The organism is Paenibacillus sp. NN59, from assembly GCF_057597225.1.
Genome location: NZ_CP199678.1, coordinates 5,363,181 through 5,420,851 on the forward strand (window position 1 = coordinate 5,363,181; position 57,671 = coordinate 5,420,851).

Annotated in this window: 52 protein-coding genes, 17 tRNA genes and 3 rRNA genes (1 of these 72 only partly in view); 8 read left to right on the top strand and 64 right to left on the bottom strand. The window is 46.9% G+C overall.

What is annotated here, in order from left to right; genetic code table 11:
- Nucleotides 1-39, top strand: the final stretch of a protein-coding gene (locus ACT89M_RS23440) for a M23 family metallopeptidase (RefSeq protein WP_154891116.1). It extends 969 nt beyond the left edge of the window; 39 of the gene's 1,008 nt are visible here — the last part of the coding sequence; its start codon lies off the left edge, out of view; the stop codon is at nt 37-39.
- Nucleotides 40-175: 136 nt separating this feature from the next.
- On the opposite strand, the gene yunB is transcribed toward ACT89M_RS23440, so the two are convergent.
- From yunB to zwf (ACT89M_RS23455), 3 genes are all read right to left on the bottom strand, one after another.
- Nucleotides 176-1,126, bottom strand: coding sequence for a sporulation protein YunB (gene yunB / locus ACT89M_RS23445; protein ID WP_487344849.1), 951 nt, complete (start codon nt 1,124-1,126; stop codon nt 176-178).
- 250 nt (nt 1,127-1,376) lie between these two features.
- On the bottom strand, nt 1,377-2,270 hold the full coding sequence (gene gnd, locus ACT89M_RS23450; protein ID WP_123064728.1) for a phosphogluconate dehydrogenase (NAD(+)-dependent, decarboxylating): 894 nt from the start codon (nt 2,268-2,270) through the stop codon (nt 1,377-1,379).
- 370 nt (nt 2,271-2,640) lie between these two features.
- Nucleotides 2,641-4,095: a glucose-6-phosphate dehydrogenase gene (gene zwf / locus ACT89M_RS23455; RefSeq protein ID WP_341181256.1), complete on the bottom strand. Its 1,455-nt coding sequence runs from the start codon at nt 4,093-4,095 to the stop codon at nt 2,641-2,643.
- Nucleotides 4,096-4,520: 425 nt separating this feature from the next.
- Between zwf (ACT89M_RS23455) and ACT89M_RS23460 the strand changes: the two genes are divergently transcribed.
- A complete protein-coding gene (locus tag ACT89M_RS23460) occupies nt 4,521-4,841 on the top strand; it encodes a winged helix-turn-helix transcriptional regulator (RefSeq protein WP_090919666.1) in 321 nt (106 codons plus the stop codon).
- 122 nt (nt 4,842-4,963) lie between these two features.
- Here ACT89M_RS23460 and ACT89M_RS23465 read toward each other — a convergent pair whose 3' ends face one another.
- Both ACT89M_RS23465 and ACT89M_RS23470 read right to left on the bottom strand, forming a co-directional pair.
- On the bottom strand, nt 4,964-7,426 hold the full coding sequence (locus ACT89M_RS23465; RefSeq protein ID WP_154891088.1) for an S-layer homology domain-containing protein: 2,463 nt from the start codon (nt 7,424-7,426) through the stop codon (nt 4,964-4,966).
- Nucleotides 7,427-7,754: 328 nt separating this feature from the next.
- Entirely contained in the window at nt 7,755-8,915 is a 1,161-nt protein-coding gene (locus tag ACT89M_RS23470) for a Gfo/Idh/MocA family oxidoreductase (protein WP_154891089.1), read from the bottom strand.
- 115 nt (nt 8,916-9,030) lie between these two features.
- On the opposite strand from ACT89M_RS23470, the gene ACT89M_RS23475 reads away from it, so the two are divergent.
- Nucleotides 9,031-9,936, top strand: coding sequence for a helix-turn-helix domain-containing protein (locus ACT89M_RS23475; protein WP_487344850.1), 906 nt, complete (start codon nt 9,031-9,033; stop codon nt 9,934-9,936).
- A gap of 9 nt (nt 9,937-9,945) precedes the next feature.
- Here the strand turns inward: ACT89M_RS23475 and ACT89M_RS23480 are convergent, their stop codons facing one another.
- The 4 genes from ACT89M_RS23480 to ACT89M_RS23495 all read right to left on the bottom strand — a co-directional run bounded on the left by ACT89M_RS23480 (nt 9,946) and on the right by ACT89M_RS23495 (nt 13,040).
- A complete protein-coding gene (locus ACT89M_RS23480) occupies nt 9,946-10,713 on the bottom strand; it encodes a DUF3600 domain-containing protein (protein WP_154891091.1) in 768 nt (255 codons plus the stop codon).
- A complete protein-coding gene (locus ACT89M_RS23485) occupies nt 10,700-11,293 on the bottom strand; it encodes a sigma-70 family RNA polymerase sigma factor (protein ID WP_253491451.1) in 594 nt (197 codons plus the stop codon). The genes ACT89M_RS23480 and ACT89M_RS23485 overlap by 14 nt, the downstream gene beginning before the upstream one ends.
- A 253-nt stretch (nt 11,294-11,546) precedes the next feature.
- Nucleotides 11,547-12,335, bottom strand: a complete 789-nt coding sequence (locus tag ACT89M_RS23490) for a TrmH family RNA methyltransferase (RefSeq protein WP_154891092.1) — start codon at nt 12,333-12,335, stop codon at nt 11,547-11,549.
- A 42-nt stretch (nt 12,336-12,377) separates the two neighbouring features.
- The gene (locus ACT89M_RS23495) at nt 12,378-13,040 is read right to left on the bottom strand and encodes a potassium channel family protein (protein WP_090919680.1); all 663 of its coding nucleotides are present in this window, start codon (nt 13,038-13,040) and stop codon (nt 12,378-12,380) included.
- A gap of 168 nt (nt 13,041-13,208) precedes the next feature.
- On the opposite strand from ACT89M_RS23495, the gene sspI reads away from it, so the two are divergent.
- Nucleotides 13,209-13,442: a small acid-soluble spore protein SspI gene (gene sspI / locus ACT89M_RS23500; RefSeq protein ID WP_036673259.1), complete on the top strand. Its 234-nt coding sequence runs from the start codon at nt 13,209-13,211 to the stop codon at nt 13,440-13,442.
- 157 nt (nt 13,443-13,599) lie between these two features.
- Here the strand turns inward: sspI and ACT89M_RS23505 are convergent, their stop codons facing one another.
- From ACT89M_RS23505 to ACT89M_RS23560, 12 genes are all read right to left on the bottom strand, one after another.
- Nucleotides 13,600-15,183, bottom strand: coding sequence for a peptide chain release factor 3 (locus ACT89M_RS23505; protein WP_090919682.1), 1,584 nt, complete (start codon nt 15,181-15,183; stop codon nt 13,600-13,602).
- A gap of 396 nt (nt 15,184-15,579) precedes the next feature.
- Nucleotides 15,580-15,978 carry a DoxX family protein gene (locus tag ACT89M_RS23510; RefSeq protein ID WP_053783291.1) on the bottom strand — a complete coding sequence of 133 codons (399 nt, stop codon included), beginning with the start codon at nt 15,976-15,978 and terminating at the stop codon, nt 15,580-15,582.
- Between the two features lie 495 nt (nt 15,979-16,473).
- On the bottom strand, nt 16,474-18,024 hold the full coding sequence (zwf, locus tag ACT89M_RS23515) for a glucose-6-phosphate dehydrogenase (RefSeq protein WP_154891094.1): 1,551 nt from the start codon (nt 18,022-18,024) through the stop codon (nt 16,474-16,476).
- Nucleotides 18,025-18,202: 178 nt separating this feature from the next.
- Entirely contained in the window at nt 18,203-19,033 is an 831-nt protein-coding gene (locus ACT89M_RS23520; protein ID WP_487344851.1) for a YwmB family TATA-box binding protein, read from the bottom strand.
- Between the two features lie 245 nt (nt 19,034-19,278).
- Nucleotides 19,279-19,947, bottom strand: coding sequence for a response regulator transcription factor (locus ACT89M_RS23525; RefSeq protein WP_090919691.1), 669 nt, complete (start codon nt 19,945-19,947; stop codon nt 19,279-19,281).
- Nucleotides 19,889-21,004 carry a sensor histidine kinase gene (locus tag ACT89M_RS23530; RefSeq protein WP_090919694.1) on the bottom strand — a complete coding sequence of 372 codons (1,116 nt, stop codon included), beginning with the start codon at nt 21,002-21,004 and terminating at the stop codon, nt 19,889-19,891. The genes ACT89M_RS23525 and ACT89M_RS23530 overlap by 59 nt, the downstream gene beginning before the upstream one ends.
- Nucleotides 21,005-21,041: 37 nt before the next feature.
- The gene (liaF, locus tag ACT89M_RS23535; RefSeq protein WP_339832582.1) at nt 21,042-21,689 is read right to left on the bottom strand and encodes a cell wall-active antibiotics response protein LiaF; all 648 of its coding nucleotides are present in this window, start codon (nt 21,687-21,689) and stop codon (nt 21,042-21,044) included.
- A gap of 162 nt (nt 21,690-21,851) precedes the next feature.
- Entirely contained in the window at nt 21,852-22,559 is a 708-nt protein-coding gene (locus tag ACT89M_RS23540) for a PspA/IM30 family protein (protein ID WP_090919700.1), read from the bottom strand.
- A gap of 1 nt (nt 22,560) precedes the next feature.
- Nucleotides 22,561-23,055: a PspC domain-containing protein gene (locus ACT89M_RS23545; protein ID WP_154891096.1), complete on the bottom strand. Its 495-nt coding sequence runs from the start codon at nt 23,053-23,055 to the stop codon at nt 22,561-22,563.
- Between the two features lie 17 nt (nt 23,056-23,072).
- The gene (locus ACT89M_RS23550) at nt 23,073-23,309 is read right to left on the bottom strand and encodes a PspC domain-containing protein (RefSeq protein WP_090919706.1); all 237 of its coding nucleotides are present in this window, start codon (nt 23,307-23,309) and stop codon (nt 23,073-23,075) included.
- Between the two features lie 4 nt (nt 23,310-23,313).
- On the bottom strand, nt 23,314-23,985 hold the full coding sequence (locus ACT89M_RS23555) for a PspA/IM30 family protein (RefSeq protein ID WP_090919709.1): 672 nt from the start codon (nt 23,983-23,985) through the stop codon (nt 23,314-23,316).
- 38 nt (nt 23,986-24,023) lie between these two features.
- Nucleotides 24,024-24,332: a LiaF transmembrane domain-containing protein gene (locus ACT89M_RS23560; protein WP_090919712.1), complete on the bottom strand. Its 309-nt coding sequence runs from the start codon at nt 24,330-24,332 to the stop codon at nt 24,024-24,026.
- A gap of 510 nt (nt 24,333-24,842) precedes the next feature.
- Between ACT89M_RS23560 and ACT89M_RS23565 the strand changes: the two genes are divergently transcribed.
- On the top strand, nt 24,843-27,263 hold the full coding sequence (locus ACT89M_RS23565; protein ID WP_487344852.1) for a helix-turn-helix domain-containing protein: 2,421 nt from the start codon (nt 24,843-24,845) through the stop codon (nt 27,261-27,263).
- 65 nt (nt 27,264-27,328) lie between these two features.
- Here ACT89M_RS23565 and ACT89M_RS23570 read toward each other — a convergent pair whose 3' ends face one another.
- Together ACT89M_RS23570 and ACT89M_RS23575 are read right to left on the bottom strand one after the other, a co-directional pair.
- On the bottom strand, nt 27,329-28,261 hold the full coding sequence (locus ACT89M_RS23570; protein WP_154891098.1) for a class I SAM-dependent methyltransferase: 933 nt from the start codon (nt 28,259-28,261) through the stop codon (nt 27,329-27,331).
- Between the two features lie 67 nt (nt 28,262-28,328).
- On the bottom strand, nt 28,329-29,255 hold the full coding sequence (locus ACT89M_RS23575) for an oxidoreductase (RefSeq protein ID WP_154891099.1): 927 nt from the start codon (nt 29,253-29,255) through the stop codon (nt 28,329-28,331).
- A 299-nt stretch (nt 29,256-29,554) separates the two neighbouring features.
- On the opposite strand from ACT89M_RS23575, the gene ACT89M_RS23580 reads away from it, so the two are divergent.
- Entirely contained in the window at nt 29,555-30,244 is a 690-nt protein-coding gene (locus tag ACT89M_RS23580) for a helix-turn-helix domain-containing protein (RefSeq protein ID WP_308723541.1), read from the top strand.
- A 25-nt stretch (nt 30,245-30,269) separates the two neighbouring features.
- Here ACT89M_RS23580 and ACT89M_RS23585 read toward each other — a convergent pair whose 3' ends face one another.
- The 24 genes from ACT89M_RS23585 to ACT89M_RS23700 form a co-directional block, all read right to left on the bottom strand.
- On the bottom strand, nt 30,270-31,007 hold the full coding sequence (locus tag ACT89M_RS23585) for an anti-sigma factor (protein ID WP_186809767.1): 738 nt from the start codon (nt 31,005-31,007) through the stop codon (nt 30,270-30,272).
- A 26-nt stretch (nt 31,008-31,033) separates the two neighbouring features.
- A complete protein-coding gene (locus ACT89M_RS23590) occupies nt 31,034-31,609 on the bottom strand; it encodes an RNA polymerase sigma factor (protein WP_487344853.1) in 576 nt (191 codons plus the stop codon).
- A 49-nt stretch (nt 31,610-31,658) separates the two neighbouring features.
- A complete protein-coding gene (locus ACT89M_RS23595; RefSeq protein WP_154891102.1) occupies nt 31,659-32,237 on the bottom strand; it encodes a plastocyanin/azurin family copper-binding protein in 579 nt (192 codons plus the stop codon).
- A 204-nt stretch (nt 32,238-32,441) separates the two neighbouring features.
- A tRNA-Leu gene (locus ACT89M_RS23600) sits at nt 32,442-32,520 on the bottom strand.
- Between the two features lie 32 nt (nt 32,521-32,552).
- Nucleotides 32,553-32,626, bottom strand: a tRNA-Cys gene (locus ACT89M_RS23605).
- Between the two features lie 6 nt (nt 32,627-32,632).
- Nucleotides 32,633-32,707, bottom strand: a tRNA-Gly gene (locus tag ACT89M_RS23610).
- Nucleotides 32,708-32,711: 4 nt separating this feature from the next.
- Nucleotides 32,712-32,786, bottom strand: a tRNA-Gln gene (locus tag ACT89M_RS23615).
- A 14-nt stretch (nt 32,787-32,800) separates the two neighbouring features.
- Nucleotides 32,801-32,873: transfer RNA gene (locus ACT89M_RS23620), tRNA-His, on the bottom strand.
- 27 nt (nt 32,874-32,900) lie between these two features.
- A tRNA-Trp gene (locus tag ACT89M_RS23625) sits at nt 32,901-32,974 on the bottom strand.
- Nucleotides 32,975-32,980: 6 nt separating this feature from the next.
- Nucleotides 32,981-33,066 (bottom strand) — tRNA-Tyr (locus ACT89M_RS23630).
- A gap of 9 nt (nt 33,067-33,075) precedes the next feature.
- Nucleotides 33,076-33,151: transfer RNA gene (locus ACT89M_RS23635), tRNA-Thr, on the bottom strand.
- Nucleotides 33,152-33,172: 21 nt separating this feature from the next.
- Nucleotides 33,173-33,245, bottom strand: a tRNA-Phe gene (locus tag ACT89M_RS23640).
- A gap of 96 nt (nt 33,246-33,341) precedes the next feature.
- Nucleotides 33,342-33,419: transfer RNA gene (locus tag ACT89M_RS23645), tRNA-Asp, on the bottom strand.
- Between the two features lie 28 nt (nt 33,420-33,447).
- Nucleotides 33,448-33,521, bottom strand: a tRNA-Met gene (locus ACT89M_RS23650).
- Between the two features lie 16 nt (nt 33,522-33,537).
- A tRNA-Val gene (locus ACT89M_RS23655) sits at nt 33,538-33,613 on the bottom strand.
- Between the two features lie 101 nt (nt 33,614-33,714).
- Nucleotides 33,715-33,786, bottom strand: a tRNA-Glu gene (locus ACT89M_RS23660).
- Nucleotides 33,787-33,803: 17 nt separating this feature from the next.
- Nucleotides 33,804-33,895 (bottom strand) — tRNA-Ser (locus tag ACT89M_RS23665).
- Nucleotide 33,896: 1 nt separating this feature from the next.
- Nucleotides 33,897-33,972, bottom strand: a tRNA-Asn gene (locus ACT89M_RS23670).
- Nucleotides 33,973-34,043: 71 nt separating this feature from the next.
- Nucleotides 34,044-36,970, bottom strand: a 23S ribosomal RNA gene (locus tag ACT89M_RS23675).
- A gap of 201 nt (nt 36,971-37,171) precedes the next feature.
- A tRNA-Ala gene (locus ACT89M_RS23680) sits at nt 37,172-37,247 on the bottom strand.
- Between the two features lie 22 nt (nt 37,248-37,269).
- Nucleotides 37,270-37,346, bottom strand: a tRNA-Ile gene (locus ACT89M_RS23685).
- Between the two features lie 35 nt (nt 37,347-37,381).
- A 5S ribosomal RNA gene (gene rrf, locus ACT89M_RS23690) occupies nt 37,382-37,498 on the bottom strand.
- Nucleotides 37,499-37,597: 99 nt separating this feature from the next.
- A 16S ribosomal RNA gene (locus ACT89M_RS23695) occupies nt 37,598-39,153 on the bottom strand.
- The 16S, 23S and 5S rRNA genes sit together here with 17 tRNA genes alongside, the layout of an rRNA operon.
- Nucleotides 39,154-39,663: 510 nt before the next feature.
- On the bottom strand, nt 39,664-40,542 hold the full coding sequence (locus tag ACT89M_RS23700) for a nucleotidyltransferase-like protein (RefSeq protein ID WP_253491438.1): 879 nt from the start codon (nt 40,540-40,542) through the stop codon (nt 39,664-39,666).
- A 131-nt stretch (nt 40,543-40,673) separates the two neighbouring features.
- Here ACT89M_RS23700 and ACT89M_RS23705 point away from each other — a divergent pair, with 131 nt between their 5' ends.
- Nucleotides 40,674-41,051, top strand: a complete 378-nt coding sequence (locus tag ACT89M_RS23705) for a DUF2614 family zinc ribbon-containing protein (RefSeq protein WP_154891708.1) — start codon at nt 40,674-40,676, stop codon at nt 41,049-41,051.
- A gap of 244 nt (nt 41,052-41,295) precedes the next feature.
- On the opposite strand, the gene ACT89M_RS23710 is transcribed toward ACT89M_RS23705, so the two are convergent.
- The 16 genes from ACT89M_RS23710 to uptA form a co-directional block, all read right to left on the bottom strand.
- Complete coding sequence (locus ACT89M_RS23710) at nt 41,296-43,026, bottom strand: glycosyl hydrolase family 18 protein (RefSeq protein ID WP_154891709.1); 1,731 nt, start codon at nt 43,024-43,026, stop codon at nt 41,296-41,298.
- A gap of 148 nt (nt 43,027-43,174) precedes the next feature.
- A complete protein-coding gene (gene perR / locus ACT89M_RS23715) occupies nt 43,175-43,600 on the bottom strand; it encodes a peroxide-responsive transcriptional repressor PerR (RefSeq protein WP_090924521.1) in 426 nt (141 codons plus the stop codon).
- 161 nt (nt 43,601-43,761) lie between these two features.
- On the bottom strand, nt 43,762-45,183 hold the full coding sequence (locus tag ACT89M_RS23720) for a DUF4097 family beta strand repeat-containing protein (RefSeq protein WP_154891710.1): 1,422 nt from the start codon (nt 45,181-45,183) through the stop codon (nt 43,762-43,764).
- Nucleotides 45,184-45,214: 31 nt separating this feature from the next.
- Nucleotides 45,215-45,754: a hypothetical protein gene (locus ACT89M_RS23725; RefSeq protein ID WP_154985139.1), complete on the bottom strand. Its 540-nt coding sequence runs from the start codon at nt 45,752-45,754 to the stop codon at nt 45,215-45,217.
- A 213-nt stretch (nt 45,755-45,967) separates the two neighbouring features.
- Nucleotides 45,968-46,678, bottom strand: a complete 711-nt coding sequence (locus ACT89M_RS23730; protein WP_090924508.1) for an MgtC/SapB family protein — start codon at nt 46,676-46,678, stop codon at nt 45,968-45,970.
- 33 nt (nt 46,679-46,711) lie between these two features.
- Nucleotides 46,712-47,179, bottom strand: coding sequence for a GNAT family N-acetyltransferase (locus ACT89M_RS23735; RefSeq protein WP_154891711.1), 468 nt, complete (start codon nt 47,177-47,179; stop codon nt 46,712-46,714).
- A 133-nt stretch (nt 47,180-47,312) separates the two neighbouring features.
- Entirely contained in the window at nt 47,313-48,752 is a 1,440-nt protein-coding gene (gatB, locus tag ACT89M_RS23740) for an Asp-tRNA(Asn)/Glu-tRNA(Gln) amidotransferase subunit GatB (RefSeq protein WP_154891712.1), read from the bottom strand.
- A gap of 26 nt (nt 48,753-48,778) precedes the next feature.
- Nucleotides 48,779-50,236, bottom strand: a complete 1,458-nt coding sequence (gatA, locus tag ACT89M_RS23745; RefSeq protein WP_090924505.1) for an Asp-tRNA(Asn)/Glu-tRNA(Gln) amidotransferase subunit GatA — start codon at nt 50,234-50,236, stop codon at nt 48,779-48,781.
- A gap of 27 nt (nt 50,237-50,263) precedes the next feature.
- On the bottom strand, nt 50,264-50,551 hold the full coding sequence (gene gatC / locus ACT89M_RS23750; protein ID WP_090924504.1) for an Asp-tRNA(Asn)/Glu-tRNA(Gln) amidotransferase subunit GatC: 288 nt from the start codon (nt 50,549-50,551) through the stop codon (nt 50,264-50,266).
- Between the two features lie 173 nt (nt 50,552-50,724).
- The gene (locus ACT89M_RS23755; RefSeq protein WP_090924503.1) at nt 50,725-51,108 is read right to left on the bottom strand and encodes an ATPase; all 384 of its coding nucleotides are present in this window, start codon (nt 51,106-51,108) and stop codon (nt 50,725-50,727) included.
- Between the two features lie 161 nt (nt 51,109-51,269).
- Entirely contained in the window at nt 51,270-51,494 is a 225-nt protein-coding gene (locus ACT89M_RS23760) for a hypothetical protein (RefSeq protein ID WP_090924502.1), read from the bottom strand.
- Nucleotides 51,487-51,825 carry a YxlC family protein gene (locus tag ACT89M_RS23765; protein WP_154891713.1) on the bottom strand — a complete coding sequence of 113 codons (339 nt, stop codon included), beginning with the start codon at nt 51,823-51,825 and terminating at the stop codon, nt 51,487-51,489. Before ACT89M_RS23765 ends, ACT89M_RS23760 begins: the two co-directional genes overlap by 8 nt.
- Nucleotide 51,826: 1 nt before the next feature.
- Complete coding sequence (sigY, locus tag ACT89M_RS23770; RefSeq protein WP_308723229.1) at nt 51,827-52,357, bottom strand: RNA polymerase sigma factor SigY; 531 nt, start codon at nt 52,355-52,357, stop codon at nt 51,827-51,829.
- 767 nt (nt 52,358-53,124) lie between these two features.
- Nucleotides 53,125-53,757 (bottom strand): MBL fold metallo-hydrolase, encoded by a 633-nt coding sequence (locus ACT89M_RS23775; protein WP_253491416.1) that lies wholly within the window; start codon nt 53,755-53,757, stop codon nt 53,125-53,127.
- Nucleotides 53,758-53,762: 5 nt separating this feature from the next.
- Nucleotides 53,763-54,332: a thioredoxin family protein gene (locus ACT89M_RS23780; protein WP_253491414.1), complete on the bottom strand. Its 570-nt coding sequence runs from the start codon at nt 54,330-54,332 to the stop codon at nt 53,763-53,765.
- Complete coding sequence (uptA, locus tag ACT89M_RS23785; protein ID WP_090924497.1) at nt 54,332-54,949, bottom strand: undecaprenyl phosphate transporter UptA; 618 nt, start codon at nt 54,947-54,949, stop codon at nt 54,332-54,334. Before uptA ends, ACT89M_RS23780 begins: the two co-directional genes overlap by 1 nt.
- Before the next feature lie 132 nt (nt 54,950-55,081).
- On the opposite strand from uptA, the gene ACT89M_RS23790 reads away from it, so the two are divergent.
- Nucleotides 55,082-55,456, top strand: coding sequence for a dehydrogenase (locus ACT89M_RS23790; RefSeq protein WP_487344854.1), 375 nt, complete (start codon nt 55,082-55,084; stop codon nt 55,454-55,456).
- Nucleotides 55,457-55,505: 49 nt separating this feature from the next.
- Here the strand turns inward: ACT89M_RS23790 and ACT89M_RS23795 are convergent, their stop codons facing one another.
- Nucleotides 55,506-57,641: an O-antigen ligase family protein gene (locus tag ACT89M_RS23795; RefSeq protein WP_308723227.1), complete on the bottom strand. Its 2,136-nt coding sequence runs from the start codon at nt 57,639-57,641 to the stop codon at nt 55,506-55,508.
- Between the last annotated feature and the right edge of the window lie 30 nt (nt 57,642-57,671).

Consider the following 57,671-nt stretch of genomic DNA (forward strand, 5'->3'; position numbering starts at 1 on the left):
CAGGAAGAACGAAGCCAGAGAAACAAGAAGAGCAAGTAAAGGCGGACAGCATACACCTTGTAAATACGCGCTCAAAAAGGGGAACCTCTACGATTGACGAGAGGTTCCCCTTTCTCTTTCTAGGGTTAAGCTTGATGGAATATTGCCTGAGAACAAGCAATCCAGCGCTTCGCGCCTAATGCCCATTTTGTCCGGACTGAAAACTCCCGTTCAGATCAGGCGGGTCCAGTTCAAGTTCCAGCCCGTTTGACTGTGTATTGTTTCCCGGCGCTTGCTGCGGATTTGGAATCTGTGGCTGATTACCTGGTATCTCACCACTATTGTGCGTGCCGTTTCCATTGCTATTACCACTGTTCGTACCACTTCCACTTCCCGTGTGACCGTTACCGCCGTTAGATACGCCTGCCTGCCCTGAAGGCAAGGCAATTGCGGGAGCATTACTACCGTTGCTCCCGACAGGTCTGCCCTGATTATCGTAATAATACATCGGTACATCACCCACAACGAGTAAATATGAGATCGGGATTTCGGTATCTACGGTCTCAGGTTCCATGTCAAAAGGCACTACAACGGCAACCTCGGCAATAATGTGGATGTATACCTCGACCAAAATCATGTTAATACCTGCATTCTGCTGACGGGTGTTCAGGTCAACCTTCACCGCCCCCTGAGGTTCAATACGAACGGGGATGCTTGGGCCAAAGGAAGCCATAACCGGGCTGCCCAGCGCCTGACCCAACGGTATTTTTTCTTTTAACATATGCACGTTCTGAAGGGTAGACTGCACGACATTCATCGTACTTGCCGTGATGCGCATATGTTCGTTATAGTTCAGCATGAAACCTGAAACTTTGCCCGCCGTATCGGTTTTCCAATCAATTAGACCTTCCGTTGTCTTGCCTTCAGCAACCTGAGCCGTAATCGCTTTATTAATCGCCTCGGTTGCAATCTGCTTCACCCTGATCTTGGCCAGATGCATAATGGGCGGCTTCATCTTTTTATCCACGTATGCGAAGCCCTGCATCAAACAAAATATAGCTACGAGCAAAGCAATTAACCATACTTTCCGCTTACCGCTTGGCGGCTTAGAGCGCCGTCTTCGGCTTCGCCATCTCTTTCGCATCATCGGAGCGTCCCTCCCCTGCGGGATGAGCCATAGGCTTATATGTTATCCATATGCAATGTTGTCCTGAAAAAGAAGGACAGCACCCTGTAATGCACGTTGGAGTGGCCTGATCGGCAAATCCGCAGGATGTGCACATCAGGCTGCTCCAGGCACAAAAAAACCTTCCGCCCGTAGCAGATATGCCATCTGCACAGGCGAAAGGTTTACTTTTTACAAATAAGGAATCTTTAGGTTTGTTTTAATGAACAGATTAGTTTTTTTCCACCGCATGTCCACCGAATTCGTTACGCAATGCTGCAACGACTTTACCCGTGAACGTATCGGTTTCCAGGGAACGGTAACGCATCAGCAAGGACAGGGCGATAACGGGTGTAGCCGTTTGAAGGTCAAATGCTGTTTCAACAGTCCAGCGGCCTTCGCCGGAAGAGTGCATAACCCCTTTGATTTCATCCAGGTTAGCATCTTTGGAGAATGCACGCTCTGTCAATTCCATCAACCATGAACGGATAACGGAGCCGTTGTTCCATACGCGCGCAACTTGTTCGAAGTCGAAGTCAAATCCGCTTTTCTCCAATACGTCGAAGCCTTCACCGATGGAAGCCATCATACCGTACTCAATTCCGTTGTGCACCATTTTGAGGAAGTGACCGCTACCTGCTTTACCTGCATACAGATAACCGTTTTCTACGGAAGTGTCTTTGAAAGCCGGCTCAACGATCGCCCAAGCTTCTGGATCTCCACCGATCATGTAACATGCACCGTTACGAGCACCTTCCATACCGCCTGAAGTTCCTGCATCCATGTAATGAATGCCTTGTGGTTTCAGCTGCTCGTAACGACGGATGGACTCTTTGTAGTGAGAGTTCCCTGCTTCGATGATGATATCACCTTTGGACAGTAGCGGGCTCACTTCAGCCAGCACTGCATCCACAACGTTATGAGGAACCATGATCCACAGCACGCGCGGAGATTCCAAGGATTCAACCATTTCTTTGTATGAAGACACGCCTTGAGCGCCGTATTCTTTCATTTCTTTAACCGCTTCTGCATTCAGGTCAAAGGCAACCACTTCGTGTTTGTGATCAATCAGGTTTCTGCCCAGGTTCAAGCCCATTTTTCCGAGTCCGATAAGTCCAAGTTTCATGATAAAATCCTCCTGTTTTGCGAATGTTTTGAGTAGAATCAGGATACAGAACACATTCCGCTTTTGCCCACCAACCGTTCCGGTTACGGATCGTTCTTTCGATCGCTGTTGTATTCCAATTTTTATAATTTCCTAACTGTACGGGTAAAATTGGACTACAAAGGCGAACACTTCGTTTCTGCAGAATCGATTCCGTCCCCTCCACTACGTGGTCCATGATGATGTGTGCTTAAGCCGTGATGCTTCTGCCATCTATATATAAAATGTTTGCGGCCTTCTGGCTGAATTAGTCAGAAGGTCTTATGCAAAATTGGAACGGTATAATTTTAGCGATGAATTATTTAAAAATTGTTGAGGAATGTTTCCTCTCTTACCACCAACGGAATCCATTCACCGCAGTCAGGCGATCGGCTGATTCAGGTCCATTCGAACCTGCACTGTACGTATCCAGTGGAATAGTACCTGCCGCAAAGGCTTCCTGAATCGGTTGTACCCACTGCCATGCCAGTTCAACTTCGTTCCAGTGTGCAAAGAAAGTAGAATCTCCACGCATCGCGTCAAAGATCAAGTTCTCGTACGCTTCAGGAACGTTACGTTCTCCTGAGTTAAAGGTCATATGCATCGGTTCTACCTCACCATGGTTTAGTGGGTTCTTCGCATTTAGTTGCAGGGAGATACTTTCGCCAGGACCAATTTCCAGCGTCAACAGGTTTGGAGCCATCGTGTTTTCAGACTCATGTCCTGTTTTGAGCGGCGCCTTGAATTCAACGACGATTCGGGTTGATTTCTCAGCCATGCGTTTACCTGTGCGGATATAAAATGGAACCTCGTCCCAGAACGGATCATCCAACCACAGTCTTGCGGCTACATATGTTTCATTCTGTGAGTTTGCAGGAATACCAGGCTCGTCCAGATAACCCACAACTGCGGAACCTTGAAGCTCGCCTGCACCATATTGGGCACGAACCACTTCAGAAGTCACATTTTCTTTAGTCAAAGGCCGCAAAGACTCAGCAATTTTTTTCTTTTTATACTGAATTTCTTGCGGTGTGCAACGTTTCGGCAGATGCAGTGCAATCATCATCAGCAGTTGAAGCATATGGTTCTGGAACATGTCGCGAAGAGCACCACTTTGATCATAATACGCAGCACGTTCCTCAACACCTACGGTTTCACTGGCTGTGATCTGTACGTTCGCAATGTAACGGTTAGACCAAAGTGCCTGAATCACCGGGTTGGCATACGTCAGTGTTTCGATGTTCTGTACCATTGGTTTTCCTAGGAAGTGGTCGATCCGATAAATTTCTTCTTCCGCAAAGGTATTGCTCAGCTTCTCATTCAGCTCACGAGCAGACTGCAAATCATGTCCAAATGGTTTTTCGATGATCAGTTTCTTCCAGCCTTTCGTGTTACCCAAACCGCTTTCTTGAATATTCAGTGCGATTGGCTCGAAAAATTCAGGTGCAACCGACATATAGAACATGCGGTTTTCCGGGATATTCAATTCTTGTTCACGCTCTTGCACCAGTTGAAGCAACCGGGTGTAATCTTCAAGCTTCGTATTGTTCAGCGAACAGTAACGGAAAGCTCCGATGAAATCGCGTACCTGTGATGCCTCCTCCGGCTTTTGACGGGAGAATTCCTGCAGTGACTTTTCTACATTCGCCTGGAAGTCTGCATCCGACAGTTCACGACGGCCCAAACCGATGACGGAGAATGCCTTGGGCATTTTCTGATCTACGTACAGATTGTATAATGCAGGGTAAATTTTACGTTTGGCTAAATCGCCTGTTGCCCCGAACAGGACAAATGTCATTGCATCCATTGGAGTGCCTCCTATGATCTGTGCAGTATAGTATATGATGTTGCAAAATGGTCAAATCCAAGCATGACAAAAGACGGAATAAGTGGGCACCTCGCCCGCCTTGCCTCCGTTTATTACCGTTGCCTCAATCCAACCATGGGAACATTCCTTCTCTCCACAACCTTAATCAACTTTGATCAGGTTATAAATTGTAACCTTTAGAATTAACGTTACCCATATTACACCTGTCGTCACAATTCGTCAACATTCGTGTCTAACCTGTGAACTCCAGTGTTTACAGGGGTTTTGTTGAATGTTAACGCTTTATGTGGTAAGTTTAATAGCAATTGGATTGTGACATTTTATACATAACACCTGTGGACAAGAAGGTTACAATAAGTATACTAAGTATATTACAAGGGATACTAAACCAAAGGAGTACAGTTATGAACGATGATGAGAATGCCAAACAGATGTGCTCGAAAGTGGAACAATCTTATCAGATCATTGGCCGAAAATGGGTAGCTTTAATTATCCATGCGTTGATGGAAGAACCCAAACGCTTCAGTGAAATTCATGCTTATATTCCCGATCTGAGCAAACGTGTATTGAATGAACGTATGAAGGAATTGGAAGAAGAGGGATTGGTCGTGCGGCATGTCGTTACTGAACGTCCTGTTCGGACTGAATATATGTTGTCCCGCAAAGGAAGCGAACTCGGGCGCGCGTTAAGCGCTGTCGAGCGATGGGCGGAGAAATGGTTGTAACCGTTATGGTCCTGTTCTACAGGACCATGCACGACAATGGTCATTCATCATATTTTATCGCAGTTTCACACATTTAAATAAAAAAACGAAGGGAATTCATCCCTCCGTTTCTTGTATTACGGTTATTTCAAAGTTACATAAATCGTGTATGCACTATTCATATAGAACCGATATTTTCCTGGCTGTAAATCCTTGGTATCGAATTCAAAAACCTTTCCTTCTACATCTTGTGGAATTTCTAATTTCAATCCATGACCATCTCTGACTTCTTTTTCAAAATTGGCTATAGTACCATAGGTATCTTCGTAAACGAAGTAAACCGGATCCCCACCATAGTCTAAAGTAAATTTAATCACAGTGCCAACAGGCTCCTGTATTCTCCATTCAGTTGGATGATCTACGAATACAGGCCGAGTAAATGAAACAAACTTCGATGTGGTATAAACTTGATTTTTATAAACACTATCCGTAGTAGAAACCCCGCCTTCTAACACCTTGAAGTAGGTATTTTTTCCCAGAACTTCCTTCTTGGGTTTGATCTCAATTCTGTTGTATTTGATGGAGACCTGGTCCTCTGGATCAAGAGGAACAAAATTGGGTGTTTGGGACCCTGTAGAAACGAGAATATAATCTCTTAATTTTCCTAGTTCAGACTCCATAATCATCCGATTAAAACTAATGGAATAGGATTCCCGAATGGAAACCCAGCTTCCACTCATACTTGTTGACTTCTGAACCAAAGGTTTATCGGGACCATCCATGACATTGTAATAACTAACTTGAGAACTATTATTCATTGCATCCAACACAAAAATTCTTAATCCGCCATAGTGATTAATTAGCTCAGTTGTTGGAACTTCTGTTCTTTCATTTGCCACGATAGGGAATTTAATAGCTGCTCCAGCTTTTACTGCTTCATCGAGAAGAATAAGATTTTTGCCATCAATATTCTGAGTAGTAGCATAAACAAAACCACTCCTAGGACTGTACACATATACTGACTCCGTTACTGTAATCGCTTGCTCCTCGGTTCCTAGTATAAAAAAGGAACCTCCCTCATAGCTGCCATATTGACCGCTTGGTGATGGGTTAGAACCTCCATTTCCCGGATTCGGGCTTCCTGGGGTTGGACTTCCAGAGTTTGAGTTACCCGTTCCACCAGTTGAACCTGAAGATGATCCATTGCTTCCAGAGGGTGCATTTGAAGTTGGAATCGAACTGACAGGCTTGCTCGTACCGTCAATTTGTACGGTTGTATCTGAAGGTACCGAAGAACCTAAGTTCACTTTGTTTGGTGCCTTTTCCATAGTCACACCTACAGCGTTGACTGTAGCCTGTTCCACGGTACCTGTCCCAAACATTTTAACGGCTGCATTAAGGATAGCTGTTATTACTTTTGCTTCCTTACTAATCTGAACTTCGGTTCCCTCGGCCGAATCAGCAAAATTCAGCTCAGTGACCGTTCCAGAAGGAACTTGAATATTTATACTCTTAGCTTCCACATCTACGGTATCAAAATTCCCTTTAAGATATACTCTGGACTTCTCGGGAAGTGCTTCGGAGAGCTTGAGCTTATCGATTTTTGCAGTCCCGTTAGATTCAATGTTAGCAGAAGTTTGAATGGTCATCTCATGTACTTGCGTTTTTCCCGAAGCTACCAGACGAACAGTGCCATCTTTTTTGTTGACAATAACCGTCAGCAGAACAGAATCTTCCAGATGTACACTGTTCTCTCCACCGCCATATACGTAAGTTTTTCCTTGAACGGTTACGTTCTTGAGGAATACATCACCTTGACCAACAGCTTTGCTGATGATCAGATCACCTGTAATAGTCATATTCTGAAGAGTGACTCCCGAAGCGCCGATGACTACGTTTCCTTGGATTTCTTCTTTCTTGTCCTTCGAACCATACTGGCCTTCTTGTCCGTACCAGCTTCCATATGTACTAAAAGCCCTGTCTAGAATCTGTACTGCTTCAGCTCTGGTTACTGCACTATTCGGTTTAAAACTACCATTGCTATAGCCTACGACGATCTGCTTCTCGGCAGCAGCACTTACGGCCTCTTTACTCCAACTTTGAATATCCTTCTGATCTGTAAAACTTGTCTCTCCACTACCCTGCAAGTTTAAAATTCGTGATACTACGGTTGCTGCCTCCTGCCTTGTTAGTGTAGCATTGGGGTGGAAAGAACCGTCCTTGTAGCCTTGAATATATCCTGCTTGAACGCCTTTAGCGACATCTTGAGCATACCAATCAGATTGAGATACATCGGTAAAAGTTGAATGACCAACCTGTTCATACTGGAAAACACGATTAATCATAGTTGCCCACTCGGCACGTGTGATTTCTCCCTTAGGTAAGAAAAGATCTTGTTTATTTCCTTGTACGATCCCTCTGCCAGCCCATTTTTCAACGACTTCCTGAGCCCAATTCCCTTTTAGATCTTTGAACGTTTTTACGGCAACAGTTGCTTTCCCGCCACGATCATACACTGCGTCGGTTACAGATTCAGCCTGAACTGCTGTGCCCATACTTCCAAATAACAAAACTCCTGATAAAAATAAACTTCCCCACTTCTTCACGATACTCTTTCTCCTCCTCTGTTTTAATTCCAAAGACCTAATACTTTGGTTCTAATCTCTTGAAAAGGGTATCATATAAATTACAAACTAACAATATTTTCATGCTATAGAATTCTTTTTTTCCCACTCCACATTTTTCTTCCACTTCATCTGCCCTGTTGATCGGGATTCAGTTCATCATTGCCAAAACTCTATGTTAATGTTCACCATCTTATTTTAATTTTTATTAAAAAAACACACTTTATCATAGATAAAGTGCCATCTTTCTCATTTTTATTTTTTTGTTGCTTATTGAGGTACTACTTATCGAACGTTATCTTATCTGTGTTTACTCTTCATCCAATCGGCGTCCAAGCGTAATACCTATATCCTCAAAATTTTCAACAGACGACTTCTTCTCGTAAAAGTGAACCACATGCCGCATCATACTCTCTCTGGAATAAAATGTATCGTCCGATGGTATTGGAAAAACCACCTTCTCCCCCGTACTTGCAGACTTATAAATCCCAACAATTAGCTCCAGTGTATTCCGTCCGCTCTCCCCATCAACAACTAGCGATGTCCCATACTCTATAGCATCCAACACATTCTCGACCTGTCCGGCGTGGCCTGAATGAATAACTTCCGGCAATGCATCATACTGCTGCTGAAGCTTACGTTCAAGATCCGGATTAGGTTCGGGGAATCCATGACTTTGCGAAGTGGATGCGACCACTTTCCAGGGAACGGACACGCGGGCTTCTTTTCCTTGAAAAATCAACTGCTGCTCCTCTCCGTGATGTACCACGGAACTTGTAATCATACCCACTGCTCCCTGGCTGAAGCGTAGCATCGCCATAGATATGTCCTCCACCTCGGCATTATCATGCGCCGTATTGGCCATCATCGCCTGCACTTCGATGGGCGCCCCCATCATCCAGAGCATGGCATCTATATGATGTACCGCATGATTAAGCGTACAGCCGCCGCCTTCTTTTTCCCATGTCCCGCGCCACCACAGATCATAATAGGAATGTCCCCGCCACCAGTAGGAGTCCACTTGAACATGGAGAATCGGCCCCATATGCCGGCTATCCAGGACGCTTTTAAGCTTCATCATGGGAGTGGTAAAACGATTCTGGGCAACAACCGACAGCAGTGTGCCGCTATCCTGCGCTGCTTTCAGCATCTGGTCCGCTTCCTCTAATGAAGAAGCCATCGGTTTTTCAACTAATACATGCTTGCCGGCCTTCATGAAATCACACGCGATGGAAGCATGAGTATATGGAGGTGTACAGATCGATACAAGATCAATATCGTTTTGAAGTAGTTCATGATAATCCGCTACTGCCACAGCATCGTGTAGTCCGTATTCTTCAATTCGTTTTTGCGCTTTTTCCATATACACATCGACTACTACCACAATCCGGCACCGCTCCGGGAACTTCATATACGCAGAGATATGCGCATTACTAATCGCACCCGCACCAATAATAGCTACATTAATCATCACTCTATCCCTCCCTTAGTTTCTTCACAATACCTCAGAATAGAGCGCTTTTATGCATGTATTCTGTGATAAAATATAACTATCTTGCGATGGTAAGGGAGGTCATATGGTTTCTATGCCACATATAAGTGATAGGCAATTCAGCCTGGTATGTCGCCGTACATCCCGTGCAACCTTTCGTGAGGTTTTTCATGCTCATTCACAACTGGAATTAACATATATTCATGACGGTTACGGGCAGTTGATTACCGAGGGAAAGGTATTTCCACTTGAACCGGGTACACTTATGATTTTCCGCCCCTTTCAGATGCACCATGTGCAAATTCAGGTATCTGAAGCACACCCATTTGTACGCACGGTGCTTATGGTGGAGTTAGAGTTACTACACGCCTATTGGCCACACTTCATAACCACGCATCATTTTACCGAGCACCTTCTCAACGAGCAGCATTCTATTCAACCTATCTTTCTCTTACCCAATTCACTACTCATTCAGCGAATGGAACATTTCGGAGAACAATACCCTGAGTTATTACCTCATGAGCTTGCTGAAGATGCTTGTCTTTTTGTACTGGATGTACTGACGCAACTACGTCACATCTGGAACAGAACAGCCCGTCTCCCGGATCAGTATTTGTCAAACCAACCAACAGGTCATTCAGAAATCATTGATCCCCACGCCCAAGCAACCATGCAGTGGATTAAGCAACACTATGGGGAACCTTTTCGTTTAGAACACATTGCGAGTGAGTTGCATCTCTCTGCCTATCACCTGTCCCATGTGTTTAAAAAGGCGACCGGCACCAGCATTATTGCATATGCTCAGGCCACCCGTATTCGTCAAGCCTGCATACTGCTTGGTCGTACATCTTTATCCATTCCTGAGATCGGCCACCGTGTCGGCATGTCTAGCCCCTCTTATTTTTGCAAAGTATTTCGTAAAACCACCGGCACCACACCACACCAATATCGGTTGAGGATGAGAGGTAGCCATGAGATGGGACGGACGGAAAAAGAATAGCTAGCATAATCAGCGCACATGCAGCCCGATCTTTTCCAAATACACACTCATACGTTCTGTTAATTGATCCAGTTCAGCCCGCTGTTCATTGGATAACCGATCCATGTGATAGCTTCCGTCCGTGTCTTCCACTGTCGTCTTGTACGTCTTCATCTGTTCATATACAGATCTAAAATCGGCATATTCTTCCTTCGTAAATAACTTTTCTGCCTTGGTAAACTGTTCCGCCCAAAATTCATCCTCGTCCATAAGTCTCGGTGAAACAGGTATAGCTGTTGACGAATTATTCTCTAACCCTTCCATTTTATTGAAAAAGGGTTGCAACTTTGCCGTGATCTGCTTGTATTTTTCCTGCTCCTCCTTACTCCAGCTATCCGGATTCATTTTCCCCTGGGCATCAGCATGGGTCAATGCCATCTGTGCAAATTGTTTGAGCAGTCCCATATATAATACGAATTCACTTTCCGTAAAATAAGCCTGTGCCTGTTGCAGCTTTGCTTCCAATCGCTCATAATCCGCTACAGTGCCTCCTAAGGCAGTGATGTTATGTGGCGAGCTGTATATACTGTCAGCCAGATAGGTATACCCTGCGTAAGCTCCTGTAGGGATAATAAGTACGGCCGCGAGCAATGCAGTAACCCACCATTTTCTGCCGCGAGTTAGGAGAGACGATTTTTTTCGAACGTCATGGAGTACGTTATGTTTGACACGAGCCGAGATAATCCAATCTTTCGTTTCCTCCTGATATGCCGACCGTAACTGTTCATCCAATTTCATTGGCATTGTCCACCTTTCTCGCAAATTCGGAGTGCAGTTGTTGCTGCTGTCTCAGCTTGGTAAGTGCCGCATGGATTCGAGATTTGACCGTCCCCAGCGGGATATCTAAAATGTCAGCGACTTCTTCCTGGGTATACTCGTTCAAATAGTGTAATGTAACCACCTGTTGCAACTTGTAAGGCAGACGCTGTACTTGCGCCAGTAAGGGACGATTGGCCAATCTATGGATTAGTTGGGACGAGAAATCAACTTCCATGCCCGTATCGGTATCCATCTGTTCAATCCGTTGCTTGAAGCGAAACTGCATCATTTTCCTGCGTCGATAACTCTTGACCTGTCGCATGCTAACCCCCATTAACCATGGCCGAAAAGCACGTCCAGTATCATATCGTGCCAGGGATCGATAAGCCTGAATATAAATCTCCTGCACCAGATCCTCAGCATCCGCCGCATCATGCACTAGAAAACGAACCGTACGATACACATCCGTTACCGTCTTCTCATATAACTCTCCATAAGCTTCATGGTCTCCAGCCAAGGTCAGTTTCACCAATGTTATGTACTCATTCTCTTCACTCATTTCCCATCCCCTTTCTGCTGATACTATATATTGGTTTAGGTCTATGATATCGTTCGATTTAATTTGGTGAATTCAATCCTGAATAAAAATAAAACCTATTCCAGACACTTCATATTGAAGGTGGAATAGGTCATTCAATGTTTCACATCATCACCAAAAAGACTGAAATCTGCTGAGGGAAAACCCTCACTTTTTCCAGTCTCCATTCAATTGGTGGAGGTAATAGGGGTGGATAATAAGGGTAGGTACTATTTCAACCCATCCGCTGCCGCATCGCTTCAAACAACAATATCGTTGCTGCCATCGCGGCGTTAAGCGACTCCGCTTGTCCTTGCATCGGAATCGTAATTGCGTCATCTACGAGCTGTGCCGTGGTATCTGAGATGCCCTTGCCTTCATTGCCAATGACAAGCCACACCGGCTGGGTAAAATCATAACTGTAACACGAATGCTCTGCCTGCAAAGAGGTGCTAACCAGCCTCACACCTGCAGCTTTTGCCTCAGGAAGCAACGTCTGCAATTCTCCCTCCACAATCGGCAAATGGAACAAAGAGCCCATCGTTGAACGAATCGTTTTCGGGTTATACACATCTGCACAACCAGTGCCAAGAACAACACCTGCGGCTCCGGCAGCATCCGCACTGCGAATGATCGTGCCCACATTTCCGGGATCTTGCACATTGTCCAGCACAACCACCAAACCTTGCGGCTCTGCAATCAGACTTTGTAGCGGCTCTTTGCTTTTTCGCACGATTGCAAATACCGGCTGAGGGGTCATCGTATCCGTACATTTGGCGATCACGGCAGGAGACACACTGACCCACTCGACTCGCTTCAGTGGATTCTCTAGTCCTGCCAGCTCTACAGGCACTCCCTGCTCACCGTCGTACACGATACACTCCAGATCAGCTCCGGCACGTAGCGCTTCCTGTACGAGATGAATGCCTTCGATTATATATTTATGTTGACGGGTTCGATGCTTTTTCTCCAGCAACTGTGCCCACTCTTTTACACGTGTATTTTGCGGTGATACAATATCCATCGTTCCATCCTTCCCATTTTCGGGCTCATTATTATTCCTTAATCACTTCGGATAGGCCAGCTCAAGCTTCGTCAGATGATCCTTGTGCCCCACAATAACCAGCACATCTCCATCTGCAATCCGATCCTCGGCATAAGGGGAGATGTTCATTGAACCTCCGCTTTTAATGGCCATAACGTTACAGCCGAAACGTGCCCGAATGTTCAGCTCCAGCAGGTTTTTGCCAATCATCTGCTCGGATGCTCTGATCTCCAAAATGCTGTAATCCTCGGATAATTCAATATAGTCCAGAATGTTGGGTGATGTTAAGTGATGCGCTACACGCAGACCCATATCCCGTTCCGGGTAAATGACTTTGTCCGCACCAATCTTCTGCAACACCTTGCCATGTAACTCATTTTGAGCCTTTACAATCAGCACGGGTACACCCATATCCTTCAATATCAAAGTAGTCAAAATACTCGCCTGTATATCTTCACCAATCGCTACAACAACAACGTCAAAATTACGTATCCCCAGCGCTCGCAGGGCTTCTTCATCCGTTGAGTCTGCCGATACTGCATGGGTTACCACATTGGACATCTCCTGCGTCCGCTGCTCGTTCGCATCAATCGCCAGCACGTCAAATCCCATGCCGCTCAGTGCATTCGCTATACTTGATCCGAATCGTCCCATACCGATTACAGCATATTGTTTCTTCGCCATCAGGGTATTTAACCTCCCGCTGCATTACGGCAAGACGCACCAGTTCTGGTACGATGCCAACGTAAATAATCCTTCGTAGTATACCACAAAGACGGAAAAACTTGAATGCGCTCACCCTCCACAGGGAACAGTAATACAGCAGCCGAATAAACCGAGGAGGGAATTGCGATGCCCATTACATTAAGCCTGCGTGAAGCGATTGTTCATAAGGTTCATGACAAAAGTGATGACCAGCTCCGGGAGATGATCGAAGGTTCAGTAGACGGACCCGAAGCAGCGTTGCCTGGACTTGGCGCCATTTTCGAGATGATCTGGAAGAACACAGAGCCTGCCAAGCAGGAGGAACTGATTCAGATCGCGCAGGAGCATCTGCACACCATTCCCGTACAACCGCTTCGATAATTGAAGCACTGACGGGTGAAGGGAACCATCAAACCGTTTGTTCTGTCTGCAAAAAAAAGCTCCCCTAACCCGGCAGGATAAATTCTGCCTATAGGTAAGGTGAAGCAAAAAATCCCTCCACCACCCGGCGGAGGGATTTCATTATATCAAGATAACATTAAGGCGCAGTTTCAAGGAACTTCGCTGTCGGATTTTTATCGATCGCCGTTCTCATCGCATATTCATTTTCGAAAAGTACAACGTAATTGCCCTTTTTATCTTTTACCAGGGCAGAGTTAATCCGGAATTTGCTCGGGTCTAAGTTCTCGTCCACGATCCAGCGGGCAAACTGATACTGCATCCGTTGCAACTGCACATCTACCCCATATTCACCCTTCATCCGGTATTCGAATACCTCGAACTGGAGCTGACCGACTACGCCCAGAATGGTCTCATCAAAGCTCACCGTGTTAAATACCTGAATGGTACCTTCCTCCGTAAGCTGATCGATCCCTTTTTGATACTGTTTGTGTTTCAAGGCATTTTTAACCGTTACCTTTGCAAAAATCTCTGGCGAAAACGTTGGCAACTCATCAAATACGACTTCACTGCCCTGACTCAGCGAATCACCAATCCGGAAAATTCCCGGATCGAACAGACCGATGATGTCGCCAGCATAAGCCTCTTCGACGATATCCCTATCCTGTGCCAGGAATTGCTGCGGTTGGGACAGCTTAATTTCTTTGCCTACACGATTATGCTTCACGCTCATGCCGCGCTCGAACTTACCGGACACAATACGCAAGAACGCGATCCGGTCGCGGTGTGCAGGGTTCATGTTCGCCTGAATTTTGAATACATAACCCGTGAACTTCTCATTCGTTGGTTCAATTTCGCCAGCGGTACTGCGGCGCGGTTCTGGCTTCGGAGCCAGCTCCAGGAAATTTTCAAGGAACGTCTGCACACCAAAATTGTTGATGGCACTACCGAAGAAAATCGGAGTCAGTTCACCCTTCTGTACCTTTTCCATATCAAATGGGTCACCTGCTACATCCAGAAGCTCAAGCTCCTGACATAGCTGATCATGCAGGTACTCACCCGCCATCTCGCGGATAATCGGATCTTTGTATCCATCGACTTTTTGCACTTTGATCGTCGAATGATCGTCGCCTTGGAACAGCTCCACCTGATTTTTCATCCGGTCGTACACACCGCACAGATCACGGCCTGTACCAATCGGCCAGTTCATAGGGACGGAGCGAATACCCAATACGTTTTCCAGTTCTTCCATCAGGTCAAACGGACTTTGTCCCTCACGGTCCAGTTTGTTGATAAACGTAAAGATCGGAATGCCACGCTTCGCACATACCTGGAACAATTTGATCGTCTGTGCCTCGACACCTTTTGCCACGTCAATCAACATCACCGCGCTGTCGGCAGCTGTCAGTGTACGATACGTGTCTTCACTGAAGTCTTGGTGACCTGGAGTATCCAAAATGTTAACCCGATGATCCAGATAATCGAACTGCATGACAGAGGACGTAACCGAGATCCCCCGCTGTTTCTCGATTTCCATCCAGTCACTTGTCGCGTGTTTGCTTGCTTTCCGGGCTTTAACTGTTCCCGCAAGGCGAATCGCGCCCCCGAACAACAGTAGCTTCTCGGTCAAAGTTGTTTTACCCGCATCGGGGTGAGAGATAATGGCAAACGTGCGACGTTTGTCCACTTCCTTTTGAAGAATGTTATTTGCAGCTTTGCTCATAGCGTCTATCCCTTTCATCCGTTCATTCACGTTAATCCGGCCAGTGCCGGTCGTCCATAGATTCACTCGGTAAACTTTCAAACGTAGTTGTAAACTCTAAAACTTTATGCCACCCGGCTAAGCCGGTTGATTATAAACTCGCATGTCATCCTCATCATCAGAGGTACACGATAAATTCATTTTACACATTTACAATGGAGTTCATCCTTTCAGATCGGTGCTTCCATTCATGCTTTTTCCGTCGTTCTCAATTCAACTCTCCTATTGTACCATAATCTGTGCCGAAAATAACCGATTACGTTCCACCAATTCAACACTTTTCTTCGCAAAAAAAAGAACCCTTCCGCCATGTAACTGGCATCCGGGTTCCTCTCATGTCTTACAGATCATTCGATTTTAGAAAATCAGTGCATCCAGCGCATATTGCCCGCCGCCTGTCAGAGCCAGAGCTACGCCCACCACAAGGATAGCGAGGTTATACTCGAATCCGTTCTGTGTAGACCAGTAACCGTTAGCACCATGTACTTTAACGATGGCAATCACCATGGTCAGTGCGATCAGGATTCCACCTACTGGTGTCAGCAGACCCAGCGCGAGCAGCAATCCGCCGCCAAATTCAGCAAGTCCTGCCAGCAAAGCAACGAGTGCACCAGGTTTCATGCCCATCGATTCAAACCAACCGCCTGTACCTTTGATGCCGTAACCCCCGAACCATCCAAACAGCTTCTGTGCCCCGTGCGCCATGAACGACAAACCAATCACCAAACGAATCAACAACAACCCTACATCCAACATCAATTTCTTTTCCTCCATTCGATATATACAAAATAGTATTCTTAGATTAAAGATATTATGCGAAAATTTTTTCATGATACTGTCTGCCCGCAAACCCCTTCAACTGGTTTACCTTTTAGCTCATGAATGTTCCTCTGCGTCGGATTTATATATCATTTTTTTGACCGAACACAGCAGGTCTTTTGCTTAACTCTTTAACTCATGTGTTGAGTATAAGTTATTCACTTACTTTTTGTCAACAACTTAATTTAAATTATTTATTTCCTTTTGGTGGAACCTCTTTGGATCTACTTCTATGTCCGTGACTTCGATTCACTATCAACAGAAAAAAGCCTGAAAGACCGCATCTCTCATGAGATCTTCCAAAGCCCTCTTTTAACACAGATAGTTGAACTAAAGGGAGTTACACAGAGCATTCCGATGGGAAACCACCTGAACATTCGTGTTATCCCTTAATAACCTTTAAATTCCTTTATGGTCGATTCCCTCATGAGCTTAACCATTCACATGCCAAATGACGCTATCCTCATCCTGCCCATTCACCGGCCACCAGTGGAAACCATCCTGCTCCAGCAGCTTCGCTGTCTCCTCCGGGCCCCACGTTCCTGCGGGATATGTGTGCAATTCACCCTGATTACGGCCCCAAGCAGCCGCGATTCGGTCGACAAAAGACCATGCGGTCGCCACCTCATCCCAGCGGGTGAAGTACGTGGAATCGCCTTCTGCTGCATCATGCAGCAGGCGCTCATAAGCTTCGGGCGAGTTGATTCCGATCATGCAGCTCTGACAAAAGTCCATCGCCAGGGGCTGAATCTCGGAATCCGAGCCCGGCTTTTTGGCATTAATTTTAATATAAATGCCTTCCATCGGATTTACCCGAATCACGAGCAGATTCGGCTCCAGCTTATATTTTTTACCGAGGTATACGTTGTTCGGCATCGATTTGAACTCAACCACAATTTCCGTAGTTTTCACCGGCAGACGTTTGCCTGTCCGAATGTAAAACGGCACACCAGCCCAGCGAAAGTTATCAACGAATACGCGTGCTGCAAAATACGTCTCCGTATTGGACTCCGGATCAACCTTGTCTTCCTGACGGTAGCCCGGAAGCGGTTTGCCTCGGGACTCCCCTTCCGTATACTGGGCACGTACCACGTTGTTACGCACATCTTCATCCGACGTAAACTCACGCAACGAACGAAGCACCTTCACCTTTTCATCCCGGATATCCTCCGGGAACAGACGGCTTGGCGGTTCCATCGCAATCATCGTCAGCATCTGCAACATATGATTCTGACCCATATCACGGAGTGCACCGGAGTGGTCATAATATCCTCCACGCTCCTCTACACCAACTGTCTCACCTAGTGTAATCTGAACATTGGCGATGTGTTTATTGTTCCAGAGCGGTTCGAAGAAGGCGTTCCCGAAGCGAATCACTTCGATATTTTGCACCATTTCCTTGCCCAGGTAGTGATCAATCCGATAGATTTCCTCTTCCTTAAACACCTCGCGAATCTGTTCATTCAGCTTCTCGGCCGATGGCAGATCATATCCGAACGGCTTCTCAATCACCAGACGATTCCATCCACTGCCCTCCAGCATGCCGCCATCTCTCAAACTGTACGACACACTGCCAAACAACTCAGGCGCCAGTGCCAGATAGAACAGCCGATTTCCCGGTGTTTTGAATTTGGATTCCAGCTGTTCGGTCTGCTCCCGCAGTTCCCGGAACCCGTCCACGTTGTTGATGTCCAGTGATTTGTATTCAAAATGCTCGGCAAAAGCGTTCCACTCCTGCGAATCCCCTGCCCGATAACGGCAGAACTCTTGGATAGATTCAAGAAGATCGTCCCGGAACTGTTCCTGTGACCTCGGACGTCTGGCTACGCCAATAACCGCAAAGTCATCAGCAAGCTTGCCTTCACGGTATAAACTGTAGATGGCCGGAAACAACTTCCGGCGGGCCAAATCTCCCGTTGCTCCAAAAATGAAAAACACTGCACCTGGTGTCTGTACTTCATTTTGCATCTGTTTATTGTCCATAGGCTCCTCTTTCCTCCGGGAAGACCTTCTTATCCGCTTCCCGAGCTATGTAATAGTGTTCAGTTCAGTCGATCTCAACAAACCAAATAACAATTACCAGCAAGTCCCAACTTGGATGTGATGATATTTTAGCATATCCCCTGCCGGGAATCAGCTACAATATCATTACCTCCATCAATTAATATTCAATCGTGATCACCGGAAAACCGACAGTAACACGTGCATTATTCTGTCCACTGACTTGATGTACCGCAAGCTGCATATTTAATAGGTGCGAGCCGCTCATAATCTCCAAAGGTAACTCTTTCTCCTGATAGGAAACACTGGCTGTAGCTCCATCCTCATAACGCTCAACTGCTATCATTTCCAGTTCATCAGAGAGCTTGGCTTCCAGCGCCGCTAACTGTTCACTGGCCTTTCTCTCCGCACCAGCCTGAGCCATATTGGATACCTCTATTGTGGCTGGCTTGTCATTCCCTTCATTCATCTCACTTAACTTGCCCTGTACGGACATATTCCAGCTTGCTTCGTTCAAGTCGTGTTCAGTCATTGCCTCTGCCACCTGACCATGTAATGCAAGCAATGCCTGACGATCCAGTTTTGCTCTTCCTGCCAGCTGCACGATCACATAATATTCATCCTGTTCTGTACTCGCCACATTAAGCAACAACCCTATTGGGGATTCTGAAACGCCAACTTTTCCCTGGCTTCGATAGACCTCATGTCCGGTTTGAACATCCTGAACGGGAGCTTCAAGTCCCAGATCTGCTGCCAGCTTCATAGCTTGCATACGAGCATCTCCGTGGCCTGCGACTTGCCATTTGATCACCCATTGATCTGCATGTTTGATAACTGCATCTGCTGTATGTAACAATTGCTCCAGTTCTGCCACTTCGGTACCAGAACCTTTCGTTTCTACTTCTACATTCGCTGCATATACCTGTGTAACTCCGATTAAAATTATAATGGCTATGGCAATGACCCCTGTATTCATCCAACGTTTTATCAAGTGAATTCCCCCATTCGCTCCGCCAATCTATGAATCTATCAACAGCATGCCCTCTTCCGGCTTGACCTATACCCTTTTACGAGACTCTCTCTATGTGTGCATACAAAAAAAGCTCATCCACCACGTTAGGGCAGAACGAGCTTTCCGTTATATTCAACCTTGATTCTTTCATCTAAAATTTTTCAAAATTTTGTTTATTTCCATTCCAGACACATACCTTGCGGCTACCTGGCTATCGTATCAACTTACTCGGCTAATCCATTCTTATAGGCATAAATCGCGGCCTGTGTCCGGTCATCCACATCCAGCTTCGCCAGCAGGTTGGTTACATGGAACTTAACCGTCTTAATACCGATGATCAATTCGTCCGCAATATCCTGATTGGACTTGCCCTGGGCCAGCAAACGCAGAACATCCATCTCCCGATCGGTCAGTTCTTCATGTAAAGGTGCCGCCGCTTGTGGTTGTCTGAACCGATTCATCATCTTGGATGCTACCTGTGACTCCAGAACAGATTGCCCGCGGGCAGCAGCACGAATCGCATCAGCTACCTCATTGGCTCTGGACGTTTTCAGCAGATAGCTGAATGCTCCTGCTTCAATGACCGGATACATTTTCTCATCGTCCAGATAACTGGTCAGCACAATGACTTTGCATTCCGGGTTCATTTTGAGCACCTGACGTGTCGCTTCAATGCCATCCATACCTTCCATGACAAGGTCCATCAGCACAACGTCCGGCTTATACTCCTGTGCAAGCCTGATGCCTTCCTCTCCACTTCCGGCTTCACCGATCACTTCAATGCCGTCTTCCGTATCAAGAACCGCGGCAAGGCCTATACGCACCATCTCATGATCATCCACGAGCAACACTCTGATCGACGTTTCCGTCTCCGTTTCGACTTCCGGTTCCATTGACATGTTCTACCTCGCTTTCATCGTTCATCAGAGGGATGGTAATCTCAATCCGTGTTCCTTTGCCAGGTGCCGTCACAAATTGGATAGCTCCCCCAATCTCCGTAACCCGTTCACGCATATTCGCCAAACCATAGGAGGCCTGCTTCTGTTCATCCAGATCGAAGCCCTGCCCGTCGTCTCGAATCAGTACACGAACCGCATCCATTCGGCGTTGCAATCTGATCTCCATTTTCTCCGCTTTTGCATGACGCAACGTATTCGACATCGCTTCTTGCACGATCCGGAATAAATGGTTCTCGATTCCTTTGACCAGATGAATATCCTCGTCCATCTCCAGCACGATCTCCATCGGTACTTTGGTTTTGAGTTCCATCACCAGATCACGCAATCCCTGCTCCAGTTGTTTTCCCTCCAGATAGACGGGCCGCAGATGCAACAACAAAGCCCTCATCTCGGACTGAGCCACGGAAGCCATTTCTTCAATTAAAGCAACCTGCCGCTGTGCCCGTTCAAAATCCTTCTCCATCTTCCGGCCTACTGCCGTTGCTGTCATTGAGATCGCAAATAGCTGCTGTGATACCGCATCATGCAATTCCCTTGCAAGCCGTTGTCTCTCCTCTACAATGGCTGTAATTCTGGCCTGTTCGGCCAGCTGTGCATTGTTCGTGGACAACCGCTGGAGGGAAGACACCTGATCTTCCCACTTTTTGCCGATGCGACCCAGTTGTTCACTAAGCCGGCCGACATCATCCTGACCGAGATCGGGTACCGTACGGGAGAGTGATCCTTTTTCCCATTGCAACAAGGTTTCCGTTAACAATTCTAGCCGCCTTTTCACCCTATAACTCTGATAAAATCCAAATACCGCCCCAATCCCGATCAGAAGTAACAACAGAGCCAGCCCGGATTGAATCAGATGACGCCAGCCTGCAAATGGAGCCAGATAACCATATGTATACAATACATATAAAATAACAGCAAACACAATGAAAACAAGGAGGATCCCTTCACGCATACTTCGGGTAACCATATCGGTATGTTTTCTATCCTTCATCCGGGACCTCCTCCTTTTTTTCATCCATTTCTTAGTACTACGGATTATGAATATTTAAGTCGCCAACAATATACGAAATAACAAATTTCACTTTATATTCACTGGATTCATATCCAGGAGTTCTCCATACCAATTGATTCATCATGCCGCTATCCTGCTCGCCTAACAGATTAATTCGGCCAAATAGCACCGACGCCTCAATCTCAACTCCGTAATCCTCAGGCAGCGTTAGACGTACATTGCCCATAACGCCTTGCAACAGGACAATCGTTTGCTTCTCCTCAGGAATAGAGAGGGACAGATCCGCATTGACCTCGCCTATGGCATGCCATAGGCTCATACTGCGCAGCCTCCAGGAGGACTGATCCCAGTAATAACGGGCCATAAAATTTTGTTTTTTCATGACATCATCATGTAGATGAATTCTTTTGTTCTTGGAATAAAAATAAGCTAATGATGCGAGTACAATTATAAAGACAATCATCAAGTTATCTAGTAGCAGCAGGGCTGCACCAACACCAAGATAACGGTACCCTTTTTTGGTTTCTCCTTTTCGAATCTGAAGCATTCCAACCGTTAACAGAATAAGTGCGGCAGCCGTCAGCAGGTTCATATTCCGGTTAAAGAGCATTAGAAAACCAACCACAATAATAATGACTGCAATCCAGTGACTTTTTTTACTCATTTCTGCCGCACCTCCTCTGTAAGTTCATCTACGATCTGGATTTTCTTCATTCGACGGAAAAGCCATAGCAGGCACTGAAGTCCTGTATGGCTTAACTTTTGTTCTACGAATCGTATAGGCTACACGATCTATAGAATATCATATTGTCCAGCAAGCGAACAGTTATTCTTTAGAAGTATCGATCGCTTCGTTCTTGGAACCATTGCCCATTTTGTTTTTCAGAGCCTGCAATTGTTGATCTACTTTGAATTGTTTCTCCAGATCAACCGGATTGGTGTAGGAAGCTCCAGTATTGCGGTATGGCGCACGGGCTACATCTGCCTCAGCTTCAAGTTGCATGATTTTCTCTTCCATGCGGTGGAATCCAAGGGATGCGCTTCCGCTCTCAATGGAATGCAAGCTGTTGATCGAAGACATTTGTTTCTTAGCTTTAGCCATCTGTGCACGGGATACAAGCTCATTACGTTTGTTGCGCATTTTGTAGAATTCATCTTTCATATCATGCAACTGTTGCAACAGATCTTTCGCTTGTGCTTCAGATTGAGCGTGCAGTTCGCGGTATTCCTCAATTTTTTGATCAAAATAAATTTTCTCTTCCAGCAATTTGCGTGCTACTTCTTCCTGACCATTCGACAGAGCAGCTTCAGCTTGGGACTCACGTTGTACCGAAGTGCGTTCTGCTTCATCCAGACGTTGCTTCATGCGGCGCTCGTTAGCCATTTGTTTAGCAACCGTCACCTCAGCCTCATGAATTTCGGCCTCCATATCACGCAAGTACTGGTTCAACATTACAATCGGATCTTCCACTTTATCCAACATGTCATTTACAGATGCCTTCGTCATATCCTTAATCCGTTTAAATACTCCCATTTTACTTTTCTCCCTTCTCGTAACGAGATAATTTTTGGCGAAGCTCTTCAACTTCTTTTTTCAGTGCCTTCTTTTCAATATCTTTCATCATGGAATCCAGTTCACTTTCGTGCTGGCTTCCTGCGCCATAAGTGTTGTTGTCATAGGAACGCGGGCCGGAGTGCGGTCTGCTGTTGTATCCTGGACCAGGGCCAAAGCCGGGACCCGGTTGATTAGGGTTGCTGTTAAAAGGATCTCTTGGAGGCTGATGGTCATAACCACCATAACCTCTGCCAGCACCAGGGCCGTAACCATATGGATCATATGGTGGGAAAGGCTCTTTGGGTACGACGAGAGCGGCGATGAAGTAGATTAACAACGTCGTGCCCCCGGTTGCAAAGATACTGATAACGAAGATGATCCGTAATAGCGTAGAATCCATTCCAATTGCCTCGGATATGCCGCCGATTAGACCGGTCATCATTCGGTCACGCGTTGAGCGGTATAGTTTGCTCATGTGCTTGCTCCTTTCGTTTACTTGTAACCTCTACTGTGATCGGGACCATATACATACGGATCTGCGTAGTTAGGTTCCTTAGGTACAACCAATGCTGCGATGAAGTAGATGAATAGAGATGTACCACCCGTTGCGAAGATACTGATGAAGAAAATGATCCGTAGCAGCGTGGTACTTAATCCTAGATTTTCAGATATGCCGCCGATCAAACCTGTCAGCATACGGTTGCGCGTTGAGCGGTATAATTTATTCATGTTACTACTCCTTTTTATCGTTATTGAGCTTTTGCTTCAAGCGCTCCAGCTCTTTGTCCAGTGCAGAGGATGACATGTTACCGGATAAGTCGGAACCATCCTGACCCATTCGCCGGATTTCCCGAAGACTCTGTGCCTCATATTCGAGATCGGAGACTTGGTCATCCAGCTTGTTAAACATACCGGGTACATTTTGACCACTGTAGTTTCCACGTTGATTCATTCGTTGTTGCAACTGAATGGTTTGCATTCGAGCGTAGTAATATTGGCGTTTGCTATACACATTCTGATACTCTGCCTTCAACTGATTGATCTGTTCATCGAGTTCCTGCAGTGCAGCAGCGCTTTGTGTGTACAATTCAGTGTATTGATCCATTTTTTCCTCATGGAGAATTTTCTCCTGCAGAGCCAGCTTGGCGAGATGTTCCTCTCCGGCTTTCAAAGCCATAGATGCCTGTTCCTCTCGTTTGTTAACCATAGCGGCGGCTTGATCTGCCTGCTGTTTCATTTGTCTTGTATGACTTGCATACTGGTGTCGAAGCTTTTCGGCTTCTCCTATGTCTTGGCGGGTCGAGACCAGGAACTGATCAATCAGTTTAACGGGGTCCTGACTTTGCTCCAGATGTTCGTTCAGACTAGCTACGGTGATATCCCGCATTCGACGAAATACACTCATTATGTTCTGTCCCTCCTTTTAGTTTATCGTGAAAATTCTTAATAACGGCGACGTGAATTGCGATTGTTGCTCAGCATCGAGATACCGAAGATAATCAATCCGATTGCGATAATCGGCCCGATCAGCCAAGCCAGTTTGCCCATCAGAGATACGATACCGATGATCAGAACGATCCATCCGAGCGTTACATTTCCTCTTTTAATTCCGTAATACCCTAGTGCAATCATCAAGACCGGAATCAGGTAACCCATCAGATGTCCAAGCAATGGTGTTAACTTTCCGAAGAGAATCAGAGCACCAAGTACAATCAACACAATCGCCCAGCCATTTCCCTTGTTCATTCTCATAATTGTTGTTCACCGCCCTTCCCGATTTTACTTTTTTGTTTTTGAACTTCAATCTAATCGCTGTTAGCCTAATCCCTGCATTTGTTCAATGCATCGTTTAATCCGTTTGTTGAAAACTTGCTTGTTTTTGTTTCCGTGTTTCTTGTTTAACCTTATGTCCTTATTCTAGGGGATTCAGCAACTTTTCAAAACAGACTGCGGACGGTTTTTGATCCTAGACTCAGGTCGGGGATCTGCTTGGACCTTGGACTGTCTGCGGGCAGGACTCAGGGTATTTTCGTCAAAACACCGCACTTCGGATACCTGTTATTACCCTTATAACGGAAACATCTCACGGAAGCCCACCTTCTAATATGAAAAAGCCGTTATCTCTATACGTACGTGGATTACACGATTCCGCTCCTGGAATTACTTTTTTATCCAAATAAACAAAAATTAGATTGTTCTAATTGAAAGCGTTTACTAAAATAAAGAAGTAATGAAATCTATTTTCCATCAAGGGGTGGACACGTGCGATCACTAAGCTATCTCCATAAAATGATTATCTTCGGACTTCTGTTAAGTACAGTGCCAATTCTGCTCACGGGAATTGCTGCTTTTATTTATTCTTCTAACCAGACAGAACTGCACCGGACACAAGCGAATCAACAGCTTCTCGAACAGATTCAGTCCAATGTAGAGCACAAACTCGCTACGGTTAGTTACATGCTGGACCAAGCGGTGCGCTCTCCAATTACACTTCGTTCTCTTGCGGACTCTAATTCACTGGGGCGAGTCAGCAAGTTACAAGCGGGCGACCTGCAGACAGAGTTCCAGCATATGAAGTCATGGGAACCTCTGCTCGATATTATCTTAGTCAACCAATCCAAGGATTGGCTTATTAATCATGCTGGCTCATATGCCAACACTCGCTTCCCGTTATCACTGCCCATGAAAGATCTAATTGCGGATACACTGGCCTCGGGATGGCAACTCGCACCCTCAACCATATTTAGTAACGAAGATGATGACGAGCAGAGAATCTCAGGCCAACGTCTTTCAGATAAAGGCTGTATTTATCATATTACGCTCGCAAGAACGATTCCCGATGCAAGTGCATCGTCCAATGCAGCACTAATCGCTGGAATTCCAGCATGTTATATGCAAAATCCGCTGGCGCAATCCCCGACAACCGAAGCCTCAGGCGCCGGTTTGATCATTATAAATCGGGAACAACGTGTTATTGCTCACCCGAATGCATCCTATATTGGACAACCTTTGTCTGCGATAGGCCTGCTTGATCGGAAGAACGGAGAACATATTCAGACGTTACCACCTGTAATGTACTCTGACGCTTATGCTGAGCATGAAGTGCAACTTGCCAATGCAGATTATTCGTTAACTTATAGTCCTTCTACATTAAAAGGATGGACATATATTCTCATCTCTCCCGAGAATACATTAACTCAAGACTATATTAGAATCGGATTCCATACGTTATATATCAGTATGGCCATACTCTTGCTTTCGCTGCTGCTCGCGTGGCTAGGTTCCCAACGAATGCTCGCTCCCATCAGACGTATTCTTACTCAATTAGGCGATAATATCATTCACAAAGGGCATTCCGTGGTACCACATCAGTCTGTGAATAAACCTGATGAACTGGAACAAATTCGGATGGGCGTTTCTCAGTTATATGATGCACACTCTCAACTGGAATCCACTTTAAGTCAGCATCAGAACCAAATACGTACCTATACTATGATGCAGTTACTTCAAGGCAAAACCAGCTTTAAAACATTACACAGCACATTACGAGAACAGGGATATGTTACACATCCTTCTACGTGGCAACAAATTGTCGTCGTAGCCCTACAGCCTGAACTAATAAACCACTCTAAATATAGAATGGAGGATCGCTCTCTGCTCTTATTTGCCATCCAGAACATGCTTGAAGAAACGCTTCAGCCTGATCAGCAACTACTTCCTATTGTATTGGAACAACATGTTGTAACCGTGATTGGCAGTACGGAGGGAGATCTACTGCTGTTCTCGGAGAATATCTCAAGATTAACAGAACGATTACAGCAACAGATCGGTGAGGTTTTGGATTTGAAGGTCAGTATCGGTCTAAGTCAGCCACATCCATTCATGAGTCATATTCCACAGGCATACAACGAAGCTATAGATGCGCTTAAACATCGGATGCGGCTTGGGACAGGCATTATCGTACAATATAAGCAATATGATTTGGCTTCAGCTGCATGGGCCATGGCCTATCCAGAGGCAATAGAGTATTCGTTGCTTCAATCTATTCAGCAAGCAGACGAGAGTGTTGCTACCCAACAGTTGACTGAACTGTTAGAGACTCTATTTTCACTGGAGTGCACTCCAGAAGAGTATCAATACGCCCTCATGCGGCTGTTAACACATATCTTGAAGCTTGCACAAGACTCTGGCATTCGACTTGCCCAGATCAGTCAGAGCCACCGTTCTCTTTTTCAAGAGTTGCATATTTTACAATCCGCTACTGAGGTGGAGCATTGGTTCAGCCATCAGGTGATCCTGCCTGTCATTCACATTTTTAAAGAAAGGCAGGTCGTACAGTCTCAGCACATTTCAGAGAAAGTGATCGCTATTATCCAGCAAGATTACGACAAAGATCTAACCCTGGAAGAATGTGCAATGCGGCTTCATTACAATGCTAACTATTTAAGCAGCGTTTTTCGTAAGGAAACGGGCGCTTCATTTAGTGAGTATTTGACGAGGTACCGGCTGAATATCGCCAAAAGATGGCTGGATGAACGAGATTGGACGGTAAAAGAAATTGCTGAACGGCTTCGTTATACCAATCCACAAAATTTTATCCGTTCTTTTCGAAAATGGGAGGGTATGACTCCCGGAAGATACCGGGAGTGTAAGAAACATCCCGAACGGGCTGTTAAAGGATAGATTAGAACTCCATCGAAAAGGGATATTTGTTAAACCTTGAAGATACATTCAAGTTTGTTTTATGTCTACTTTTTGACTGCAGACACGGTTTTCATATGAGCTTGTTCTAGCTGAATCAGCATTTTACCGAATCTTGCTCCCCGAGAATAGGGAACCACGCCGTTCGTATAGGTGTCACGAATATATGTTTCAGCTTTACTTAACGCTACCGCATCGGTTGGCATTTCATAGGTGTGTAGCCACTCAGGGAGCTGTTGAATCAATTCTTCTACCTGAATCTCAAAATCATTCACTTCTCTCGTAATAATCATTGTATAAGAATATCCCTTAAGGTAGAGCAACTGCTGGAGGTATGCCATGTCCCCTGCCTTGTAAGGAGCATCCACGTCAAGCACTGTTCTAAGCTCATCCATCAGTGTATGCTCTTTGGCACCGGCAATCGTACTGACATAAACATACTTTCGGGCACAGTGTATAGCTTGCTCAATCGTTTCCCAATCAGACATTGCGGGACACATCGAGGCAAAGACGATATCATATTGTTTCTCCCAGCCTTTATCCTGTATAGAGATTTCTTCAAATCGCTCGGATACAATCGTAATGTTATTCTCCAGTTCAGCAGGAATGGTTTCCTGCATTAACGAGACAAGCAAAGCAGAAGGCTCAACTGCAGTGACCCTGGCTCCCTTTTCTGCAAAAGGAATCGTAAATATACCGGAGGCCGCACCCACGTCCAGCACCGAGGCTCCTTCAAACGTTACACCCTGATTTTCAATCCAGCCCATAATGCGTGCCGAGCGGTTCTTGCCTTCCTCTGTAAAAGACTGGGCATGATAATTCCGAGCCCAACGTTCGAATGCTTCCTCTGTATCAAAAGGGGCACTTTTTTGCTTATATCTTGAACTTCTCGGGCGGTTCTTCCACGCTTCTTCCCATACACCCAGGTTAAATAATAGTTCTGCATTCGCTGTACTCGGTTGAGTCGTCAGCTTCTTCACGTCCTTTCATATTATAGACTTAATATATCTACAATATATTGAATTGATTTATACGTCAACCTTTAACTTACTTTGGGTCCAATGAGAAAGTTACACCTGTAAGTTTCTCAGATACTTCCCATAACCTACGTGACACATCCACATCATAAAGTTTGTTGATAATTGAATCACTTTTAGGATATCCCTTTCTGCCCCCGCGACCATCCGGGCCAATATATTCTCCGCCTTTAATCAGTGGGGAAGTTGCACTGTACAATGTAGGTAATGCGCCCATATTCGCTGGCTGTGTACCCAGATATGTAAGCAGACGCATCAATGGGTTCGCACGTTTGCCAGAACCAAATGACATCAGATTGGTATTAGAAAAGCCTGGATGACAGACTACGCTAACTGTACTCAAACCTCCTTTTGTCAGTTGGTTGTTCAATTCTCTCGCAAAGAGCATATTCGCCTGCTTGCTTTGGCCGTAAAACCTCCAGCTATTGTATCCCTTGGCTCCATCTAAATTATCGAAATCTATGCTTGCGTTATGAGCAGCAATACTGCTAAGTGTTACAATTCGGGAAGCAGGCGTTGAAATCAGATGAGGTAAAAGTAAACCTGTCAGCGCAAAATGACCCAGATGATTACTGCCAAATTGAGACTCAAAGCCATCCGTTGTCAACCGATAAGGTGTATTCATAATCCCCGCATTGTTAACCAGAATATCGAGGGTTGGATATTTTTGCGTATAAGCTGCTGCAAATGTTCTGACACTATCCAGGTCTGCCAGATCCAATTTCATCAGTTCTGCACGAACACTCGACTTGATTGCCTTGACCTTGGAGAGTGCTTCCTTACCTTTTTCCATATTACGAACAGCCAGCACCAGTGTTGCATTTTTCTCCGCCATTGCGATGGCCGTTTCCAATCCGATCCCGCTACTTGCTCCTGTAATGACCACCGTTTTATCTGAGCAATCCGGCATGCTTTCCTTAGTCCATACTGTACTCATCCTGCGTCCCTCCATCGTTAAAATATATTGTTACGCAACCCAACCCTAAATCAAGTATACATGTCTATATGTATCTGAATATAAGTGATATTCATGGTAGTCCTGTTCAGTTTACAAAGGTCCCCAAACGGGACCCTTGCAACGTCAGTTCAAATATTCATTTATTTCATTTGATGAAGTAGTTCTACCAGTATGTCTTTTGAGTACATAGTCTGCATTCTGGCCATTTCCATTGTACTGTCAGTTCCGAATGTGATCTGATCTATGGTCGACAGTATTATGATTTTAGAGAAGGCAGTATGATATTTGCTAAACCCGGACAAACACTTCAAAAAGGAGCACGAAGTAACAGTGATGGCACACATAGCTGGATGCTTTGCTTTCATCCGGATCTGATTGGCTCAAGTTCCCTATGGAGTAGAATGAGCGACTATAGCTTTTTTGAATATGAGGCAAACGAAGCTCTGCATCTATCTGATCAGGAAAAAGAAATCCTGGAGCGAATCGTTCAACAGCTTCAGATCGAGTACAGCGGCAATCTCGACAGCTACAGCAAAGATCTATTGATCTCCAATCTGGAATTGCTGTTGAATTATGCCAAGCGTTTCTATGGAAGACAATTCATCACGCGAACGGCAGTGCAGAAAGATTCCGTTGAGCATTTTCATACTCTTCTAAAGGAAAGATGTAGCATAGAGACAATCGCTCAATCAGGCATGCCTCGGGTCAAGACACTCGCTCAGGCTATGGGATATTCTCCTAACTATTTATCCGACATGCTGAAAAAAGAGACTGGAAAAACAGCTCAGGAATTCATTAAGCTGCAATTGCTCGACCTGGGTATTAAGTTCCTGATCCATACCAATGAACCAATCTACCGCATTGCAGACCTTCTTGGCTTTGAACAGCCTTCTAGCTTCACCAAGTTTCTTAAATTGCAAGTCGGTATTAGCCCTGTGGAATATAGAAAACAACACAGAAGGGGTTGACGCTCCCCTCTGTGTTGTTAATCTGTTAACTTGAACGAAACATCTGCGGACCACGCGGAACACGTCCCGTAGAATCAGGTTCCAACGTAATCGCAATGGAATCATAGCTCCATGTCTGGTTCCCCATAGGAATTGCGAGCACAGCAAGTCCCATTTGATTTTCTACTTTAAGCTTGCCTGCGTTATGGTACGCCTGATCCTTATTCAACCATACCTGATATACCTCATTCGTCTTCGTCTCTGGAGGATTGAACAGGTAGACGACAAACTGCTGATCTTTGCCGGTGCCTACAATACAAGCTACTCCATAACTCGTTCCAGAGGTGAGCGATTCCAACTTCATAACCTTTTGTATTTCAGAAGTCGGCAAATCCATCGAATTCATCAACGTTACAGGTTGTTCGATGCGCTCTTGAATTAAAACTACATTTCCTATCAAACTAGCACCAAGAAGGATAAGTACAGAAGCTGCTACAAGATTCACTTTTGGATTGTTATAGCGTTTCGTAAACCGCTTGAATCTGCTACTGCTTTTATGTTCAACAAGATCTGGCGCAGAGGATTCGTTGCCTTTCCCCCATGCGGCTTCCATCACCTGTTGTTTTAAATCAGATGGCAACTCCACTTGCTCCATATGCGTTGGAATCGCCTCCCAACCTAGCCGTAATTGTTCTAATTCAAGCTTACATGACGCACAATCAGCAAGATGTCTTTCGAAAGCTTTGCCCTCCTCTGAGCATGGATCCGATAGATATTCCAGCATGTATGAGCAGACGGTTATTGACGACATTACCACTCTTCCCCTCCCGCAAGCAAATGCTTACGCAGTATTTTCAGTGTCTGGTGCAGTCGGCTTTTAACTGTGCCCAAAGGCTCCTGATAGTGTGCAGCTAACTCACTCAAGCTGTATCCCTGCCAATAAAAATGTTCGAGCAATTGAAGTTGCTGCTGAGACAGGAATGCACGCATTCCTTTAATCTGCTCCTTCAACATTTGTTTTTCAACCTGGCTTTCGACCGATAGTTCAGCAAGCTCTGCAACTCTCTCCAGCTTCTCAGATGTATAATAAGACACCACCTGGCTCGACAGACTTCGTTGCTTACGTAACCAATCGATAGCTAAATGACGTGTGATCGTGATGATCCAGTTCCTGCAATGACCCTTGTTGGGGTCATATTCGGCCTCTGTTGTCCATATCCTGACAAAAACGGACTGCACCACTTCCCGAGCACCGTCCTCCTGTTGAAGAGCCTTCCAGGCGAATGAGTATATGAGATAAGCATAACGGTCATATAGTTCTGATAATGCTTCTTGCTTTTTTTGTTTAATCAGCAGAATTAGCTGGTAATCGGAATACTCCTGCATTCAAAAGTCTTCCCCTCTCCTGTCAGGTCGAGCAATTTCAATCACAGGACTACTTGGAGAGAACTTTAATTACCCCTTTCATACTTGGATGAGGCCCACAGTGATAATTGATCTCGCCCGCCTTTTTAAACGTAACCACTGACTTCTCTCCCTCGCCTATTAGTCCTGTATCGAAAGAGTCGTCTTCTGCAACAACGGAGTGCTCAACTTGATCCTTATTCACAAATTCAACACGATCACCAACTTTGATCTTCAGCTCTGCAGTTTGAAATGCAAAATCAGAAATTTCAATTACATACGTTTTGCTTTTCTCTACTTGGGTACCCGCAGGTTTTTTAGTATCTTTAGAAGATTTGGACGTATCACTCTTCTTCTTTGTAGACTTTTTCTTATCTGTAGTCGCAGGCGCTGATTTCTTCGGTTTGGCTGGCTTAGTTGGTTTAGATGGCTTGGTCGTTTTGTTAGCTGTAGAACCCGTCGTTTGCTTGGACGATGGCTTTACGTCCTTTTTTTCTGTTGTTCCCGTCATGTGATGGTGAGCCGATGCTTCTGCACCGGCCAACTGTGGCAATGTTAAACATAGCCCCAATACCAAAAGTAAGGATAAATATTTTGCTGATTTGTTCATTATTGCTTTCCTCCCTAAAATAAAAAATTAAAATGTCGCATAAATGCGTTCAATCATAAGAAACGAATGATATCCTTAATCGGTTTGATATCCCCGAATTTTTATTTTAAAGAGTCATCACGCAACTTAATCACGAGTAGAGTATTAAAACTCAATACAAAAAGAGTTCACTAGAGATATACTCTAATGAACTCTTTAAATAAATACCGGCGAGAGGACTCGAACCTCCACGGTTTCCCACTCGATTTTGAGTCGAGCGCGTCTGCCATTCCGCCACGCCGGCTTATTTGATTGTAGCATATAATAAAAATATGCTGGAGGCGCCACCCAGATTCGAACTGGGGATAAAGCTTTTGCAGAGCTGTGCCTTACCACTTGGCTATGGCGCCTTATTATGGAGCGGAAGACGGGAATCGAACCCGCGACCCTCGCCTTGGCAAGGCGATGCTCTACCGCTGAGCCACTTCCGCATAATGGCTGGGGATATAGGATTTGAACCTATGCATGACGGAGTCAAAGTCCGTTGCCTTACCGCTTGGCTAATCCCCATTAGATAACAAAGGGGCGATCGAGGGGAATTGAACCCCCGAATGCCGGATCCACAAACCGGTGCGTTAACCACTTCGCCACGATCGCCATATAGAAACTACTATTAAAATTAATTGGCAGGGGCAGCAGGAATTGAACCCACACCAACGGTTTTGGAGACCGTTGTTCTACCTTTAAACTATGCCCCTAAAAACTGGTGGAGGATGATGGATTCGAACCACCGAACCCGTACGGGAGCAGATTTACAGTCTGATGCGTTTGGCCACTTCGCTAATCCTCCAGGATTACATGGTGCCGGCGAGAGGACTTGAACCCCCAACCTACTGATTACAAGTCAGTTGCTCTACCAGTTGAGCTACACCGGCATATTAAGTTTTCTATCAAGGTGGCTCGGGACGGAATCGAACCGCCGACACGAGGATTTTCAGTCCTCTGCTCTACCGACTGAGCTACCGAGCCATAATAAAGTTTAAGCTTGAGTCGCTACACTTTATCTAGGGCATCAGTGCCATACAGCAGATGTAGTGAACAACTTGCCTCATGTTAAGAATTAAATGGCGGAACCGACGGGATTCGAACCCGCGATCTCCTGCGTGACAGGCAGGCATGTTAGGCCAACTACACCACGGTTCCAGATCACTTTCGGTTAGGAAAGTTACAATTGCGGGGGCAGGATTTGAACCTGCGGCCTTCGGGTTATGAGCCCGACGAGCTACCGGGCTGCTCCACCCCGCGTCATTAGAAAATTATATGGTGGAGGCTGAGGGGATCGAACCCCCGACCCTCTGCTTGTAAGGCAGATGCTCTCCCAGCTGAGCTAAGCCTCCGAACAACACATTTATGATCTTACCATAAACTCGATATGAAAATCAACTCTTTTTTTGAAGTGATGAGTTTCTCATCTCAGTTTATAGTTTGAAAATAATAATGACCCGTAGGGGATTCGAACCCCTGTTACCTCCGTGAAAGGGAGGTGTCTTAACCCCTTGACCAACGGGCCTTACTGAAGAAGAATTATGGCGGAGAGAGAGGGATTCGAACCCTCGAGACGCTTGTGACGCCTACACGATTTCCAATCGTGCTCCTTCGGCCAGCTCGGACACCTCTCCATGGCTCCCCGAACAGGACTCGAACCTGTGACAACTCGATTAACAGTCGAGTGCTCTACCAACTGAGCTATCAGGGAATATGTTTCAGAGTTATTGTACTCTGAAAACTAGATTCGAAACGAAACGCACGTGATTCAAAACTTGCATATTGGATAAGCCCTCGACCGATTAGTACTGGTCAGCTCCATGCATTACTGCACTTCCACCCCCAGCCTATCTACCTCGTCGTCTTCAAGGGGTCTTACATACTGGGAAATCTCATCTTGAGGGGGGCTTCACGCTTAGATGCTTTCAGCGCTTATCCCGTCCGTACATAGCTACCCAGCGGTGCTCCTGGCGGAACAACTGGTACACCAGCGGTACGTCCATCCCGGTCCTCTCGTACTAAGGACAGCTCCTCTCAAATTTCCTACGCCCACGACAGATAGGGACCGAACTGTCTCACGACGTTCTGAACCCAGCTCGCGTACCGCTTTAATGGGCGAACAGCCCAACCCTTGGGACCTACTTCAGCCCCAGGATGCGATGAGCCGACATCGAGGTGCCAAACCTCCCCGTCGATGTGGACTCTTGGGGGAGATAAGCCTGTTATCCCCAGGGTAGCTTTTATCCGTTGAGCGATGGCCCTTCCATGCGGTACCACCGGATCACTAAGCCCGACTTTCGTCCCTGCTCGACTTGTAGGTCTCGCAGTCAAGCTCCCTTATGCCTTTGCACTCTTCGAATGATTTCCAACCATTCTGAGGGAACCTTTGGGCGCCTCCGTTACTCTTTAGGAGGCGACCGCCCCAGTCAAACTGCCCACCTGACACTGTCCCCGCACCGGTTTACGGTACCAGGTTAGAACCTAGATACGATCAGGGTGGTATCCCAACGGTGCCTCCACGCAAGCTGGCGCTCACGCTTCAAAGGCTCCCACCTATCCTGTACAGATCGTACCCAAATTCAATATCAAGCTGCAGTAAAGCTCCATGGGGTCTTTCCGTCTTGTCGCGGGTAACCTGCATCTTCACAGGTATTAAAATTTCACCGGATCTCTCGTTGAGACAGCGCCCAAGTCGTTACGCCATTCGTGCGGGTCAGAATTTACCTGACAAGGAATTTCGCTACCTTAGGACCGTTATAGTTACGGCCGCCGTTTACTGGGGCTTCGGTTCACAGCTTCGGGATTACTCCCTAACCACTCCCCTTAACCTTCCAGCACCGGGCAGGCGTCAGCCCGTATACTTCGCCTTACGGCTTCGCACAGACCTGTGTTTTTGCTAAACAGTCGCTTGGGCCTTTTCACTGCGGCCCCCTCGTGCTATTCACACTACCGGGGCACCCCTTCTCCCGAAGTTACGGGGTCATTTTGCCGAGTTCCTTAACGAGAGTTCTTCCGCGCGCCTTAGAATTCTCTTCTCGCCTACCTGTGTCGGTTTGCGGTACGGGCACCTTCATCTGGCTAGAGGCTTTTCTTGGCAGTGTGAGATCATGACCTTCGCTACTGTAATTTTCACTCCCCATCACAGCTCAGCCTTACGGTTAGCGGATTTGCCTACTAACCAGCCTCACTGCTTGGACAGGCATCCATCAGCCTGCGTCACTACCCTACTGCGTCCCCCCATCGCTCGTAACGATTTACGGTGGTACAGGAATTTCGACCTGTTGTCCTTCGACTACGCCTTTCGGCCTCGCCTTAGGTCCCGACTTACCCTGAGCGGACGAGCCTTCCTCAGGAACCCTTAGGCTTTCGGCGGATCAGATTCTCACTGATCTTTTCGTTACTCATACCGGCATTCTCACTTGTATAATGTCCAGCGCTCCTTACGGTACACCTTCAACCCTTATACAACGCTCCCCTACCCCTGATGCAAGCATCAAGCCATAGCTTCGGTGGTGTGTTTAGCCCCGTTACATTTTCGGCGCAGAGTCACTCGACCAGTGAGCTATTACGCACTCTTTCAATGGTGGCTGCTTCTAAGCCAACATCCTGGTTGTCTGTGCAACTCCACATCCTTTCCCACTTAACACACACTTGGGGACCTTAGCTGATGGTCTGGGCTGTTTCCCTTTTGACAATGGATCTTAGCACTCACTGTCTGACTCCCGGAAGTAAGTCTATGGCATTCGGAGTTTGACTGAGCTTGGTAACCCTTGCGGGCCCCGCACCCAATCAGTGCTCTACCTCCACGACTCTGTTTTCCGAGGCTAGCCCTAAAGCTATTTCGGGGAGAACCAGCTATCTCCGAGTTCGATTGGAATTTCTCCGCTACCCCCACCTCATCCCCGCATTTTTCAACATGCGTGGGTTCGGGCCTCCAGTGCGTGTTACCGCACCTTCACCCTGGACAGGGGTAGATCACCCGGTTTCGGGTCTACGTCCACGTACTCATTCGCCCTATTCAGACTCGCTTTCGCTGCGGCTCCGGCTCTTCACCTTAACCTTGCACGGGAACGTAACTCGCCGGTTCATTCTACAAAAGGCACGCCATCACCCCTAAAACGGGCTCTGACTTTTTGTAAGCACACGGTTTCAGGTTCTATTTCACTCCCCTTCCGGGGTGCTTTTCACCTTTCCCTCACGGTACTGCTTCACTATCGGTCGCTAGGAAGTATTTAGCCTTGGCAGATGGTCCTGCCGGATTCATACGGGGTTTCACGTGCCCCGCACTACTCGGGATCCGTCTCGGAGGGAACAGACTTTCAATTACAGGGCTTTTACCTTCTTTGGCGGGCCTTTCCAGACCTCTTCGCTTAACCGGTTCCTTTGTAACTCCATGTGAGACGTCCCACAACCCCAAAGAGCAAGCTCCTTGGTTTGGGCTTCTCCGCGTTCGCTCGCCGCTACTGACGGAATCACTATTGTTTTCTCTTCCTCAGGGTACTTAGATGTTTCAGTTCCCCTGGTATGCCTCTACTTGCCCTATGTATTCAGACAAGAGTAACTGGAAATTACCCCAGCTGGGTTTCCCCATTCGGACATCCCCGGATCAAAGCTTGCTTACAGCTCCCCGAGGCAGTTTCGTTGTTCGCCACGTCCTTCATCGGCTCCTAGCGCCTAGGCATCCTCCGTGTGCTCTTAGTAGCTTAACCATTGCGCTCGTGTTCGAGCTGTCACTCCCCTTGTTTTGCTTGCGCAAAGCCAAAAGTCGTTCCATTTCGATCACTCGCTCCAGCAATCTACCGTTTTTATTGAAACTTGTTATACACAAGTTCAGCTAAAAAGGAATGTTCTAATTCGCGTTTGTTTCGTTTCGATATCTAGTTTTCAAAGAACAAGCTTGTAAATCTTGTTGGTGGAGCCAAGCGGGATCGAACCGCTGACCTCCTGCTTGCAAGGCAGGCGCTCTCCCAGCTGAGCTATGGCCCCATACATTATTTAGATGTTAAAATGGTGGGCCCTGGTGGACTCGAACCACCGGCCTCACCCTTATCAGAGGTGCGCTCTAACCAACTGAGCTAAGGGCCCACATTTATATAAGTTTTGAACCCATAATGGGTTACGCTTGGCGGCGTTCTACTCTCCCAGGACCCTGCGGTCCAAGTACCATCGACGCTGAAGGGCTTAACGGTCGTGTTCGGGATGGGAACGTGTGGAACCCCTTCGCTATCGCCACCAAACGTTTGAGAGTTTGAGCTCTCAAAACTGAGCAACGAGTGAGTGGTTTGCAGCTGAGCTGCATATTTGAATGTTTCCACGCGGGAAACGATTCTCCATAGAAAGGAGGTGATCCAGCCGCACCTTCCGATACGGCTACCTTGTTACGACTTCACCCCAATCATCTATCCCACCTTCGGCGGCTGGCTCCTTGCGGTTACCCCACCGACTTCGGGTGTTATAAACTCTCGTGGTGTGACGGGCGGTGTGTACAAGACCCGGGAACGTATTCACCGCGGCATGCTGATCCGCGATTACTAGCAATTCCGACTTCATGCAGGCGAGTTGCAGCCTGCAATCCGAACTGAGACCGGCTTTGTTGGGATTGGCTCCATCTCGCGATTTCGCAGCCCGTTGTACCGGCCATTGTAGTACGTGTGTAGCCCAGGTCATAAGGGGCATGATGATTTGACGTCATCCCCACCTTCCTCCGGTTTGTCACCGGCAGTCTATCTAGAGTGCCCATCCGAAATGCTGGCAACTAAATATAAGGGTTGCGCTCGTTGCGGGACTTAACCCAACATCTCACGACACGAGCTGACGACAACCATGCACCACCTGTCTCAACTTTCCCCGAAGGGCACCTAACGCATCTCTGCCTCGTTAGTTGGATGTCAAGACCTGGTAAGGTTCTTCGCGTTGCTTCGAATTAAACCACATACTCCACTGCTTGTGCGGGTCCCCGTCAATTCCTTTGAGTTTCAGTCTTGCGACCGTACTCCCCAGGCGGAGTGCTTAATGTGTTAACTTCGGCACCAAGGGTATCGAAACCCCTAACACCTAGCACTCATCGTTTACGGCGTGGACTACCAGGGTATCTAATCCTGTTTGCTCCCCACGCTTTCGCGCCTCAGCGTCAGTTACAGCCCAGAGAGTCGCCTTCGCCACTGGTGTTCCTCCACATCTCTACGCATTTCACCGCTACACGTGGAATTCCACTCTCCTCTTCTGCACTCAAGTCACACAGTTTCCAGTGCGATCCGGGGTTGAGCCCCGGGATTAAACACCAGACTTACATGACCGCCTGCGCGCGCTTTACGCCCAATAATTCCGGACAACGCTTGCCCCCTACGTATTACCGCGGCTGCTGGCACGTAGTTAGCCGGGGCTTTCTTCTCAGGTACCGTCACCTTGAGAGCAGTTACTCTCCCAAGCGTTCTTCCCTGGCAACAGAGCTTTACGATCCGAAAACCTTCATCACTCACGCGGCATTGCTCCGTCAGGCTTTCGCCCATTGCGGAAGATTCCCTACTGCTGCCTCCCGTAGGAGTCTGGGCCGTGTCTCAGTCCCAGTGTGGCCGATCACCCTCTCAGGTCGGCTACGCATCGTCGCCTTGGTGAGCCGTTACCTCACCAACTAGCTAATGCGCCGCAGGCCCATCCCCAAGTGACAGATTGCTCCGTCTTTCCAGTTCTCTTCAGGCGAAGAAAACAAGTATTCGGTATTAGCTACCGTTTCCGGTAGTTGTCCCAAGCTTGAGGGCAGGTTGCCTACGTGTTACTCACCCGTCCGCCGCTAACCATCAGAGAAGCAAGCTTCTCTTCAAGTCCGCTCGACTTGCATGTATTAGGCATGCCGCCAGCGTTCGTCCTGAGCCAGGATCAAACTCTCCAATAAAGATGAATTTCGTCAGCGTCGTTAAACGCGGTGAAACTCATCGGGGTATTGAAAAGAGCGATAAGCTCATTTTGAATCTGACGAGATTAAACATCTCATTTATGTTCCAGTTTCCATACAGCCAGATGGCATGTACCAAAAACCTTCACGTCATTCTGCAAACAGAATGTTTACTCACTCGTTGTTCAGTTTTCAAAGATCAAACACGATTGTTTTACTTACTTTCTCGTCCTCACCAAGTTTCGGCGGCGACTTGAATAATGTAACACATTTCGTTTGTTTTCGTCAAGAACTTTTTTTGAATTTCTTTTCTAACACTTTATGTTCTTCACTTTTCCTCAACTGAATTTGTCATTTTATGATGATTTACTCATTTGGGGAACGAAATATAATGTACCATAATCTCCAGATCAGAGTCAACACCTAAACATATAAATTATTAAACAAACAAAAAAGGAAGGTTCCCCCTCCTTTATAAACCATTTCACATTATCTCATTGATAGAATCAATCAACTCTCGATCCAATAGCGAATTTCCCGGCCTTCCCCTTCTAGTGAGGGCCATCCAGCTGATTCTTTAACTATAGAACGAAACACAAGTTTTCGAAGTACCAACGGCAGGTCCTTGCGAACAAATCTTAATTGAGGATGATGAACCAGTTCATTAATACTCCATGGCTCTTTTCGGCTTCTAATCACACGGAGCAGAAGTTCAGAGCATTCTCCCATTTTCGACATGACAGAAAACTCACAAGCGAGCAATACAAGCTCCACGCGCTGTTCCAAAGTCTCAGAACTTACCGTCAGTTCCTGATACAGCTTCCATAATGCACGATCTAATTGCTGCACATGAGTCCAGACGGCATGATCAGGGTAGATGCCCTGTTCAATAAGCACGATCCTTGCCCAGCTGCCCAGTGCCTCCAATGCATTGTAATAGGCATCCACAACATGCCCCTGCTGGATATGACGCTTCGCCTCAACGTACATCCTCAGAAAACTGGTAAACTCGTGAAACAGTTTTTGCTCACGCAACTCGTTCCCGAACGAAGATAACTCTTCTCTCAAATCGCTAATCTGGTTGCCCGTTTCCCAGATAATCTCCCCTTCAATCAGGCATTGCATGAGATTATCATGTTCTCCCGTAACCGCAGTAATCTGTAAATCAGACTGGCTTACATAGATCAACTGATAACGAAGATCTCCGTATCTGTAATGTTCGACCGTTGACATCGATTGATCTGTGTTATGCACGATCAGTACCATCAAGTCAAAATCCTGGATCAGGGAGCCGTGGAATCGCTCTCCCGGGTGGGAATAAGCGATAGCCCCAACTGCCCCTGTCTCTTCCGACTGCTCGGACAAAAAAGCAAGGTTCTTTAATTCCACGATTCCCTCCATACAATTTATACAATTCATGGCAGTTTAGCGCCAAGTCAGTTATAATGTAATTCGACATGATATACAATGTTTCCTTCTTTTTCAGGTCCGATACTACTCATACGATAGGAGCATTTTTTATGATTTTTAAATCAGCAAAAATTAATGCTTTTCGCACTTGGGGATTGCTGTTAACCATGCTAGGAATGGGCCTAATGATACTCGGCACAGCCGGAATTGTGTTCTGGGGACATGCCGGAAAGGTCATCGCAGCGGTCGGCCTTGTGATCGGGCTTGTTGCCATGCTGGGCAGTTTGATCATTTATTTCTGGGCAGGCATGCTCTCAACCAGTGCTGTGCAGGTCGATTGTCCAGAATGCGGCAAGTTAACGAAGATGCTGGGTAAAACAGATCGTTGCATGTTCTGTCATACGATTCTGACGATGGACCCGAACAAAGCCACTACAATGAGTCCGCCTGTGGAACCAACCACTCCACCAGCCGCGCCTTCCAAGTAACTCACAAGCGCCGGGAAATCCCATTAATGCATTTTGTCCATAAACCTTCAAACCGTGCACTCTTAAACACTGTACTCAACCTACAAGGTGGATACACGGTACCAGCGCGGTTTGTAGCGCATAGTTGCAGCTGTACCTGTTGTTCACACGTTCTGAAACGGTAGTCGTCCCAACAAAAAGACCCGGTATCTTTACCGGGTCTTTTTTGATATGGCACATGAAAATGATGAGTTCGATTTATAATTCATTTGGAATAACCAGCCTCTTTGAGTGTTTCCCATGCTGTTGCATTAGCAAAGCTTCTATTCCATGCAGCTACTCCGCCCAGTTTCAACGAAGAAATAAGATCTACCCTTGCTTGCAAGGATACTGCATCTTCGATCCAGATTTTTTTGACAGCGCCATCTTCCTTATACTCTACATAGTTTTGTCCGCTTGCTTGATCCAGAACAGGCTTGAGTTTCTTCTCTTTAATTAACTCCTGCACGGAATTCATACCTACCGCTTTGGAGGAAACTTTGATCTCTCCCTGCTCATTCGCTTTTTCTGTCCAAATCCGAGTATATAGAGGAACGGCCATAATCAGCTTGTCCGAAGGCACTTCATCTTCTTCCAGTATGCGGCGCATCGAGGATTCGGTCCATGGCAGGGAGGCGACGGAACCTGCTTTCGGACTGGCTGCCCAGTGCTCGTCATACGCCATCACGACAATATAATCGGCAAAAGCTCCTAATCCACGACGATCCAAAAACGCAGACCACATTTCACTATTTGATTTTGGCGTAACATCCACCGATAACATCAGGCCGTGAATACGAGCCATCGCCTTCATTTCACGTACAAATTGGGTAACATTCGCTCCATCTTTGGTATACACGTTTTCAAAGTCGATATTAATACCATCCAGCCGGAACGTTTTAGCATAGTCCAGCATTTGTTCAATGATGTGTGTACGTTTGGCGTAGGTAGACAGTGCCTCCTTCGTGATGTCCGGATCGAAACTGTTATCCATCAATCCCCATACTTCCATCCCTGAACGCTTGGCCCAGTTCACATAGGCTTGATCTCCTTTGCTTTTCACTGAGCCATTGCCATCCGTAATATGGAACCATGTCGGGCTCACTACGTTTACCCCAGGCATCTTGCCAATGGAGCCCACGTCAGGTTGACGATTGTAGACAGCCTCCCATACCAGATTCACCGGTTTGTTTTTCCACTTTTTCTCCGCCGCAGTGGGTGTAAACTTCGGCGTGTCCAGCGTCTTTTTCTCACCTAGAACAAGATGATCATTATCTACATAACCGGCATAACCGTTATCCATCTGCACAAAGCTCTGATCTGTTCCCGTCTGCCACACCCGCACTCTTACATTCTGCTTCATATCCGTGAGAATGGGGGACGACTCTTCTCCGCTCTTATACAGAGGAACGGTCTGATCTTCTTTGGATGACAACGTATCAATCGTTGCATATTGGATCGTATCTCCACCGCGCATCAAAATAACGGCTCCTGTTGTCGGATCTTCCTGAACGGTCAGCCCGTACACCTCCTTCAACGGTTGAAGGGGAATATACGCCTCATTAGACTTTACCTCCGGCTTTACTTTCAGCGGATAATTTTGATGATTCAGTTCAGCCTGGGTACTGCCCTCTTTCATATGCAACACTCTCTGCGGAGAAGCGATAATGATATCCCCCGAGTCAGGTTCGTATCGTATTCCCGGATCTACCGTTTCTTGCAACACCTTCACGGGCAGTTTAAGCTGACCACCTGTGCCGGAAGCTTCCTCATCCATAAGCTGTCCATCTACAAAAATAGGCTGATTTCTCCCGAGCCAATCCGGGTCCTCATAGACCTTATTCAACCATACGCTGGTAATAAGCCAATAGGCACCACCTGCCACCAAACATGCACCAAGTAACCCTGGCCAAAATGAACGTCGTTTACGACGTGTATATTTGCTTTTTCTACCCAAACGACTACCTCCGTTAATTCCATAGATGATGGTAAACATCCCAAAAATCATGGATATATTCACATGGATGTTTTTCTCAGAACTCTGTATAAATAAAAAACGTGAAGAATCCATACTGAATTCCACACGTTAATATTGTAAATCATCTCTATTGATGCCTGCAACTTTTGCACACACCATATACTTCCAATCGGTGACCATGTACCTCAAATCCGGTGCTTGACTCAGCCTGAAGCTCCACACTCTTTAACGATGGATAACTGAAGTCTTCAATCTTGCCACACTGGTCGCATATCACATGATAATGATCCGTTACATTGGCATCAAAACGGCTTGAATTATCTCCGTAAGTCAGTTCCCGAACCATACCGGCTTCCAGAAACATTTTCAAATTGTTATATACGGTCGCCACGCTCATACTAGGGAATTGGGGTTCAAGTGCCTTATAAATCTCATCGGCTGTCGGATGCCCCATCGATTCCATCAGATAATTTAATATGGCATGACGCTGGGGTGTAATACGGACACCGGTCGTTTTGAGCTGCTCCAACGCATGTTGGACACGTGTTGCCATAAAGCCCACCGCCTTACCTTTCATTCTCTGTTTGAAAAAATAACTGAATCTTCATCCTCATACAGAGTATAATTTCCCGGCTGTACACAACGACAAACGCTATTTCACGTCATGTAACCTTGCCAGTGTACATTTATTGTACGGCGATTGCAAGTTTATTGTCAACGCGGCGATGCAGGAACTTCGGTCGTATCCTCTTGGGAATTCTGACCTTCACCTGTCGTCTGCTGTCCTTCCCCATTTGTTTCCACAGACTCTTGCAATATGGATTCCGGTGTAGAAACTGCCGGATTACGTTCTACCGTCAGATCACTATTACCTTCAATTTTGATTCTGTATTCTCCCTCACCCAGTTGTCCTTCGATCGTTTTGTTTTTGACGTTGAACGGCATATCCGTCTTCAAATCACCGTAACTGCTGGAGCCCGACAGACTATAATCACCACGTTCAGGGATCACAACGTTAATGGCTCCCACTGCACTATATACATCCCAATCTCCACCGACTTTAGCGGAAACAATGTTAATACTGCCATTCAGGGACTGAGCTTTCACGCCCAGATTAGCACCATCCAGTGTAATATTGCCATTCCGGGTTTCAGCTGAAAACTCGCCAAAAGAGTCTGTAATGCTGACATTTCCCACTTGCGTGGTTAAATCTACATCTCCCGAAACACCGCGTGCTTTCATATCGCCACGGTTGCTATCCATGTCCACGTTGCCTATAGCGTTCGCTACGATTACGTCCCCGTTGAGCGTTTTCCCCGAGATATCGCCAACCGCATTCGTAATCCGAATTCGTCCATTGCCTGTCTCGGCAAGAATGGTCTTGATGGCTTCAGGACGGTTTAACAAAATGGCACCATTCGATGTGCGGATATCCAGATTGAAACGGCGGTCGTCTGGAATGGTGATCGTCATATTCATGCGTGGTTGCGTTTTTTCATTTTCACCATACGCCTTACCTGTCGCTTTAATATGAATGACCTTATCCCCTTCCGCTTCTACAAAAGAAGCCGCGGCTACTGCCTTGGCCTGGACTTCAGATGCTTGGTCGATCCAGACAACGGTATTCACTTTAATCTCATCCGTATCTCCCCGCTGGATTGTTATATCTCCGTTCACACCTTCGACCACGATATCCGAAGTATCCATACGGACAGGAACTCCGATCGTGACCTTATCTTCCTTATAACCTGCAGCCTGACTGTAGTCCATTGAGGCAGCTCCCAGATTAAGACTGACGCGGTTCCACAGATGCATGTAGTGATCTTGTTCTGTCACAATAAATACAGAAGCGGTTAGAATCAAAGAGGCCAGAATGCCTTTGGCATCCGGTCTAAAACGTGCTTTTGGGCGCTCATCGGGCGTGGACAAACGATCTAAATCTCGTTTACTTCTCATGCGTGTGCACAGGAACAATACAATCCATTCCACACCCAGAGCCACAAGCAAAAATGGCCACCAATCCACGAATTCGTAGAGGTAGTCTGTGCCCCACTGTTTATCCATTATGAGCAGTACACCAACAGTAGCTATTAGAGCAGCAGCCGTAAAACGTCCTACCCTGATTTTGCGGTTCATTCTTTTCCCTCCTTCCGTCCACATCCGTACCCTATAATTTCTTCTTACGCAACATAACCCAAAATTCCCGGCCGAATAGCAATAAGCCGCCTACGATCAACAGAATAGCAAAAGAATATCCGCCATACATAGCAATCAGATCTTGAAACCAGCGTGGTTTACGGAAGAATAGCACCATCAGTGAACCTCCCACAATTAACAGAAGGCCAAACGAAATGCCACGTTCCCACACCATCATTCGATCCCGCTCAGATCGTTCGCCAACTAGCCGCTTGTCCATATTGCCTTGCGTTACAGCCCGTCGCCTGCGCAGCATAACCCAATCAGCTGATTGCAATACGTCATATACGTTGTAGAAATAAATCACCGGAATACAAAGAGCCAGCAAGATCAGTAGAGGTACATTGATCTGTATGCCGATGGACGAGAAGTATAACAGAGCGGACAAATCAAGCAAAACAAGCAAAATAAAAGTCAATCCGCGCATGTACAGACGTAAATAAATATGTCCCAAGCCCGGAACAATCGCACTTAAAAGCCCCGCAATAAACTTATGTGTTTTATTCCGCACCTTCTTGGGTTTCCTAGTCTTTCCTCTTCTTGCGCGATCTATATGACCCTTCCCCTTCTTCATAACATGCTCCTTTCTCCAAAAAATGACCGTTACCTCTCATCATGCATTTGGTTAGATAGTACCCTAAAGCGCCTGAAGAGTAACTGGAATAAAAATGGATATTAAGAAAAACCCTCTGCGATGCCAGCGCTCAGAGGGTTAAGAATTCCTTTATTCAATCGACACTTTGGTCATGTGTTCCCACTGTCTTAACTTGGAGACAATCTGTATTGTCTTAAAGTCATGCGGCACTTGCACATGCAGTACAATTTCTATTTTCCGCTCAACGGATACAACTTCTGCAAAAGCCAAATCTGGTTCATTCACGGTAATCTTACGAACTCTGATCTTTTCCTGTTCCATAAAAGACGAGACCTTCTCTAATGTCCCTGGTTCGGACAAGGTATGAAGGGTAATGACATGCAGCTTATTGCCGCGCAAATACCTCAGCTCTAATTTGTTAAAAACCCAAAGATTTAAGAGTACCAGCACGGTGGAAACGATGGAGGCAAAAAAGAAGCCAGCCCCTGAGGCAAGACCTATCGCGGCAACCACCCATATCGACGCTGCGGTTGTGAGTCCCGTTATGGACTTACCTGTGAAAAGAATCGTACCTGCTCCTAAGAAACCGACACCGGTGATTACTGCTGTAGCCAGACGCGCAGGATCAATCCGCACGTTTAATTCATGTGCAAAATCTTTAAAACCATAAATAGACAGCATCATAATCAGCGCCGATCCAAGACAAACCAAAATATGAGTTCGTAGTCCAGCAGCATGATTGGAACGTTCACGTTCCAGACCGACGAGTCCACCAAGCAGCATTGCCAGCAATAAACGAAGCAAAATATGCCATTCATCAATAAACCAAGGATTGCTCAACGTTCTAGTTCCTCCTCTAAGTTGTTCACATGCTTAAAGCTTATTCTTATGAAATGTCGTTAATTCCACTCCAGGTGCGATCTCTGCAGCATCGACAGGTTTAAATCCAAACTTCATATATAGATTCACCGCTGCTGTATTCAGCGTTCCTGTGCATACGATATAACGTGGCAGATCGGGATGTTGTTCGAAGACATGCTTCATTAATGAAGCGGCAATCCCTTTGCGAAAGTGGCTGGGATGTACCATCATACGTGTGATGGTTAGTGTGTCCCGTTCTTCCTCCATCACAGCCACTGCGCCAAGCAACTCTCCATCCTGCTTATCAACACATCCGTAAAATGTTTCCCCGCAGTTCTGTAATGTTTCCACCGTATCAAGCAAAGGTGGAATGTCTTGAAATCCGATAATCTTTGCTTCCAATCGGTAAGCCATATGTTGCAACCTCCACAATTGGGCCAACATATCTTCATCACGTAGTGACAATGTTTGAATGCTCATGGTTAAGCAACTCCTCCGTATCAGACTTCATTAGCCGTTAAAACCTAAATAACACGGTGCGTCAGAATTCTTAATACCAAAAAAGAGGCTGTCACAGGGACGAGCCTCTTTCTGTCCGACCTCACTGGAAGGATTAGCGGTTCAATACATCTGCGAGCAGTTGATTAGCAAGGGCCGGATTCGCCTTGCCTTTACTTTCTTTCATAACCTGACCTACGAGGAAACCGATGGCCTTTTGTTTGCCAGCCTTGTAATCCTCGACAGATTGCGGATTGTTTGCAACGACCTGCTCAACAATGGCGAGGATCGCGCCTTCGTCACTGATTTGCACGAGTCCTTTTTCTTCAACGATCTGTTGTGGAAGCTTGCCACTCTCCAGCATTTCCTTAAATACCGTTTTAGCAATTTTGCTGTTGATGGTGCCTTTCTCCAGCAATCCGATCATCTCACCGAGTCCTTGCCCCGTTAGCGGAACTTGCGTTACCTCAAGGTTATTGGTGTTAAGATAACCAAGCAGGTCACCCATAATCCAGTTGGAAACGGATTTGGCATCCTGGGTATATTTCAGACTGTCTTCAAACAGGTCTGCAATCGCTTTGGAAGAGGTGATAACCTCGGCATCATAACTAGGCAGACTGTAATCCGCAGTGTACCGGGCTTTACGCTGATCCGGCAGTTCAGGAATGGAAGCTCTGATGCGTTCCTTCCATTCGGCATCAATATGCAGTTTTACCAGATCCGGGTCTGGGAAGTAACGATAGTCATGCGCTTGCTCTTTGCCACGCATCGACAAGGTTTTGCCCTGAGCTTCATCCCAGCGGCGTGTCTCTTGAACAACTTCTCCGCCGTCATCGAGAATCTCGGCTTGACGATACTGTTCATATTCCAGACCGCGCTGTACACCACGGAAGGAGTTCATATTTTTTAGCTCCGCCCGAGTGCCCAGTTTCTCCTGACCATGTGGACGCAAGCTGATGTTGGCATCACAACGAAGTGACCCCTCTTCCATCTTCACATCAGAAACATCACAGTACTGCATGATCGCACGAAGTTTTTCCAAATACGCACGCGCTTCTTCGGGAGAAGAAATCTCGGGTTCGGATACAATCTCGACCAGAGGAGTTCCGACACGGTTAAAGTCCACAAGTGAGGCATAACCACCATCTACGTGTGTGAGCTTTCCTGCATCCTCTTCCAGATGCAGACGCGTGATACCGATCCGTTTCGTTTCTCCGTTGACTTCGATATCAATCCAGCCATTCTCACCAATCGGCTGATCAAATTGTGAAATCTGATACGCTTTAGGTGAATCCGGGTAGAAGTAGTTTTTACGGTCAAACTTGCTGACATCGGCGATTGTGCAGTTGAGAGCCATTGCGGCTTTCATCGCATAGTCAACGGCCTGACGGTTCAGCACAGGCAATACGCCCGGGTGTCCGAGACAGACCGGACAGGTGTGTGTATTAGGCGGAGCTCCAAAAGCAGTAGAGCAGCCACAGAAAATTTTGGAGTTGGTATGCAACTCCACGTGGACTTCGAGTCCAACGACCGTTTCATATTTAGATGCGGACATTTCTAATTACCTCCGTTCCGGGCAGTCTACAGCTGCGGACGCTGCTTGTGGAATGCTGTATTTTGTTCATACGCATGCGCTACGCGCAGTACGGTTGTTTCATCAAAAGCTTTACCGATAATCTGCAAACCAACAGGTAAACCATCTGCGAATCCGCAAGGAATGCTGACCGCAGGAACACCCGCCAAGCTGACTGGAATGGTCAGAATATCGTTCAGATACATCGTAAGCGGATTGTCTACCTGAGACCCCATCTTAAATGCCGTTGTAGGTGCAGTAGGTCCGATAATCACGTCATACTTGGCAAAAACATCATCGAAGTCCTGTTTGATCAATGTACGTACTTTCTGAGCTTTCAAATAATACGCATCATAGTAACCGGAGCTAAGTGCATAGGTTCCGAGCATAATACGCCGTTTTACTTCCGGACCAAAGCCCTGACTTCTGGACTGGTGGTACAGATCCAGCAAATTCTCCGGATTGTCCGCACGTACACCGTAACGTACACCGTCAAAACGAGCCAAGTTGGAAGAAGCTTCAGAAGAAGCAAGCAGGTAATAGGTAGCTACTGCATATTCGGTATGCGGCAGAGACACTTCTTCCCATGTCGCTCCAAGGCCTTCCAGCACATTCAGTGCGGCAAGAACTTTCTCTTTTACTTGCGGGTCAACGCCTTCACCGATGTACTCCTTCGGTACGGCAATACGCAATCCCTTGACATCACCTGTCAGTCCGCTCAAATAATCCGGGATATCCACCTTGGCAGATGTCGAATCTTTGGCATCATAACCGGCAATGGCTTGCAATACATAAGCAGAATCTTCTACATTTTTGGTCAAAGGACCGATTTGGTCGAGGGATGACGCAAAGGCCACCAAGCCAAAACGGGAAACCAGTCCATAAGTAGGCTTTAAACCGACAATCCCGCAATAGGAAGCAGGCTGACGAATCGAACCTCCCGTGTCTGATCCAAGTGTGAAGTACGCTTCTCCGGCAGCAACCGCTGCAGCAGAACCACCTGAGGAACCACCCGGAACACGATCAAGTGCCCATGGATTATGCACAGGTGAGAAGCTGGAGTTCTCGTTGGAACCACCCATGGCAAATTCGTCCATATTCAGTTTACCCAAGGTTACGGTATCCGCTGCTTTGAGCTTCTCGACAACGGTTGCATCATACACCGGGTCGAAATTACGAAGGAACTGACTTCCGCAAGTCGTACGCAGTCCGTTCGTCACGATATTATCTTTGATACCAACCGGTAAGCCAAACAGCAAACCTTTCTCTTCACCACTGACAAGTCGGTCATCGAGCTGACGAGCGCGTGCGCGTGCGTTCTCCTCGTCCAGTGTCAAATAAGCCTTCACTTTGTCGTCATGCGCGCCGATAGTCTGATACGCCTGATCCACCAGATCACTGACCGATAGTTCTTTGGCGTGCAGCTTGTTATGTAACTCAGGCAACGATTGTTCAAATAAACTCACAGTGCTTGTCCTCCTTCCAATTATCCGTTATTCCATCACAGCAGGCACTTTAAACTGCCCGTCTTCTTCATCTGGTGCGTTGTGCATCACCTGTTCTATGGACAGGCTTTCCTTGGTTTCATCCTCACGCATCACGTTGCTGACATGCAAAACGTGGGTTGTTGGCTCAATATTGTCCGTGTCCAGCTCGTTCAGCTTCTCTGCATATTTTAAGATCGCGTTCAGTTGACCTGTCAGCGTCTGTTCTTCTTCAGCAGTTAGATTGAGCCGAGCCAGCTTGGCCACATGCTGAACGTCATTGTTCGAAATACTCATTACCGGATGCCTCCTTCAATCGTTCTTTGCCTGAGACAAACCTGCAAACGAAGCGTTCGTTTAACGGGCTAAAGTCCCAAGATAACTTTTCTCATTATAGGTGAGTTAGTTCGACAATTCAATGCAAATGCAAAAAAGGAGCCGGCATTAGCCGACTCCTGAAATACTAGTCCTTAAATCCATGCACGCAGATTAACCTGCTTTATAAAATCCGCCTGAGACATTACATCAATCGCGGTTTCTTCTTCCTCTTCCACAGCTTGAGGCTCCCCGTTCATCAGTTGATGAAACAGCTTCTCATTATGTGTCGCAAGGGCGTAATCTATCAACGCTTCTCGCTCGACCCGCTCAGCTTCCTGCTTCAGCAGAACCTCTTCCAGATCGATGTCACCGGATGGAACAAAAAAGTTCCGATTAACCAGCGGCACTCGAAGCACGTAATCGAACGCATTGTCCGGATTCCGGTCATAAGCGATGATGTATCCATATTCCCCCACAGGAAGATTCTGCTCAAACGCATCCGCGACGATGACAACTTTCTCTCCTAATCGTAGCATCGCCTAACCTCCTGGTAGTCTATCATTCATATTTATTTGTATAGTCTACTAGAAAAGAATAACGATGTCTAGGAATACTAGATTTAAACAACATATTTGTGCAAAATCTTTTGGGGTTTTCCTCATGACAACCCCGATCGTTCCCATATCATCTGTTATGTTCACTTCTTGCTGTGTCGTTTCATGTCTGTACGAATGACAACTAACCAGTAAATTAACAGTGGACCTGGAACACTAGTAATGCCCCACAATCCCCATAACCAAGGAAAACGACCTCGTTTACGTGCGTCCAGAAAAATCCAAGTTCCTTGAAACAACAACAGAAGCGCAAGGAATACAAGCAAAACCGGAGGAATCTCTGCTAACGAATAATGCAATCTATTCATGATGCATCGTCTCCTTCCGTTGCCGGACCAACCATAATGCAGCTGCTATAACTGCAATGACTGTGCCCAGAACTTGTATACCCAAATACACGGCAGGAGAAGAAACAAACAACAACGTCGCCAGTGTAATTACCATCAACGCGACAAGCCAGAAACAGATGATCTCAACCAGATTGGCTCTGCGCTTGATACGTCTTTGTTCCCTTACACGGGATTCGAGTGTTGCCAAGGATGGAATATCAGCAGGTTCACAGACATCATCCAGTGCTTTCATAGACTGTTGTAATCGCTGTACGATTTCCTGTTCCTGTGATTCATTCGATCTGCTCATGTTATTCCAGCTCCTTTCTTAATTGACGGAGACCATAAGCTGTCCGAGACTTTGCTGTTCCGGCAGGTATGCCTAACATATCGCCGATCTCATCGTAACTATAACCATAATAATGTTTCAGCAGCACAGTAACACGATGCTCAGGGGTTAGCCTCGTCATCGCGTCCATCACATCTGTCCATTCCTCGTTTCGACTTTCGAGTTGCCAGCGAAAACGACGGATAGCCTGATGGCGAATCAGGTCAAGCCAGCTCTGCTCCCTCTTTTTTCTCCTGATTCTGTCAATGTAGATACGGGTTCCGATGGTGATCATCCATGAAGAAAACGCTGATGTACCATCATAACGCCGAATATTTTCCATACAGCGAATCATGGTGTCCTGCACAATCTCTTCAGCCAGATTAGGATCCATCGTAACTTTCACAAGATATTTATAAACAAACGAGTAATGTCGCTGTAGTAGTGCTGCAAGTGCACTGTCATCGCCCTCTGCCGCTCTGCGCACTTCCTCCAATTCAGCCGTTCTCATCATGATGATCACCCGCTTCCTGTTCAATCTAGAGGTAATACGATAGACTCCGTTCAAACGTTCAACGCTAAATGAAATGTTTTTTTGGGAAGGACTTTATCGTTTCGATTTTGGAGTAATATGAATACGACATTTCCCCGGGCAATCAGACTCCATTTCGGTAATCTTGCAGTTTGTCGAACCACCGCTGATCTCGGGCTCCGTTCTGCAACACACGACTGGTCCATATATTTTGCTGAAGGTTGAGATCTGGTTTAGTACAATCTAATTTAGAATGCCCCTGCTCAGAGCTGCCTTGCTTTGCTTTTCTTAAAATGGAATGATCTGAGTCAGTACAAGGATGACCTACACTCCAATGGGAATGTTTATTTCTATGAATTGGACTCAAACTGCTATTAGGTATGTATGCTTTCTGATGAACCGCTTCCTTAATAACGGAATTCATGACGGAATGTAATTGAAGTCGTCGATCATCAAGACATGTGTATTCTGGCTGTTGCGGCTGAAACATGTTTATTTTCTCCACATCGTTCTCCCTCACTCTCGCTTATGAATATTTATTCCTTATATTCTTCTAAATTCAGCTAAAAAAGGCTGAAAACAAAAAAAGAACGCAAACCGGGTATAGACCACAGTCTGCGTGCTTCGCAAGTTAGGGTATTTCTATTCAACGCTTTAGTTAAGTGATGCCTTAACGCTTGTAATAACTAATTGCTATTCTAATGAAAAAGCTGACACTTGTCCAGACTTAATTCATATATTCTGTCGAATTATCTGGCAGGAACGTAAGGATTATTCTGTTTCTCATATCCTATCGTTGTTTTGGGACCATGTCCCGGATATACCTTAACCTCATCCGGGAAACGATACAACTTATTCTGAATGGAGTCCACCAGATCTCGTTCACGTCCACCTGTGAGGTCCGTTCTGCCTACGCCCATGCGGAACAACACATCTCCAGCAAACAGATCATTTTCGCAAAGGAGACTGACACTCCCTGGAGAATGTCCTGGCGTATGGTATACCTGAAACGTGTGACCAATCAATTGCAACTTCTGACCTTCATCCAAGGCAAACTCTGCCGGATTCGCCGTGATCGGTGGTGTGACTTGCGGCCAATTCAACGACCCGTTCAACTTGGCCGTAGTCAGCCAGTCACTTTCCAGATCATGCAAGTAGACGGGACAGCCCTTCAGCTTACGAATCTCCTCCACACCGCCGATATGATCGAAATGAGCATGGGTCAGAAGAATCGCTTCAATCTCCAGATCCTGAATAGCCTTGAGTAGCGGGCCAGGATTCATGCCTGGGTCAACTATAACAGCTTTACCCGGGTCCTCGCCCTGTAACAGGTAGGCATTGGTTTGCAACGGCCCGAGCGTAAATGTACGAATACTAAGCATATGAATTAAAAACCCGAAATCAGTTCACGCAGCTCACGAATGACCACTGCATGGGACTCCGTTCCTTCCCCATAACGTTTCAAAATCTCTTTGCGCGCTTGGGCCATGTTGTCTTGGTAGTCTGCAGCTTCACGATCAGGATTCAGTCGTTTGAACTCGACCATAACCTCTTGTACGTGTTGTGGGCGCGGCCCCCATTGACCAAGCACATGTCCGCCTGTATCTGCTACGATCACAATCGGCACAGAACGGCCACCCATCGTCAGAAATTCATCCATCACATCCGGATGATTTTCCATAATCAGAACTTCAGTCGGAATGCCTGAAATCTCCAGCGCCTGAAATACGACCGGAATATTACGCACAACGTCACCGCACCAATCGGCTGCCAGAATCAGCACACGAAGGTCGTCACGATAGTTCAGACTTTGGAAAAACTCACGATCCTCTTCGCTTGGCCAGACAAAGCTATCATAGTTCGTCTGAAACTCATTTTGGTTTTTGGTCATACTTGCGATAAATTCCTTCGGTGGCAAACCTTTACCGAATTTGTGAGACAAGTTAGGTTTGGACATTACTTCACACTTCCTCTCTTTTTACGTACATTCATCCATTTGATAACAACATAAATAATCATAAGAGCAAGGGCGACAAGCAGAATCGGCGTAATAAACGGGGCCGCTTTCTCATCTACATGCTTCCACTGATCTCCGAGAATCATCCCTAAATATATAAACAATGCAGTCCAAGGTATAACAGCGAGTGTGGTCAGCAGAATGAATTTGCCTGTGTGCATTTTCGTGATGCCAGCCGGAATCGAAATCGCATGTCTTACGACCGGAACAAATCGCGCAGTGAAAATAACACCTGTGCCGTATTTGCGGAACCACTCTTCAGAATGATCGATGTGTTTTTTCTGGATCAATATGTATTTACCGTAGCGCTCAAGTACAGGTCTGCCGCCATAACGACCGATCCAGTAAATAAACAGCTGAGCCAACACTCCGCCCACTGTACCGAAAATCATCGCACCGAAGAAGTTAATGTTATGCTGAGAAACGAGAAAACCACCATATGCTAGCACAATTTCACTTGGGATAACCTCCAGCATTAACCCGAGCATGATGCCAAAGTATCCGAGACTTTGAATCCAGTCGAATAATTGGCTGACAATGCTATGAATAACGTCCATCTCAACCCTCTTTCTTTTTCCTGAATGGTGGTGCCCTGCCGCACCATGGATGTTCGTCCTTATTTTATCACAGCCCCCTGAACGTGGCTACTTGCGAGAACGGGACAGTGTCCCGCAGGCACTACTCCGCATATGGTATGGGGAGAGGAGTGTGGGAACGTGTCATTTAAATCTGCGCCCGGGTCTCCCCCGGTCAAGCATAAGCAATCCGGCCAAAATTTGCCCTCCGCCCGAGGCATTCGTCGTGCCTGCAGCAAGGAATTATACCGGACATCCAAACGGTTGAAATTGTATATCTCTCCAGAACGTATGAAACAGGCCGAGGAAACATACTACGCCAAAGTTATTGCGAATCTGCTCTGGATTGGAGAAAACCGCAATGATCGTAAAAAACTGTGCGAATGGTGGAATAACGAAGTCAGCGCAGATATTGCTGCGCTCTGGGACGTTGAGGTTGAACCGCTGAAAGAAGCTTTCAAACATGCCTTTGGTGGTTACCGTCTGTAGAAAAGTTTGAACAGGCCGGCGAAAGCATTCTCGTCCGCCTGTTCAAGACCTACTTAGATAAGCAAAAGAACCCCGCAGCAATTCTGTGCAAATTCTCTGCTGTCAACGAAGATGAAGGATGCAATTGAAAACGACGATCGTTACGCATTCGTTCTGTATTTACCTGTGATGCCAACTCTTTGTAACGTTCATATATTTCTATTCCTAGCGCCGCAGTCTTTTGGGCTTTTCGGACTTTTCCTTCTGAAATCTCACGCATCGTCGCCTGTTCCATCCAGTAGAGCACCGTTCTCTGGGTTATAGCATCATAACGATTAAAGGTAATGGCTGAAATGAAATATTCCCCCGCTTGCTCCCCTTCTCCGGATTTGGCTTCTAATCGGCCAAGCTCCACATAGAGGTCAGAATTACCAGGTGAACGGGACAAGCTGTTCAATAAGATGAATTCGGCTTCCGCTTGAGGCAACATATGTGCAAGAGAAATCGCCAAATCAGGCCGATCCGGATTCAAACGATGTGCTGATTGAAGATACTGGATACTCGCTGTTGTTCCCATTGGCTCACTGAGTGCGTGACGATATTGCATATCCGCCCATGCGTAACGTGCTGTGATCCAGACGGTACTTCCCAGCCAGCATGTAAGCATAATTACGACTGCATATCGTTTGACATGGCCTGATATGACGTAAGAAAACGAAGTACGAGTCCAGGTACGGATGTAGCTACAAACGTAGGCATAAATGTGGGTCTGAGCACTGTGATTCGTAAGACAGTGTTGATGCGATGAAACTGGCTCCGCTTCTATTCTCAGCGCAACCGCCCATGCCGCGAGCCAGATGAAGAGCATCCAGCTGAGTGCATAACTCCAGTCGAAGTCCAAGATTCCATGCAGGACGAAGACAAGCACGGGCGGCAGTAGCCGCGGTGCGAAGCGGCGGATACTGCGCAGGGTGAAGAGTATCCACCCTGCAATCAGCGCGATGCCGAGCAGGCCCGTATCCAGGGCCAAGTCGAGCAGCCCGCTGTGTACCTCGCCGCCGACATACGGCGAGGACTGGATGGCGCGAAACATGTTGCGCCATGTATCCCCTCCGTGGCCGAGCCATGCGGCCTCGGTCCATAACCGCAGGGCATCCCGCCACAGCTGCAGGCGGGATGCCCCTGTGCCGACACCCGCCGCGAAACGTTCGGCGGTGGAGGCTGCGGCCATCAGTGTGGCGGCGATGCACGCCAGCACGGTGGCCGCGAGAGCAGTGGCGCGCCCGGCTGTGCCGCCGCTGTGCCAGAGACGGCACAGCAGCAGCGTGCCGAGCAGCGCAGCTGCCCATGCCCCGGCCAGTGCCAGCAGGCCGGGCACGGGTGCAGGCGCCAGCTGGGCAGCAGCCAGCTGGCGGTAGAGCCAGGCCGCGCAAGCCAGGGGCGCGGCCAAGGCCAGCAGCAGCGGCAGGCGGGCACCGCGCTGCTGCAAGAAGGCGGCGGCCGCGGCACAGCCGGCCGCTAGCCAAGCGCCGCGCGACTCGCTCAGCAGGAGCGCAGCTTGCGCGGGCATGAGCGGCAGCACCGCCGCGAAGAGCCGGCGTGCCGGGACGGCTCGCCCGGCCAGCACCCCCGCGGCTGCCGTCAGCCGCTCCAATGCGTACATGCCAACAACGGCACCGTACGCATTGGGGTACTGCAGCAATCCGCCGAGCCGGGCACCGGCGGAGCTGATCTCGGGGTCATCTGTCCGCATGACCCCGTAGGGCAGCGGCAGCACACCGCACACGGCTAAAATGCCGCTTAGCACAAGCACGCCGCCTACCAGCTGCCAGCCAAAGGCCAGCCAGCGCACACCACCCTTACTCGCTGCCAGCAACACAGCGAGCAGGGCAAACATCGCGAGCAAGCTCCAGCGCAGCATCTCATGGATACTGCCCTGCGTACTTACCGAGCCTGCCCAAGCATGCAGGGCATAACACACCATCATTGCCAAAGGAAACCCTACATGCACTAAATCTACGACTCCCAGCCGAGTGGATTCCGACCGAACGGAGGCGATGCCATCAATTCCCCTTATCAGTACGCCTCGTTTATACACCACAAGAGAGAACAGCACGACAACACCAGTCATCAGAATAACGGGGTACAGGTCAGCCGGATGGAACAATCCTCTTCGCAAACATCCTGCCAGCAATATAGCTGCCATGCTTAAACCTAAGACTGCAATCCACCATCT

What these genes read in the sequence shown, in the direction of transcription:
- ACT89M_RS23490 (WP_154891092.1), bottom strand. Translation starts at nt 12,335, where the DNA reads ATGGATATTGTATCACCGCAAAATACACGTGTAAAAGAGTGGGCACAG.
- gatC (WP_090924504.1), bottom strand. Translation starts at nt 50,551, where the DNA reads ATGAGTATTTCGAACAATGACGTTCAGCATGTGGCCAAGCTGGCTCGG.
- ACT89M_RS23580 (WP_308723541.1), top strand. Translation starts at nt 29,555, where the DNA reads ATGATATTTGCTAAACCCGGACAAACACTTCAAAAAGGAGCACGAAGT.
- gatB (WP_154891712.1), bottom strand. Translation starts at nt 48,752, where the DNA reads ATGTCCGCATCTAAATATGAAACGGTCGTTGGACTCGAAGTCCACGTG.
- ACT89M_RS23795 (WP_308723227.1), bottom strand. Translation starts at nt 57,641, where the DNA reads ATGGCAGCTATATTGCTGGCAGGATGTTTGCGAAGAGGATTGTTCCAT.
- ACT89M_RS23775 (WP_253491416.1), bottom strand. Translation starts at nt 53,757, where the DNA reads ATGCTTAGTATTCGTACATTTACGCTCGGGCCGTTGCAAACCAATGCC.
- ACT89M_RS23705 (WP_154891708.1), top strand. Translation starts at nt 40,674, where the DNA reads ATGATTTTTAAATCAGCAAAAATTAATGCTTTTCGCACTTGGGGATTG.
- ACT89M_RS23790 (WP_487344854.1), top strand. Translation starts at nt 55,082, where the DNA reads ATGGTATGGGGAGAGGAGTGTGGGAACGTGTCATTTAAATCTGCGCCC.
- ACT89M_RS23720 (WP_154891710.1), bottom strand. Translation starts at nt 45,183, where the DNA reads ATGAACCGCAAAATCAGGGTAGGACGTTTTACGGCTGCTGCTCTAATA.
- ACT89M_RS23765 (WP_154891713.1), bottom strand. Translation starts at nt 51,825, where the DNA reads ATGAGCAGATCGAATGAATCACAGGAACAGGAAATCGTACAGCGATTA.
- ACT89M_RS23505 (WP_090919682.1), bottom strand. Translation starts at nt 15,183, where the DNA reads ATGAGCAAAGCTGCAAATAACATTCTTCAAAAGGAAGTGGACAAACGT.
- ACT89M_RS23575 (WP_154891099.1), bottom strand. Translation starts at nt 29,255, where the DNA reads ATGAGTACAGTATGGACTAAGGAAAGCATGCCGGATTGCTCAGATAAA.
- zwf (WP_341181256.1), bottom strand. Translation starts at nt 4,095, where the DNA reads ATGGATGCAATGACATTTGTCCTGTTCGGGGCAACAGGCGATTTAGCC.
- ACT89M_RS23470 (WP_154891089.1), bottom strand. Translation starts at nt 8,915, where the DNA reads ATGATTAATGTAGCTATTATTGGTGCGGGTGCGATTAGTAATGCGCAT.
- uptA (WP_090924497.1), bottom strand. Translation starts at nt 54,949, where the DNA reads ATGGACGTTATTCATAGCATTGTCAGCCAATTATTCGACTGGATTCAA.
- ACT89M_RS23595 (WP_154891102.1), bottom strand. Translation starts at nt 32,237, where the DNA reads ATGAACAAATCAGCAAAATATTTATCCTTACTTTTGGTATTGGGGCTA.
- zwf (WP_154891094.1), bottom strand. Translation starts at nt 18,024, where the DNA reads ATGGACAATAAACAGATGCAAAATGAAGTACAGACACCAGGTGCAGTG.
- ACT89M_RS23510 (WP_053783291.1), bottom strand. Translation starts at nt 15,978, where the DNA reads ATGTTGGATGTAGGGTTGTTGTTGATTCGTTTGGTGATTGGTTTGTCG.
- liaF (WP_339832582.1), bottom strand. Translation starts at nt 21,689, where the DNA reads ATGAGTAAAAAAAGTCACTGGATTGCAGTCATTATTATTGTGGTTGGT.
- perR (WP_090924521.1), bottom strand. Translation starts at nt 43,600, where the DNA reads ATGGCAACACGTGTCCAACATGCGTTGGAGCAGCTCAAAACGACCGGT.
- ACT89M_RS23755 (WP_090924503.1), bottom strand. Translation starts at nt 51,108, where the DNA reads ATGCTACGATTAGGAGAGAAAGTTGTCATCGTCGCGGATGCGTTTGAG.
- ACT89M_RS23540 (WP_090919700.1), bottom strand. Translation starts at nt 22,559, where the DNA reads ATGGGAGTATTTAAACGGATTAAGGATATGACGAAGGCATCTGTAAAT.
- ACT89M_RS23555 (WP_090919709.1), bottom strand. Translation starts at nt 23,985, where the DNA reads ATGAGTGTATTTCGTCGAATGCGGGATATCACCGTAGCTAGTCTGAAC.
- ACT89M_RS23560 (WP_090919712.1), bottom strand. Translation starts at nt 24,332, where the DNA reads ATGAGAATGAACAAGGGAAATGGCTGGGCGATTGTGTTGATTGTACTT.
- ACT89M_RS23495 (WP_090919680.1), bottom strand. Translation starts at nt 13,040, where the DNA reads ATGGCGAAGAAACAATATGCTGTAATCGGTATGGGACGATTCGGATCA.
- ACT89M_RS23760 (WP_090924502.1), bottom strand. Translation starts at nt 51,494, where the DNA reads ATGAATAGATTGCATTATTCGTTAGCAGAGATTCCTCCGGTTTTGCTT.
- gnd (WP_123064728.1), bottom strand. Translation starts at nt 2,270, where the DNA reads ATGAAACTTGGACTTATCGGACTCGGAAAAATGGGCTTGAACCTGGGC.
- ACT89M_RS23475 (WP_487344850.1), top strand. Translation starts at nt 9,031, where the DNA reads ATGCCACATATAAGTGATAGGCAATTCAGCCTGGTATGTCGCCGTACA.
- ACT89M_RS23780 (WP_253491414.1), bottom strand. Translation starts at nt 54,332, where the DNA reads ATGTCCAAACCTAACTTGTCTCACAAATTCGGTAAAGGTTTGCCACCG.
- ACT89M_RS23480 (WP_154891091.1), bottom strand. Translation starts at nt 10,713, where the DNA reads ATGAAATTGGATGAACAGTTACGGTCGGCATATCAGGAGGAAACGAAA.
- ACT89M_RS23485 (WP_253491451.1), bottom strand. Translation starts at nt 11,293, where the DNA reads ATGAGTGAAGAGAATGAGTACATAACATTGGTGAAACTGACCTTGGCT.
- ACT89M_RS23530 (WP_090919694.1), bottom strand. Translation starts at nt 21,004, where the DNA reads ATGAAGGATAGAAAACATACCGATATGGTTACCCGAAGTATGCGTGAA.
- ACT89M_RS23585 (WP_186809767.1), bottom strand. Translation starts at nt 31,007, where the DNA reads ATGCTGGAATATCTATCGGATCCATGCTCAGAGGAGGGCAAAGCTTTC.
- sspI (WP_036673259.1), top strand. Translation starts at nt 13,209, where the DNA reads ATGCCCATTACATTAAGCCTGCGTGAAGCGATTGTTCATAAGGTTCAT.
- ACT89M_RS23460 (WP_090919666.1), top strand. Translation starts at nt 4,521, where the DNA reads ATGAACGATGATGAGAATGCCAAACAGATGTGCTCGAAAGTGGAACAA.
- ACT89M_RS23525 (WP_090919691.1), bottom strand. Translation starts at nt 19,947, where the DNA reads ATGGAACCGGAAGTCGAAACGGAGACGGAAACGTCGATCAGAGTGTTG.
- ACT89M_RS23590 (WP_487344853.1), bottom strand. Translation starts at nt 31,609, where the DNA reads ATGCAGGAGTATTCCGATTACCAGCTAATTCTGCTGATTAAACAAAAA.
- ACT89M_RS23735 (WP_154891711.1), bottom strand. Translation starts at nt 47,179, where the DNA reads ATGAGCATTCAAACATTGTCACTACGTGATGAAGATATGTTGGCCCAA.
- yunB (WP_487344849.1), bottom strand. Translation starts at nt 1,126, where the DNA reads ATGATGCGAAAGAGATGGCGAAGCCGAAGACGGCGCTCTAAGCCGCCA.
- ACT89M_RS23550 (WP_090919706.1), bottom strand. Translation starts at nt 23,309, where the DNA reads ATGAATAAATTATACCGCTCAACGCGCAACCGTATGCTGACAGGTTTG.
- ACT89M_RS23545 (WP_154891096.1), bottom strand. Translation starts at nt 23,055, where the DNA reads ATGAGCAAACTATACCGCTCAACGCGTGACCGAATGATGACCGGTCTA.
- sigY (WP_308723229.1), bottom strand. Translation starts at nt 52,357, where the DNA reads ATGATGAGAACGGCTGAATTGGAGGAAGTGCGCAGAGCGGCAGAGGGC.